This is a genomic window from Bradyrhizobium sp. IAR9, from assembly GCF_013408065.1.
GTDB lineage: Bacteria > Pseudomonadota > Alphaproteobacteria > Rhizobiales > Xanthobacteraceae > Bradyrhizobium.
The window spans coordinates 173,015-230,685 of record NZ_JACBZW010000011.1; the positions used below are offsets into that span (position 1 = coordinate 173,015).

Genomic DNA, 57,671 nt, shown 5'->3' on the forward strand with positions numbered 1-57,671 from the left:
GGCACGATCGAGGTGTTTGCGGGGTTCGCTGGCAACGACGTGATCGACGGGCGCGGCGGCTTCGACCGCGTCGACTACAATAACGATCCGACCACCACGTCAGGTATCACTGTCAATCTCGCGGCAGGCACCCTGACGGGGGATGTCACGGTTGGTTCTGATACACTTGTATCGATCGAAGCGGCGCGTGGCACCAATTTTGCCGATACCTACAACGCCGTTGGATTTGGCAGCACCAGCACGAACTCCGGCTCGCTCGGGACCTTCAATGAGTTCACCGGCGAAGGCGGCAACGACATCATCACCGGCAACGGCAACACGCGCCTCGGATTCAACAATGCGACTGCAGGCGTCGTGGTGGATATAGCAGCCGGCACGGCTACCGGGGACGTCTCGGTCGGAAGCGATACGTTCACGGGCGTCAATGCCGTCATGGGCACGATGTTCGCCGATTCCTTGTCGGGAAGCGGCATCAACGAGATATTTACCGGGCTTGGTGGCAACGACACAATTGACGGTCGCGGCGGCTTCGATACCGCCAGCTACAACAACATCTATCTTTCGACCGGCAGTGTCACCATTGACATGGCGTCCGGCACGGCCACGGGCGACTCCTCGATCGGTACGGACACGCTGCGTTCGATCGAAGCCATCCAGGGAACCGTCCTTGCCGACACCTATGTGGCAATGGGATACGGCCTTGCAGGCGCTCTTAACGTCGGCAACAACGGCAGCTTCAACCAGTTCGAGGGGCTTGGTGGTGACGATGCCATTACCGGCAACGGCAACACGCGTCTGATCTACACCAATGCAACCGGTCCCGTGACGATCACTTTCGCTCTCAATAGCTGGACCAGCACCATCAGCGGCGCGTCGGGTACCGTAACCGGCGATGCGTCGGTAGGCACCGATACCTTTTCGGGCGTTGGCTCGGTGTCAGGGTCGTCATTCGCCGATACCATCACCGGCTCCAACAACCCGAATGGTACAGCGGAAGATTTTGCCGGTCGCGGCGGCAATGACTTCATCGACGGTAAAACTGGCTTCGACAGGGCGTTCTACAACAACGACGGTTCCGCGTCAGGTATTCAAGTCGATATGGCTTCGGGCGTGGTGACCGGCGACGCTTCGATCGGAACAGACACTCTTCGATCAATTGAGGCGATTCGCGGGACTAACTTCGACGATATTGTCATCGCAACCAACTTTGGCACCTCCGGTGCAAATGCCGGCGATTTCGGTACCCTCAACGAGTTCGAGGGAATGGACGGCAATGACACCATTACCGGCAACGGCAATACTCGCATTGCATTCTACAATGCTCTGGATGGGGTGACTGTCGATCTAGCCGCCGGCAACTCCCATGGGACGGCCTCCGGTGACCTCGCAGGCACCGGGGCAGATACCTTCACCGGCGTGAATGCCGTCCGTGGGTCATCCTTCGCTGACTTCATTTTTGGCGATGCCGGCAGCAACACGCTGGATGGGCAAGCAGGAAATGACGTGATCCAGGGCCGAGGAGGTGCCGACACGTTAATAGGAGGAGCGGGAAGCGATCAATTCGTATTCGCTGCGGTTTCCGATTCCACGGTTGCAAGCCACGACACGATCAGTGATTTCGTTCATGGTACAGACATCATCGACACCTCGGCGATCGCGGGGGTGACGAGTGTCCAAGGCTTGCTCAGCGGGAGCGCCCAAATCGCCGCGCACAGTATCGGGTGGATTCAGAGCGGCGCGAATACGATTGTCTACGTCAACAGCTCGGCCACTGCGCAGAGCGAAGGGGCGGCGGATATGGAAATTGTCTTGTCCAATGTAACTGCGAATATACTGACCAGTCAGGATTTTCTCCTCCACATCTAACGTACTCTTTCTGAAGGATGGCCGGCTTCCAGGTGCGGGTCGCGCCGAGGGGACGTTCCGTGAAGCCGTTGAGCAGATCTACCGCTCACGCCAGTTGAGAGAGGAGAGTCACCAGCTCCGACTGGCGGTGCGCGCCCGTCTTCGAGAAGATCGGCTTGAGGGGGTTGCGGGCGGTTTCGCGCGAGATGCGCAGGTGCTCGGCGGCGTTGGCGAGCGATGCGCCGGTTGCAAGCAGGGCGGCCAGCCGGGTTTCCGCTGGGGTGAGATCGAAGGCCTGGCCGATCAGCGCCGGGTCCGGCGCCGGGCGTGGGATGAGGTTGGACAGGATCAGCATGGCGCGGGCTCCGAGGAAGACGGAGCGCGCTGCCCCGTCCACCGGCAGGATCCGCAAGACGACCGGAATCTCGCTCCCATTTGCGATGCGGTATTTCTAGGCGCGCGGCAATCTGCATCGCGCGCGACGAACAGCTGATCTATACTCACTTTGCTGCCTGCACTTACGACCTTGAGGGCCTGCCCATGAAGTGGCGAGGATTGATTGCGCTTTTCGGCGTCGCGGCAGTTGTCTCCCCCTGCGCGGCATACGCGCAAAAGGGCGCACTTCCGACAATTGGCTATCTTGGCTTCGACTCAGCCGACAAAAGTAAGGACTTGCTCGTCGCCTTTCGGGATGGTCTCCGCACCAAGGGCCTTGTAGAAGGCCAGAACGTCACAATCGAGTACCGCTTCGCTGATGGAAGGTATGATCGCTTTCCGGAATTGATCGCAGATCTGATTCAGGATCGCGTTCGAGTGATCGTCGCTGCCACTGGTACAAACGGAGTCTTGGCGACAACGAAAGCGACCAAGACGATTCCAATCGTGTTTGCAATTGCCATGGACCCGGTACTTCTTGGCGTTGTTTCCAGTTTGAACAGGCCGGGAGGAAACGCGACCGGCGTGAGCATGTACACTCCGCAACTGACCGCCAAGCGACTTGAGTTATTGGCAGAGTTGACACCGGGAGGCGGAACAATCGCTATGCTGGTAAATCCAACAAATCCAAACGCGAATGTAGTGGTATCGGATGCCGAAGCTGCGGCCAAGTCGCTTGGCCGACAAATTCACGTCCTGAAGGCGAGCACCGACGAGCAAATTTCTGCTGCCTTCGGCGAAATCAGAAACCGGAAGCATGCCGCGCTTCTTGTCAGTCCAGATGCATTCTATATTGCACGCCGAGAGCAACTCGCAGCGTTGTGCGAGCAGTATCGGATTCCCGCGACTTATGAATGGTCGTTCTTCGTCAAATCCGGCGGACTTATGAGTTATTCGCCACGCATTACCGATGTTCAGCGTCAGCTTGCCGATTACACAGCTAAAATTCTGAGCGGCGCTCGACCCGCCGACCTTCCGATTGAACAGCCGACTAGGTTCGAGTTGGCGATAAATATCAAAACAGCAAAGAACATCGGCCTTACTATCCCGCCCTATCTCCTCGCTCGCGCCGACGAAGTGATCGAATGACGAAGTTATGCTTATGCTCCCTAGCCCTGAGGCGAAGATCGGTTCAGCTCGGCATGTCAGCAGCTAAGGCAACCCCGGACGTGCCGAGAACGCGACTAGATCGCCACGATTGGACCCACGGCGGGCATACTGTTTGAAACGTCGATGTCGGCTTTGCGCTGTTTAGGGAACGTGGACCGCGCGGCGCCAGGAGGCGCACCTAGCTTCAACGAAATTGGAACAATGTCGGGGCGATCTGATTGGAAATTGTTGCGGCTGATGAGAGAGAGAAGGAAGTATTCCTGGACGAGTGTCTTTATCGGTAAGGAGCAGCAAATGGATGACGAGCGAAAATCATCAAAGGCGGGGGAACGGGCCGCCGAAGGCTTGCGCGAGGCAACTGCCAAGGAAGAAGCGAAAAACGAGAGCAAGACGGGGCACGATCTAGCCAAGGGCGCTGATCGCTTCGAAGAACGCTCGAAAAGCTCCGATGGTAAAAGCGCAGAAGAAAAACAAAAGGGGTAAATGAAAGAGCAGACCCGGCCGGCGTTTCCGAGCGGATCTCCGCAACGACGCTGGAGGACTTTACTCACGAGGGCTACATGCGCCGTCGCCAACTTCTCGTTCTCATATTTGGGCTTGAGAATGAGGCAATCCCCTCGAGAAGCGCGCCTAAACATTCCCCGAAGATCGGCTGCCGCGGAGACCTCTCCCGTACCTTTTGATGGGGCCGAAGCTGACGTCGCGCCTCCGACCTCGATGTTCGCTCCCGGCGAAGTGAAGTGGGCAGGACAGGTTGGGATTCCTTTCTTGCCCTTAGCCGAACCGGGCCGGAGGCATTCGCAATGTCGGTTTTGGGAGACAGAACGGACGGGGGCTAGGGCTTTCTGACCGCCGCGTGTGACCCTCAGCGGAAGTCGCTACTGGGCACATGCGTAGTGCGGCGTCGCTGCTATTGATCTAAGTCAATTATCACCCATCCTTTGGCTTCAAACTGTTAAGGTCGTCCTCTCCCTCCCGATCCTGCAGAAGGCCTCCTGAAGGTTCGGCGCCAAAGTGAGAGATTGCTCATGATAACAATCCCAGAACTGACGTCCCAGGCTCTTGGTGCGTTCCTGATCTCGGAGACAAGCGGTCGCTTCGGCTCGTCCCACGCCAGCTTGCCGGAATTGCTGCCCTATGCAGCAAAGCTGGCCCTGGAATGTATTGGTAACAGCGATGCACTCTACCACAACGTCGAGCACACCTTGTTGGTCACGTTGGTGGGGCATGACATCCTGATCGGGCGCTCCCTGCTTAGGCCAACGACGGCTAGCGACTATGCTCACTTCATCCTGGCGTGCCTGCTTCACGATATTGGCTACGTTCGGGGAATAGTTCACGGAGACCAGGACGGTGCCTATGTGGTTGATGGTACCGGCCGAACGGTTGAGTTACCGATCGGCTCTTCTGATGCAGCGCTTGCGCCGTATCATGTCGACCGTTCAAAATTATTCGCCATGGAGCGTCTCGACGCAGTTGACGAAATTGACGCTGCTCGCGTTACCCAAGCCATCGAATACACTCGTTTTCCTTATGCAGACGCATCAGCGAACGAACTCAAGGATGATCTTGACGAAGAGGAAGGTTTGTTGCTTCGCGCCGCCGACCTGATCGGTCAGCTCGGCGACCCGAATTACATGAAGAAATCAAATGCGCTGTTCTACGAGTTCGAGGAGATAGGACTCAACAAGTCGCTCGGATACACCACACCCGCGGACGTGGTGTACAAATATCCTCAGTTCTACTGGACCAAGGTCGCACCGCACGTCCAAACTGCCATCCGCTATTTGAATGTAACCTCGAGCGGAAGACAATGGATCGGCAGTCTCTATGGCAACATCCTTCGCGCTGAGCGAGAGGTGGGACTTTCTGGTCCGGAGCTATAGGCGTTCCAATACTGTGATTTCGGGTTGATTCCGATCAATCCTCCGACGCTCAGAACTGACGATAGCTGACATAGCCGGCGGCTCTAGGCGCGTGCTGACGGCCGTTGTCGTTTGGCCGAAAGTCCGCAGTGACCAATATTGTTGAATTAGTAGTCCCCGAGCGATCTTGAGCGCAGCGCGGCTGACCTACAGCCCAAAGCCTCGGCCAATCTCCCGCGCAAGCTTGAGCGCGGCGTCGGTATTGCGACCATAGAAGAACGCTCGATCAAGCTGCGAAAAGATGCCCATTCCAAATAGCGCGATGGCAATGCCTCTAAACATGGTTGTGGACCGGGTTGAACGATGCAGCGAAAGTTCAAAACGGCCCCAGCCGCAGGTTGGGAGAAACAGCCGGGGCCGACATTCCCATTCCGTGTGCCGTAATCAGCGGTAATCGGCACGCTCCCAGCAAGCCATAAGAAAGCTAACGAACTCTTTCTCCCGCCGCGGTCCGGGCGCGCCCACGCGTTGAGGTTGGATCAATGTGAAGCGCAGCGTGGGCACTCCCCCTCTGCTGCTTTGCTGAGCTGCCGTGCGATCTCTTGCCTGAGGTCTTGCGTTTCCCAGTTCGCGGCATCGCTCCTAACGATCGGGATGGCAGGCTCTCACCTTGATGCTGCAAGCCCCCTCGGGCCAGCCTTGGCCCCTTGGGGGCTGGAGGGGACAGTGCGGGGCCAAGGCGGTCCGACGGATGGCGCTGAGGAGCGCCACGCAATTGAGGCTAGTCCCAGTCGGCGAAATCGCTGTGTTCACTTGTGACCGGGACAGCTATTTGTAATGTTCCAACAAAGGAACATGGCGGCTGGCTATGAGACATGCAGGCCCAGTCTGAGAAGCTTCGCCGAGGCGCCGCTGAGTGCGCCCTTATTCGCGACTTGGCGACTGATCCCAAGAAGCGCGAGCTGTTTGCCAGATTGGCTGAACACCTTGACGTGCTTGCATCGGCAGTGGAGCAAGTTATTGCCGGCAGCGGTGGTACCGACATCGCTATGACACATCAAAAGCAGCCATGCGGGATCGTCACGACGCGCTGCCCGGATGGGCTGGCACCGTGAAGTGGAAAGTCGCGCCATGGGGCGCATTGGAGGTCACCCACAGGCGCCCGGAATGCGCTTCGATGATCGAGCGGCAGATCGACAGTCCCATCCCCAGACCGCCAGGCTTCGTCGTGTAGAAGGGGTCGAAGATGCGCTTGAGAGCGTCCGGGGCCAATCCTGGTCCCGAATCCTTCACCGCGACGATAATGCCGTCAGATTCGGCCCTAGCGGTCGTAATGAGCACGCTTCGCGATCCCCTCGCGACCGTGCCCATGGCTTGGATGGCATTGACCATCAGGTTGAGGATCACTTGCTGCAATTGGACGCGATCACCTTCGACGAGTGGCAAACCGTCTCCGAGTTCCGTCTGCATCGCGACGTCGTTCTTCACCGCTTCGCTGCGGGCGAGCTCGACCACGTCCCGGATCGCCTCGTTGATATCCAGGCGATCCTTCAGTGGCGGTGCTTTTTTGATGAGATCACGTATGCGCCCGATGATGTCGCGGGCTCGATCAGTGTCGTTCACAACATAACTGAGCGTATCCCTGGCTCTCCCGACATCCGGCGGGTTTCTGTCCAAGAAATGCAGGGCGGCATCGGCATTCATCGATGCGCCAGCGATCGGTTGGCTTACTTCATGGGCGATCGAGGCCGTGAGCTCACCCATGGTGGCGAGGCGGCTCGCATGCGCCAATTCCCTTTGCACCTCCCGCAAGGTCTCTTCGGCTCGCTTGCGCTCGGTGATGTCCCGTCCGACGCCGCGGTAACCGATGAAGCGCCCTGCATTGTCGAGGACCGGCAGTCCCGAGATGGACACGTAGCGTTTGCCGCCGTCAGGCGTAGGCCTCGCCAGCTCGAAATCACGGAACGGCAGGTGGGCATCGAGAGTCTCCCGGTGCTTGCGCCAGGCCTCCGCGTCGGGCTCCAAATAGGGCACTTCCCACCGCGTCTTCCCAATTTCAGAGCCAAGCGCCGGCGCGTCGGCAAGACCCTCGCCGAACTCCTGGCGGGTGAAGCGATGCTGCGTATCGGATTCCCAGTATACGTCGAAGGAGAATTGTACAAGGGTGCGAAAGCGCTCCTCGCTCTGCCGCAGAGCCTCTTCCGACCGCTTGCGCTCCGTCAGGTCGACGACAAAAGAGACGCCGTAATCTCGTCGCTCGTCGAATGCAGCCATGCCGATCAACACGGGCACGCGGCTGCCGTCCTTGCGGAAATATTCCTTCTCGAACGGCTGCACGCTCCCCATCATCTTTAGCTCCGGGATCCACAATCGCATGTGGCGGTCGAGCCACTCCGGCGGTGTAAGGTCAGTCCAGCGTAGGGGGCCCGAAATGAGATCCTCGCGATCGTATCCCACGATGCGGAGAAACGCATCATTCGCCTCCAGAATCCGACCTCCAAGCTCCCAGATGATAATCCCGATGATGTTGGCCTCGACCAGGCGCCGAATCCTAGCCTCGCGTTCTGCGAGATCCTGGTACAAGTGAGCGTTCTCCAGCGCGATTGCCGCCTGCGAGGCGAGCAGCTTTAGCACCGCGATCCGACCCGGCGCGAAGACGTGCGCAGCCAGATTGTTTTCCAGGTACAGCACGCCGATGAAATTGGCATGAGCGATCACCGGCAGGCCGAGCACGGAGCGCGCTTGGCGCTGAACGATGTAGGGATCCGCTGAAAACGGTTTCTGGGCTGCGGCATCATCGAGAATGATGCTCTCCCGCGTACGCAAGATGTAGTTGAGGATCGCCTCCGGCAGGAGCGCTGCAGTCACGGGCTCGTCGCGCAGCTGCACGACGACCGTGTCGCCGTCGGTGGTCGCTTCGGCGGCAATTCGCAACTCGGTCCCGTGCGACAGAACCAACAGGCCGCGCTCGGCGCCCGCGTGCTCGATAGCGGTGCGCATGACGGTGATGAGCAGCTTCTCCCGGACGATTGCGCCCGAGACCGCTTGCGACAACTTGATGACGGTGGCGAGGTCGAGCTGCTCCAGGGGGGTCTCGATCGTGCTCGTCGGGCCGGGCGCCGCTGTTTCCTCTGCCAGGTGGGCATAGACGCGGTCGAGTTGCCGCACCTTGCCATCAGCACCCCACCGCAAATAAGCGCGCCGAGCGTCGGCCAAGTACGCTCGAGCGATTCTCTCAAACCCGCGCGCCGCGTAGAAGCGTGCGGCGAGTTCGTTGGCAAGCGCGTCGTTTTGAACAAAGCCATTGGCGCGGGCCGAGCGGATAGCGTGTTCATAGAGGCGCTCGGCATCGAGCTCGCGGCCCTCCAAGCGGGCGACCTCTGCTTCGACAAGCGCAGCGCGATTCTCGAAATTCTCCGGACAATTCTTTGCCCAGATTTGGATCTGTCGCCGGTGCACCGCCAGTGCCGCGAGGTACTCCCGGTGCTGGGCAGGCGCGGCGGAGGCGCAGGCCATCGCGACGGACAATGCACCATAGAATTCGTATTCGGCAGTTTCGAGTTGCGATATAGACGTCCACAGCAGCCGCTGCGCCCTTTGTGACGCCTCAATCGAAGCCGCGTAGTCGCCTGCAAAAAAGCGCGCCTGCTGCTTTCGGATCCAATACCAGCAGTCCGCTCGCATGAGGTTGGCATTCTCGGCGAACCGGCGCTCCGTCTGAACCTCTTCAAACTGCTCATCGTCGAAGGAGCCGAATTTCGACGTCAGCCCCCGTAGGGTTCGGATGAGCTGCAGTTGGCTGACGACAACGTCAACGACCAGCCCGAACTGTGCCGTTTTCGCAAACGCGAGGCCACTCTCGACTTCGCGTTGCACCTCGGCGAGCGGGTCACCAGCCGCGAGCAGATTCGAATTCAGATTGACGCGGGCGTACGCGGCGAACGTGAGATCACCGGTTTTGTTTGCGACGTCGAAAGCCCGAAGCAGCGAATCACGCGCACTCCGGACATGTCGCGTCCATGGCGCGAGGTGCGCTCCGAAGAGCATGTAGGTCTGCGCATGAAATCGCGTCAATCCGCGCCGTTCGACCAATTCATATCCGAGCAGACCAAATCCAAATCCCGCCTCGTAGTCGCCGAAGCGAGGACCGGCAATCATCCCAAGCCTCATATAGGCGACGCACGAGGCATCGCAGTTTCCGTGTTCAAGGCTGAGATTAACCGCTCGACAAACGGTCAAGGAAAAGAGGTTCAAATCCGTGAATAGTGCAGGCGGCAGCAGCCTGGTCAGCACGCCCAGAGTCGCGAGAGACACCGGATCACTCATTAAGGGCAGATCGATCAGAGCTTCGATACGGCGCCCGGCAAGTTGGGAGCGGACGCGGTCGTATTCACCTCGCGCCTCCTCCTCCGTCGGATGGGGTGACCAGTCGATGGTCAGGTGGCGGAGGTAATCGAGAGCAACAGCAATTGCATCGCTACTCCGATCGAGCCTCGTGTACAGGTCAATGCGCAGGCATGAGACCGTGGCTAACTCGACAGGCCCGGCCGCACGGGCTGAGAGAGCCATCAGGCGTCGCTCCGCTTCCGCCAGCGCGCCGGTCAGAAACTCGCATTCTGCCCGGTTGATCTCCAGGGAGAAGGCCAGTTCATGCCTGCTCTCCCAGCAATCCTCCAGCAACAGGGCCGCGCCGGCTTTGAGATAAGTCAGTGCCGAGACATAGGCGGTGGACGCTTTGGCGCGCTTGGCTGCGAGCAGGTTGAGCTCGGTCAGCTTCGCTCGTTCGTCTCGTGAGGTGATCAACGCAACGCCGCGGTTGAGCTGATTGACAATGTCGAAGATCACGTCCCCGTGCTGTTCTGTGGGAGTATTCGCCACGAGCAGCCGGCCGATGGCGAGATGGGCTTCCGCACGCTCGGCTTCCGGTTTGCTTGAATAGGCGGCTTCCTGCACCCGGTCGTGGGTGAATCTGTAATACCCTTGCCGTCGCTCGACCAGCTCCTCGTGCGCGGCTTCCCACAGCGCTGCGTCGACTTCAGCCGCCGATCTTCCCAGAACAAGGGCCAACAGCGTGATCGTGGCGCTGTTACCGAGACAGGCGAGCTGCTGCAACGCTGCCTGCGTGTCGGCCGGAAGGCGCGCGAGTTTGCCGACCATGAGGTCCACCACATTGTCGGTATAGCCCTTGGCGCGAATGAGATCGAGATCCCACGTCCAGCACGACGACGTATGATCGAACGCAAGCAAACGCTCCTCAACGAGCTCGTAAAGAAACTGGATGGCGAAGAACGGATTGCCGCCCGCTTTCTCCTGCACTACCTGCACCAGGGACGCGGCATAACTCGGCTCGCAACGCAACGAGTCGGCGATCAGCTGCCCGACATGCTCGGTGGCAAGCGGCGCTAGCGCGATCTCCTCAACGATGCCGCTGCAATTTTTTATGGCGGCGATTTTGCGCCGCAGAGGATGCGCGGCGTCGACCTCGTTATCGCGGTAAGCGCCGATCATCAGCAGATGGCTCACATCCGCCTGAGTCATTAGATCCTCAAGCAGGTCCAGCGTCGCCGAGTCTAGCCATTGCAGGTCGTCGAGGAATAGCGCCAGTGGATGCTCCGCTCGCGCGAACACGCCGATGAACTGCCGCACCACTTGGTGGAAGCGCCTTTGCGCATCCTGCGGAGCCAGGTCGGGTACCCGCGGCGGCTCGCCGATGATGAGCCTCAGCTCGGGGACGAGGTCCACCAATAGCCCGCCGTTCGGGCCTAACGCCCTGTGCAGGGCATCGCGCCAGGGCGCCAGCTCGACCTCACTCTTCGCCAGAAGGCCCCGGAGCAGGCTGCGGAACGCCTGCGCCAGTGTGGCATAGGGAATGTCGCGTTTGTATTGGTCGAATTTGCCGTCGGCGAACAGGCCGCGCGAGGGCACCAGCACCTTGTGCAGCTCGTTGACGACAGCTGACTTGCCGATGCCGGCGTATCCCGAGACCAACACCAGCGCAGGCGTGCTGCCCTGGACCATGCGGTCGAAGGCCGCGAGCAAGACTTCGATGTCTCGCGCGCGCCCATAGAGCGTCTCGGGGATGAGCAGCCGGTCCGGGATGTCGCGCTCGCCCAGGGGGAAGTCGTCGATCCCCTGCCGAGCCTCCCAGGCGGCGAGGCAGCGCCGGAGATCGCTCTCCAGACCGGCCGCAGTCTGATAGCGCTCCTCGGCGGTCTTGGCGAGCAGCTTCATGATCATTGCCGAAAGGAAATTGGGCACTTGCTTCCAACGCTCGGCGGGCGGCACAGGCCTCCTGGCGATATGGCAGTGCACCCATTCCATCGGATCGGCTGCGGTAAAGGGGGGCGCGCCGGCGAGCATCTGATAGAAGGTGACGCCCAGCGCGTATAGATCACTGCGCGCGTCGATCGAGCGGTTCATTCGTCCGGTCTGCTCGGGTGCCATATAGGCGAGGGTGCCCGCGATGGTTTCAGGCGGTTCGGGTGATTGGCGCTCGCGCGGGAGTCGCGAGGCAATGCCGAAACCCGTGAGTCTGACTTCGCCGGTCGCGCTATTCACGATGATGTTGTGCGGCTTGATGTCTTTGTGCACGAGCCCGCGCTGATGGACCTTGCCAAGAGCCGCCGTGATGTGGACGGCGAGACGCAAGAATGTTCCCACTTGCATGGGCGCTTGGAGCTGGCGCTCCAGCGGCTCGCCGCCGGGATCCTCGAGCAGCAGCACGGGCCGGCTGCCCTCACTGACAAGTTCGAGCGGCCGCAAGGCCCACGCGCTGTCGAGTTCGTCCTTTAGTGCATATTCGTGAGCCAGGCGATCCCGGCTCGTTGATGGGGCATGCTCGGCGGGAAGCACGGCCAGCACAGTTTTGCGGCCACCATCGGAGCCTTGGCGCGATGCCCGGCAAAAGATGCGGTCGTCGTCCTCCCATAACGCCTGGAAGTCGCTGTCCATGCGCGCCGAACCGAAAGACTGGGTTCAACTGCTGGCCTCTACGGAACCCGATGTCGGGTGGCGAGATACCTGTTGAGCTAGTTGAATAAAATCGAGCTTGCCACAGATGGAGCGGCGTGGCCAGCCGAGCTAAGCTCGCCTACAACGGAGCGGTCCTGAATTCTGGCTGCCGATCAGGTGCGGCATCGGTCGAACGCGGACAGGCGTTCTGTCTTGCAATAGATCGATGAAATTCGTCCGATCGTCATTTTTTCAGAAGTAACCCCATTTCTCGCGCCATCCGCTTGACTGAGCCGACATGCCGGCGAAGGGCTGCGGCAATCTCCGCCGCGCCGTACCGCCGGCGGCTCATTACCGAAAGTTTCCTGCGTTCGAGGTCGCTCCATTCCTTCGGCTTCGATGCTTTCATGTTGTCATGTTGCCGCAGGCCCGAGGCAGGCGACATTGGGAAATTTACGGGTGCCATGTGTGGATCGTCGAGGAGCGCCTGTCAGTATTCCGGCGGTAATCGGCGTGGGTGGAATGGCGGCTTAGCTTCGCGATCCGTTAGGATTTCGCTGGTGGGCGCATGGAGTCTGACAGACGTGCTTCCCTAACGCTAATCCGCACGCTCCTATTGACTCGCATCACGAATGGGCAAATCCTTTCAACAACGGCAATTGCCATCGCCCATTTCAGCACTACCGACTTCGGCGCCCCAACTTTTATCAGCGCCATCCGAGCAAATTTGTTCTGAACAGAAACGGAGGGGCCGATGCGCGCGCTCGCCTTGAGAACCGTCTCTCTTCTCGCCGTCGCTACCTTGGGCTCGATCTCAGCCACGCCTGCCGCCCGCGCGGAAGACGGGACCGACGAGCAGTTTGGCAAGGTTCACTTCCAGACCTCCTGCAACGAGGTGGCACAACGGCGCTTTGACCGCGGGATGCGCTATCAGCATTCGTTCTGGTACCGCCCCGCGAAAGAGATTTTCGAGGAGACGTTGCAGGCCGATCCGGAATGCGCGATCGCCTATTGGGGCATTGGCTTGAGCCTGCTGTACAATCCGCATTTTCCCGCGCCGAAGGAGAACCTCACCGAGGGCCTGGCCGCGCTGCAGAAGGCCAGGGCACTCGGCGCCAAGAGCGAACGCGAGCGCGACTATATCGACGCGCTGCTCGCGTTCTATTCGGGCGACGAAACGACGACGTTTGGCCAGCGCGCACAGGCCTATCTCAAGGCAACCGAAGCCGTCGCCGCGCGCTATCCCGACGATGACGAGGCGCAGATCGCCTACGCCATCACGCTGAACGTCACGGCGTCGCCAAACGACAAGACTTATGCCAACCAGCTCAAGGGCGCTGCCATCCTGGAGCCGATTTTCAAGCGACAGCCGCGGCACCCCGGCGTGGCGCATTACCTGATCCACCTCTACGACTATCCGGCGATCGCAGAACAAGGTCTCGACGCTGCCAAGCGCTATTCCGAGATCGCGCCGGCGGCGCCGCACGCTTTGCATATGCCCTCGCACATCTTCACGCGCGTCGGCCACTGGAACGAATCCATCGAGGCCAATAGCCGTTCCGCCAAGGCTGCCAAGGAGGGCAAGGACCCCAGCGAGCAGCTGCATGCCGACGACTACATGGTCTACGCTCTGCTCCAGCTCGCGCAGGATAGCCGAGCCCGCGACGTCATCGCGGATATGGTTGCGACGACGGGCTTTGCGCCCGCCGTCCGCGCCGGTCCCTACGCGATAGCGGCCAGCCAGGCGCGCTACATGGTCGAGCGCGGCGATTGGCAGGGCGCGGCCGCACTGAAGGCCGAGCCGAGCCGGTTTGCCTATGTCGATGCGATCACCTGTTTCGCCCGCGCTCTTGGCGCCGCGCGCTCCGGCAATGCAGACGCCGCGACGGCGGACATCGCCAAACTGGCGGAGCTGCGGGACAAGCTGCAGCGGGACAAAGATGCCTATTGGGCGGAGATCGTCGACATTCAGCGGCAGGTCGCCACCGCCTGGCAGCTCAATGCCCAGGGAAAACAGGCCGAGGCGTTGGAAGCGATGCGCCTCGCCGCCGATGCCGAAGACAAGACCGAAAAATCCATCGTGACGCCGGGACCGCTTGCCCCAGCACGCGAGCTTTACGGGACCATGCTGCTCGAACGCGGCATGGCGACGGAGGCATTGGTTGCGTTCGAAAGTACCATGCGCAAGGAGCCGAACCGATTTGGCGCGACGATCGGCGCCGCTCACGCCGCCGAGAAGGCGGGTGACCTTGTGAAGGCCCGTCAATACTACGGGAAAGTCGTCGACGTGGCGCGCAATGGCGACTCCTCGCGGGAGGACCTCGCGGCCGCACGGAAGTTCATGGCTCAGAATTAGCAAGAGTGACGCGGCAGGCTACCATGCGCCTGACAACCAAATTCGTTGCGATCAGCGCAGCCTCCGCGCTGCTGTGCGCAGCCGCCGCGATCTGGATATTGCGATCCGGCGAACCGGCGCGCGCAACAGCGGCATCCGGCGAGGTCCGCCCGGTGTGGACGGAAATCGACTGGCCCTTCAGCGCAGATCCCTGGGGCAAAGGAAAGGCGTTCCGCTGCAAGGCCGGGGATTGCGGGGGCGAGGTCCAGCTCTACGTTCGCGCCAAGCTCGGCTTTTGCAATTGCGCTACTGGCGTCGCCGACGATGGCGACCTCGAGCAAATGGGCGACCTGACGCTGATTGGCAAGGCAACGCCGCTCGGTGCCGGCCGAGAGATCAACGTCGGTCCGATGCGCGGCCGCAGTCGGGCCTATCGCCTTGAAGGAAATCGCAACGCAGCGCTCTCACTCGCCTTCAATCAGCGCTGCGACATGGTGGCAGCGACGGCTTTGGTTGGACCGGGCGCGCCCGCGTCACTGGAGCCGGCGGTGCTGGCGTTCCTCAATAGCGACCGCATGTTGAAATGGGCCGAGATCGCGCTTGGCTTGTAAGTCAGAGCGATTCGGCTTCCGTCGTTCGCAGAACCGACGACCTTCCGCTCACCGAGCGCCCTGCGGTCAGCGGTGCGACACTGCTGTGCCACATCTTTGACCCAAATCCGCAGGTGCGGAGTTCTTGGTGGAGGCAGAGGCGCTAGCTCCGTCGTCCAGGGAGAATAGCGTCTCGGCCGCGCTCGCGAAAAGGAGCTGCCGTAGCGGAGCCCCGATAGAAAACGGCCTCGACATCCACCCTACCAGGACGCCGAGGCCGTCAGGCCCTGAGCGCGTTGGCAACGCTCGGAGCGGTCACAGCCTAGTCCGGCGCAAAACTCGGGTCTGTGCGGTTTCGAACATTCGTGCGCGCTGACGGCGCCGTGTCCACAGACACGGATGGCTGAACCGTACGGCCTGTGGCCAGCCGCTGGCACCGGATCGATCGGCGGCGGCTAGGACAGGATGACCGGGGTGGTCGCGAAACCCCGGTCCAGCTCCTCAGGCGGCACCGTCCGAAACTGCGGCCGGAGACTCTGATGTGGTCCAACGGCGAGATGGCTACATATCGCACGGTGAATAGCGACTGGTTGGCAATGAAGAAGAGCCAATAGCGCGTTTCGGTAGTTGAATCATGCGCGATTCGAACAACGAGTCTATAGTTCGCGCCGAGCATTAGTCTAGAACCCCGGGCCGAAACAACATGAAGGACCTCAGGCGACGATTAGAGAAACTCCGCTCTGACGCCAGAGAATTCGCCCTGATGAGTCAGCGGGCAACGGACGTAGAAAAGCGCGAGCTGTTTAAGCGCTTGGCGGAAGAACTTGCCATAGAAGCTCTTGAGCTTGAGCAGATCGTGAAACAAAAAGGGCAATCCGATCCCAGCGCGAGGTCGTGGAATTGCGCCGTCCGGAGCGGAAGCGCGGCTGATACGCTTGTCTTCCTTATCCGCCCCCGCGCACATAACGATGCTTGAGCACATAGCTCCGTCGAATCGACGGTTGCTGCGCCGCCGGCGCTGGCGCCCAAGGCGGAATAGGTCTGCTGCTGCCCCGGTTGGCACAACGGAAGAGTCCGTGCATCACACGACACGGGCTGGCGCGCGGTAGCATCATCGGCGAAATCGTACGCGAGAGTAGGCCAGTCCACGAAGTCTAATGCTGTCTTTGTTCCAGCTCTTTGAGCAAGGCGTGGAGAAACGCGCTGGCATGGTCGTGATTTGCATTGTCGTCCGCCACGCCGCGCGCGTATGGACTGAGCACGCTGCCGACAATTTCCGGTCCAGCTGCCTCAATGCGCTCTGACCAATGATCGAGGAGATCATCGGAAGTGTCTCGGCCGGAGGTAAGTAGCTTCAGCAGCCGAGGTGCACGATCGTGCTGCTTGCCAGGTCGGCCCGCGCATGCATAGAGCGCGAACAAGCTTCGGAAATCATCGCGGGATATTGCTCGCATGAACGTCCTTCGATGTGAAAACAATGCTCAGCAAATCACAGTGCCAGTATGCGCGTTTTCCAGCCATCAGATATATAACGAAAGTGCTAGGTTGCCTGTCGATTCAGATCCAGGCTGGGTCCGGTGGTCGCAACTTAAGCGACCACCGGGTTTCACCGCGCTGATATCACTGGATGTCAGTTTTTCTGCTTTGGCCGCACGTGTCCGTTCGGTTTACGACTCTCGTTTTGTCTGGCAGCCAAATGTAGCGCGGGCGCAACACCCTGTTGCTTCGCCTGGTCTTGCAGAATGGTCGCCATCTGGCTTTGAGGCTCGTGGGTCCTCGGACAAAAATCGGATCACCACAAAATCAACCTGAAGAAGCCGCTGAAGGATGGGCGCCACGCAGCGGCAACTCTGGTTCGGCCTCCGTATAATTGCGGGCGGCGCTCGCTTTGCGTTGGGCTGTGGTTTGCGCAACAGCAAAGCGCATCACACCGAATTCGGGACACGCGAAATGGTTCGTTAGCTTTCCTGTGGCTAGCTGGGTGCGTGCCGATTACCGCCGATTGCGGCACATTGGAATGGGAATGCCGGCCCCGGCTGTTTTGCCCCATCCTGCAGCTGGGGCCGTTTTGAACTTTCGCAGCATCGTTCAAACCCGGTCTACAACCATGCTTAGAGGCCTTGCTATCGCGCTATTTGGAATGGGCATCTTTTCGCAGCTCGATCGCGCGCTGTTCTATGGCCGCCATACTGACGCCGCGCTCAGGCTGATCCGGGAGATTGGCCGAGGCTTTGGACTGTAGCACCTGCCACATTGTGGAGCGCGGTCGAGGCGGTCCACGGAGCGATGGTGCGGTATTTCTTTGGTGTGTGCGGCGTTCAGCAGGCGCCCGAGCCGCACGGCTCTAACCTCAGTTGATGATGCGGCTCCCAGCCGCCGGCATGCCGGGATACGGGCGAATGTTCGGTGTGCCCGCCAATTCGCTTTGATCAATCCGGACGAAGGCGTGTAGTACGGCGCATTCGTCTTCGGATCAGGCGGGCGCTCCACGCTAGTGATCAATTGCCGCCCGGCTGGCGGCGTGAGCACGCCAGTGCTGCTTTTTCAAAGATGCTTGAATGCGGTGAAGTGAGTGCGCCGTTTTGTCAGCGATAGCGAACAAGGGACGCAGCGCTTCAAACATGACGACCGCCGTGCATCGTCGAACGATGGCACTCGATCACAGGCTTCTTTAGGGTTGTTCGATCAAGGGAGAGTTGCACCGCCCATCGCAACGCCACGGCCGACGCAACGGACTCGTCGCCTCATCGGTGATGGAGATGCTTCTATTTTTCTGAACGAAGCGTCCGCTTCCCCGTCACGTCGCAGCAAGCTATCGTGCAAGTGGTTCAGTCCCGAGACTCCAACGAGAGATAGGCCTTTGTCGCGCACAGCGACCTGATCCAAGTCCAAATCCGGCTTTCGGAGCGCCTATCTTCGTCGTACGATGCATCCCCCCAAAGCTCGGGGTGAACACGAGATGGCGCGAATTCCTCGGGGTGCAACGGTGCCCTGTTCGTCCCACTGGTTCTGACGCAATCCGCGGGGATTGAACAGCAAGTCGGCCAGCTCGATCGCACGTGCCGTCTCTTAGTCCGCCAGCGGATTGCTGTGATCAATTGGACCTGAGTGCATCTGCCCGTATCCATCTAGCGATCTTAGATCCAGAGATCAAAAGTCAGTTTCGATAGACGAAGCATTTGCCTAGTCCAGGACGTGGACGATGTCCAATCCTCGATCATTAGCTCCCGAGACAAATTCTAGCCGAGGTGTCAGCTACGTCGGTAGTCTGGTCGCAATCGGCGCCATCTATCTCGTCTTGGCCAAAGGTGGGCTCGCTCTCGCGTCCATTCATCCCAGTTCAACGCCAATTTGGCCGCCGACAGGTGTCGCGCTGGCGGCGGTGCTGTTGGGGGGATATCGGACCTGGCCAGCAATTTTTGCGGGAGCGTTGATCGCAAATGCGACGACGGCGGGCTCGGTTGCTACCGCAATCGCGATTGCGGCCGGTAATGCTCTCGAAGCGGTTGTCGGCGCTTATCTCATTAATCGGTGGTCGAGCGGATGTAACACGTTTTCAACCCCCGATTCTGTCGCAAAGTTTGCTGTGATCTGCGTCGTCATCGCGACGCCGATCAGCGCCAGCATTGGACTGACCAGTCTGACAATCTTCGGGTACATCGAACAGAAGAGTTTCGCCGACGCGTGGATCACCTGGTGGCTGGGAGATGTGACAGGCGCACTGGTCATTACTCCCGTTATCGTGCTTTGGGCATCAAGCCGCTATCATGACTTCCAACGCCATGCGCTTCCGGAGACGGTCGGCGTCCTCACGACAGCGGCGGTTGTTGGACTCATTGCTTTCAGCCCTTTGATCGAGCAAACGCCCGGCCGAGATCCACTGGGTTTTCTGGCGATCTTGCCAATGTTGTGGGCGGCGCTGCGCCGCGGTCCACGCGATACCGCGACGGTCGCCCTGATGCTTGCGGGCATCACGATCTGGGGCACGCTCACGGGCGGCGGCCCGTTCACAACTACGGACCTTAACGCATCGTTCCTGCTGGTGTTGATGTTCTTGATCAGCATTACCGTTCCAAGCTTGTTGCTGAGCGCCGATGTCGAGGTGCGCAAGAAAGCGGAGGAGCGTTTGCGCCGCGCGCGCGCCGAACTCGAGCAGAAGGTCGCAGAGCGAACGCAAGAGCTGGAGCTCGCCAGTGCCGCAAAATCACGCTTTTTTGCCATGGCAAGCCATGATTTGCGGCAACCGTTACATGCATTAGGGCTGTTTGTTGCCCAGCTGCGCACGCCGCTCGAACCGGGGGAGAGGGCGAGGACGATCGAGCGGGTCGACGCAACGCGCAAGGAAATGGACGAAATGTTCAATTCGCTGCTGGACATTTCGAGAATCGATGCCGGGATGCTTAACCCTTACATTACCGAATTCCCGATCGGGCGCCTGTTGCAGAAAAGTGAGACGGCGTTTGATCAGGCGACGCGTGAAAAAGGCTTGCGCTTACGCGTCAGGCCAAGTGAGGCCTGGGTGCGGAGCGACGCCATGCTGCTCGAACGCATACTCCTGAATCTGGTGTCCAATGCTGTACGCTATACGTTGCAGGGCGGGATCCTGGTCGGATGCCGTCGGCGCGGTGAAATGCTGCGCATCGAAGTATACGATACCGGTCCCGGCATTCCCGAGGATCAAAAGCAGAATATCTTTGGCGAGTTTTTTCAAGTTCCTGCTCCGGAGCAGAACCGGTCCGGCGGCCTGGGGCTCGGCCTTGCCATTGTCGACAGGCTTCGCTTGCTTCTCAACCATCCCATTGAGCTCGCTTCGACTGTGGGTCGCGGTTCGCGATTCACGATCCTGGTTCCGAAGGTCGACGAATGCGTCAGAGCCGCAGCGCCCGCCGACTTACCACACCCCGGTGCTTTTGCAGTCGACGGCAAGGCAATTCTTGTTATTGCCGATACTCCCATCGTGCAGGAGGGAACGGGCGGATTGCTCAGCAAATGGGGATGTTCGGTTCTTGCCGCCGGATCCGACGAAGCCGCACTGGTTCGACTTGCTGAGCGCGAACAACGCCCCGACCTCATCATCTCGGACTATCATCTCGCACGCGGGAAGACCGGAATCAGGGCAATTGAACAAATCAATGCGGCGTTTGGCTCGTCAATTCCTGCCATTCTCATCAGCGGCGATACAGCAGCTGAACCACTGCGGGACGCCAAGGATAGAGGATACGTTTTGCTGCATAAGCCGGTTGACCCAATGCAGCTCCGCGCCGTCATGCACAAGCTGTTTAGGGATCACGATGGTGGGAGAGACGCTGGGGCAGTTTCATGATCCAGATTTCGGCGGCCACTCCCAGCCCATTTTTCCGACCTTTATGATGGCCTCGGTGCGCGTCGCTACGCCGAGCGTCTTGAGAACGACCGTGATGTGATTCTTCACCGTAGGCACTGCCATATTGAGTATCGTGGCAATGACCTTGTTGCTCTTCCCCTTCATCAGGAGCGCAAGCACTTCAATCTGCCGATCGGTCAACCCGAGCCCCTTGAGCGAGTCGGGCGCCACTGGCTTGTTTGCATGCCGTGGGCCCGCTGTCTTCTCCAGTATCTCCAACGGGATGTAAACTCCGCCGGAGAACACCAATTCAATAGCCTTGAGCATCACCTCGCGTTCCGTGGTTTTCGGAATGAAACCCAGCGCGCCGAATTTGAAGGCGCGCCTGACTGTGTCTTGATCATCGGAGGACGAGAGAATGACGACAGCAGTCCTCGCATAGCGATCGCGCAGTTCGCAAAGGACGGAGAAGCCGTCGCGATCAGGCAAATTGATATCAAGCAAAATGAGGCTGATGTCGGGATGCTCCTCGACGATGTGCATGGCCTCTCGGCCGCTCGAAGCTTCGAATATGACGGCTTCTCGCTTTAGTTGCTTGAGGACAGCGTGCAGCGCGGCCCGAATCAATGCGTGATCGTCAACAACAAGCACCTTCATAAAAAAGCTCTCCGTCTTCTGGCCGCCCGGAGATCAATAGAAAATCATACACCCACCTTCGAAATCGTCCATCTTCCATCTCGTCTCGGGCCGGCGGTTCGCCTTCAGGTAAGAAGGGAGCTGACTACGTGAAGCGCGCAGCTCGCGGGGCCCCTTGGTCCATGCGAGCGATGAATTGCTCATTATGTGTCTGACCGAGGTCAAACGGACGGCAGGACGGACGGTACCTTGGTCATAGGACCTAGGCACCTCTCTGTACCGACCTCCGGCCGATTTACAGGCTGCGGCGCTTGCACGATGATGACGATAGTCAGCCACCTCCCCAGAGGGTTGTGCGCAGCCCGGCGATATCATCATTGTCGCAATTGCTGTCGTGGCCGGGTGGGTGTGAAGCAATTCCGGACTGCGGTGCTGTCAGAACCCCGCAGCGTGCTTTTTGTTACATTCAGTTCCTCTCGCTCGTTCCTCTCGAAGCCTGCGCGTACCCTGGACGAGGCAAGCCAATGCAGGATCGCACCGCATCCCCGAAGCTATTTGCGGGCGCTCTGCCGGAGCTCAAAGTCAACAGCCGCGACCTTCGCATTGATGCCTGCCGCGGCATCGCGCTCTGGTGCATCTTTCTTGATCATGTTCCCAATAACATTGGAAGTTGGCTGACGCTACGGAACTACGGCTTCAGCGATGCCGCGGAAGTGTTCATGTTCGTCTCGGGAGTGACCTGCGCGCTGGCCTACGGCAAAGTGCGGAGTTGCGAGGGGTGGACCAGCGTGATCCGCCGGACCCTGCGGCGAAGTTGGGACATCTATGTCGCATTTCTGCTGCTGACGCTCGCCTGCGCCATCTTGGTCCACCTCGCAGGCGGGGACCGTCTTGCTGATGAGAGCAATACGCGGATTCTGTTGGACCAGCCGGGCTCGGCGCTCGCCCACGCAGCGATCCTGCAATACCGTCCGGTCAATACCGACGTATTGCCGATCTTCGTGCTTCTCCACCTCTTTTTCGCGCCGTTGCTGTGGTTGCTGCTCCGAATGCCGAACGTGACGCTTGGCGCCTCGCTGGCGCTTTATGCGCTGGTGCAAATGTTCGGCTGGTCCATGCCGGCGTGGCCGAGCGGCCATTGGGCTTTCAATCCACTGGCCTGGCAGTTATTGGCGGTTCTTGGTGCGTGGATGATAATCGAGGGCGAAAGAGTGCGCCCCTGGCTAACGTCTCGCACGGTGCTCGTGCCTGCCGCTCTCTATCTGATCTTCAGCCTCGTCATCGCATTGAGCTGGAGAGTCAAGCCGTTGGAAGCGTTGATCCCGCAGGGGCTGACCAAATTGGCTTACCCGCTAGACAAATCCAATCTCGATCCGTTGCGTCTATTGCATTTCTTGGCTCTAGCGGTTGTGGCGGTATGGTTCGTGCCACCCAATCGGCAAGCATTGACGAGTGCGGTGATGCGCGGCGCCATCCTCTGTGGCAAGCACTCGTTGCCAATCTTCTGCCTCGGCGTCCTGCTGACGCTCGCTAGCCTCCTGGCGCTGCTCGACATATCGGAAGGGCTTGCGATGCAGATCACGCTCAGTGTTGGTGGGATCCTCATGATGATCGTGGCAGCGACGCTGCTGAACTTGGTCAAGATCACGCCCAGGCTGCAGCCGTCTGTTGCTCTGGCTGCGGGCGTGCCCGTCCAGCCGGACGCCTGGGGCACCGTTGGCTGGCGCCCCTTGGAGGCGTTTCGCCGAGGACTGCGCGAGCTCGGATGGGCCGGCCGCCGGAATCCCGTCATCAATTGCTGGTTCGCGGATAAGCAATCCCACCGGGTGTACCAGGTGTTTGGCCTCGCAGACGGATTATTACGGCCGAAGGCGAATGTCATCGCGGCGTCGCCGACGCCTGCAGCGAGGAATGCAACAGCGCCCATTGCATCGGCGGAATATGGCTTTTGACACATCGGCACGGAAAAGTTCCGGCAGACCTCGAGCCGCTCAGAGAGATCACCGGGAGGTGAAGGACCGCGTTTCCTCGCAGCGTGAGGCGGAATGTTTCAGCAACGGGAATCGTACGGTTCGGTCGCCATTTGGCGTTCCGCCGTGCTGCTCATGCATCGAGCCATGTCCCCAAGGTCACAGCACGCACCCGCAGCGGGCAGATTGAGCATAGGCCAAGAGCCGAAAGTCAGCTTTAGCATGCGCTGTGCAAAAGCGGTCGATGATTGGGGTCACCTTGTCACTGTAGCCGCGTTGCCAGTGTCCGAGCCCGTGCAGAGCGCTCTCCTGACAGGTAATCGAGTTGAGGTGAAGGATGCGCTCCATCGTGCGGAGCGCGCAATCGTGGAGAGTTGGCAGGTGCGGATCGTCGGCAAGAGCCAAGCACGGAAATGCGTCCCACCACATATAACAGACACAGTTTAGCGTCCCGGCATCGGCTTCGCTCAGGTGGGACAAACTGGGGGTGCACCGCGATTCGAACAATTTGGCAAAGAGTTCTGCGATGGACTTGACGCAGCGGATACGATCTTTGATGGGCACATCAGTTGAACAAAGCCATCTGTTATCGCCGCTTGCGCTGGTATTGACAAGGTAGGTTAAGCCTTGTGCGATTTGGCTGTCAGCAAATCCCTCTAGCGCGGTCTGCGGGTCTTCAAACAGCCGAGCGAGATAAGACACGGCTTCTGCTGGTGGCGGGTCCCACCAATCATGCTCGGGATCGAAGTACCAAGGTGCTTGCTGGATGCGAACCTCGCGTCCAAATGCGTGCTCCAGCCAATCATGAAACGAGAGCGTTTGCAGGCGCATCACAAACGCCGCCTCCCCGGAGGCATGAAACTCCCTAATGCTATGCCAGGTCCGGGATCACGCCAAGGCGCGAAATTTTCAGGCAAATGCCTCCTTGCGATCAATAGATGGATGAGATCGGTTCTTCACCTTGGGCCGATCGGCCAATTCGCCCATTCAGGCAGCTGCTGATCAGTATCCCCGCTCGCGCGGCGCAAGGGGAGGCGCGCCACTGAAGTCCGCCGGATACACTTCCCTGCTCACGGCCATGCGAGTCCCTGTTCGCCAGCGAAAATTCCCTGCTCCGATGAGGCCGGGACGCTCGGGATTTCTAGCAATTTAAGGTGCTTCTCGCCAATTGTCGTTGCCAAGGCGGGGCCTGCGGTGGGCGTTTTCCCTGTAAATTTCCCTGTTCGCAGGGAATTGGCGCGTTCGTGTTTGCCGCGGATGATGGCTGACACGCGCGGTTCAGGACCTCGGTCACGGTCCCGAGCTGGACGATGCAAATCAAGCGAGTTGAGAAACAAGCGTGACCAGCTCCGACTGGCGGTGCGCGCCCGTCTTCGAGAAGATCGACTTGAGGTGGTTGCGGGCGGTTTCGCGCGAGATGCGCAGGTGCTCGGAAGCGCTGGCGAGCGATGCGCCGGTTGCAAGCAGGGCGGCCAAGCGGGATTCCGCCGGGGTGAGATCGAAGGCCTGGCCGATCAGCGCCGGGTCCGGCGCCGGACGTGGGATGAGGTTGGACAGGATCAGCATGGCGCGGGCTCCGAGGAAGACGGAGCGCGCCGCCCCGTCCACCGGCAGGATCCGCAAGACGACCGGTGGCTTTGTCGTCCGGCGGATCAGGATCGGAGAGGCGGGGACAGTGGAAGCGTCCGGCGTGGAGCGCACCGCGCTGATCAGCTGATCGAGCCTTGTCATCGCATGCTTGTCGCGAAGGATGAGGCGCCGCTCCCTGATGCGGATCTCGTTGTCGAATCCCGTTTCGGCTGCCGCGTTGGTGCGCAGGACCATTCCTTCCCGATTGAGGATCAACGCGGGCTGTCGGACCCGGTCCAGAACATCGGTCATCGCGGTGAGTGCGGCCCTGCCGACGACCGTCGCGAGCGTGGCCGTCTCGGTCAGGCGCGGCGCCAATTGGGCAAGCAGTTGCTTGTCGGCGGCCTCGAATGCGCCTTCGCGGCCGGTTCGCTGGATCGTCAATGCCCACGCTGCGCTGTCAGCCCAAAAGCCAATGCCGGCAAACCACCGATATCCGGATGGAAACAGCAACTCGTTGTACATGGGATCGGCGCGAATCTGCTCCGGGGTCATCACATCGAGGTCGGTCACGACCTCGCCCGCCATCATGCGCGGAAAAGCCTTGGCGCGCGGGTCCCTCAGGTGCCAGTTATTCCTGAAGTAGAGCTCGGTGGCCTCAGCAATCGACGCCGTGCGCGGAACGTCCGGGGTCCGGATATCGCTTTGAAGGAGTAGGGCCGCCGACGCGCCCACCGCCTTGCAGATGTCATCCATGATGTCGCGCCATGCTTCCGGATTCACGGCGGCTTCGCCAAGTCGATTGAAGACCTTCGACAGCTCCGCATCGTCGATTTTGTCGACTTTCAAGCGCGGCCCCCTCCGCCTAACCCCACGCATTTCGTTGCGAGCCCGCATGCATCCTTGCTGCATGCATGCAAGTCCCCCGACATTTGGGGCCCGGAATGCGTTTCCCTGACCGGCGATGCTTCGTGAGGAGGCGGCTCGAAGCAAGCCCCCCTTGCCTGTTTTTCCTGAAAAATCGCACTTGACGAAAGTCTGGCGGATGGCTGCGGCAGGCGGCGGGGCCTGGACCGGAATGACCCATTCGGGTCATGCGTCCAGATGTGCCGGCGCTATTCCATGGAAGAGAAATATTTGCCGCACCAGGAATTGAGATGACATTGCCTTGCTTGAGTCAGTCGGATCTCGACGACGGCTTTCGGATCCCGATATCGATCTGTGGGGATATCAGTGCGCGTCAGAGTGTCGCAGTATGTGTTGCCCGGCGCGGCGCGAATTGTTCAGCTGCGCTATCAACGGTCGCAATCCATTTTCTCGGCAGCTTAAGCGATCTGGTCAAGGCCAGCCGGGGAGGCAAGGCGATCGCTTCATTCCATCCCGTATTGTGTTGCAATTCGGCAGAGTTTCGATCCTCTGGTTTGCCGAAATCGGGCGCAATCGCAAACCTGGAACGCGCGCTTTCTCGGCTGCGCAGTTCGATTCACACTGCGCTTAAGGTTAGCAGCTGTGCTGTCTTGACGCAGTCACGCAACAATGAAAACAATTTGCAATTATCAGAAGTCCTTCGTCGCTCCGTGACAGGACTTCGCCGTTCGACGTCGGGCAACGGCGCCTCGTCGAATCGATACCCGATACAATCATAACAAGACCATTTCATTTCCAACTCGCGCCGTTGGGCTGACGGCGAACTTTTGAGCATCAGAACGTTAAAGGGGGGCTCGCCATGAGCGACCAGACGATTTTGCGCGCCAGTTTTGTCTCGGAGTCCGCGGCCTATCGCAACACCTTTGGTTGGTACAACAGCTCAACAGGGCTCGGCGGAATTCTGTTCGCAAATGCGGATTCGCAAGGGGCTGGCGCCCTCACCGCCGGTGTCTCCTATGTCGACTTCGCGGTGAACACCGCCGATCTTGGCAAGATCCAGTTCTTCCTCATTCCGGACGGTGCGGCGCCGGGCCGCAACGATGCCGACGATCTCTCCGGCGCCATCAAGGTCATCAAGCTCTCGGACGGCACCTGGGCGGTCGCCGATGTCGATGCCAACGGCAACGTCATTTACGTTGCCGGCAAGCCCGACCTGCTCAGGGGCGCCGGCGCCAATGCGTTGTTCACCGAGACCTCCAAGAACGCAGGCGGCATCGATTATGCCTCATCGGTCATGGGCAGCCAGCAGACGGCAGCCAAGCTCGCCGGCGACACCGCCGACGGCGCAACCGGCACCATCGCCTGGGAGGACTCCGCCGCGACGCGCAGGTCCAACGGCACCTACACCGCGCCGGGCGACGCCGACTACAACGACGCCGTCTTCCAGGTTTCGCTCGTGCAGAATCCGGTCGCCAATGCCAATGCGGTCACGATCGGCGAGGATGCCGGCGCCACCGCGATCAACGTCCTCGCCAATGACACCAACCCCGCGGGCGGGACGCTGCGCGTCACCTCCGTCAACACGCAGGGAATTTTGGGGACGGTCAGCATCGCCGCCGACGGCCACAGCATCGCTTATACGCCGGGATCGACGTTCCAGTCGCTGCGCGCCGGCCAGTCCGCGAGCGAGAGCTTCACCTACACCGTAACCAACAGCGCCGGCCTGACATCGACGGCGACGGCGACCGTCACGATCCAGGGCGCCAACGATGCCGCAATCATCGGCACGCCTTCGGCTGCCGATGTCACCGAGGATTCCCGCAATCCGACCCTGAAGCTCAGCGGGACGATCGCGATCTCCGACGTCGATCAAGGCGAATCGGCGTTCAAGACCACCGTGGTATCCGCGGTGGGCAATTTCGGCACGCTGTCCCTGAAAGCCGACGGCGGCTACACCTATTCGATCGCCAACAGCGCCGTTCAATATCTCGGCGCCGGCGAGACCAGGGTCGAGACGTTCACGATCAGCGCGCTGGACGGCACGGCCAAGCAGGTCTCCTTCACGGTTCACGGCACCAACGATGCCGCCGTGATCGGCGCGCCCGCCTTCACCACCGTCACCGAGGACGCGAGCACGCCGACGCTGTCGGTGTCAGGCACGATCTCGATCTCGGATGCCGACCAGAACCAGTCCACGTTCCAGGCCGGCGTGATCACAGGGCAGGGCAATCTGGGCGCATTGACGCTGAATGCCAACGGCACCTACAACTATTCGGTCGCCAACAGCGCCGTGCAATATCTCGGTGCGGGCGACACCAAGGTCGAAACCTTCACCGTCAAGTCGTTCGACGGCACGGCCAAGCAAATCTCGTTCGTCATCAAGGGCGTCAATGACGCGGCGGTGATCGGCACACCCACGATTCACGATGTCTACGACAATCCGTCCGCACTCGTGCTCACCGCATCCGGCAGCATCGGAATCACGGACGTTGATCAGGGCGAAGCGGCGTTCAAGCCGGCCGTTGGCTCCGCTGCCGGCAATCTCGGCTTCCTGCTGCTGTCGGGCGACGGCAGCTATGTCTACGTCGTGGCCGAAAGCGCTGCGCATAATCTGGCGGCCGGTACCGTCAAGGTCGATACCTTCACCGTGACCGCTGTCGATGGCACCACCAAGCAGGTCAGCTTCACCGTTCACGGCCCGGCCGGCGGCAATCACGCGGCGACGATCGGCGATCCCACCATTGCCGATGTGACGGAAGACCTTGCGGCGAACAACGCCGGGAATCTGACCGCCGTGGGCAGCATCTCGGTCAGCGACCCGGACGCGGGCCAGTCCTCGTTCCAGGCCGGCGTGCTCACAGGGCCGGGCAATCTCGGCACGCTGAACCTCTCGGCCAACGGCAGCTACACCTACACCGTCGCCAACAACGCCGCGCAATATCTCGGAGCCGGCGAAACCAAGATCGATACGTTCAGGGTCACCTCTCAGGACGGCACCTCCAAGGATGTCACGTTCACAATCCACGGCGAGGACGACGGCGCGACCATCGGCAATGTTGGCGATCACGACGTCACCGAGGACGGCCAGCTGACGGCGTCCGGGCAGCTGTCCATCCTCGACGCCGACCAGAATCAGGCCGCGTTCCAGGCTGGCGAGATCACGGCACCAAGCAACCTCGGCACGGTGACGCTGCAGGCCGACGGCCACTACACCTATTCGGTCGACAACGCCGCTATTCAGTATCTCGGCGCCAACGACACCAGGACGGAGACTTTCACGGTTACGTCGGTCGACGGCACGACAAAGAACATCAGCTTCGATATCCATGGCGCGCAGGACGCGCCGAATCTGAGCGTTCAGGGCTCATCGGGCGCCGCCGACGGAAACATCACGCTTCACATTGCCGCCGATAAGGTTGACCAGAGCAGCACCTTGTCGGTGAAGATCGAGGGCGTGCCGTCGAGCTTTACGGTCCAGAACGGCGCAGCGATCGGGGACGGCGTCTGGCTCGTGACGGGCGACTCCATTCAGAACGTCGTCCTGATTCCGAACCACGCCGTCGGCAGCACCGATCCGTTCACACTGCAGGTTACCGCCATCTCCGACGACGGCATTCATCAGGCGGTGAGCTCAGCCGAGCTCGCGCTGACCGTGACGTCCGGTGCCAACGAGATCAATGCGCTGGATATCGACGGCTATATCGGCGGGGCGACCGTATTTGCTGACGCCAACAACAACGGAATACTTGACGCAGGCGAGGCGTACACGACGACGCGGGCTGACGGCAGCTTTACGTTGGCGGGCGGCTCCGGTCCGCTCGTGAGTATCGGCGGCGTCGATATCTCGACGGGGCTGCAGGTCGCCGGTGTGCTGAGGGCGCCGGAGGGCTCCACCGTCATCACTCCGCTGACGACATTGATCGTTGCGCTGGTCGATAGCACGGCAAACGACGAGCACCCGCTGACGGTGGACCAAGCCATCAACGCCATTGCGGCCGCGTTCAACGTCGATCTCGCCTCTGATCCCGCCAACCCCATTGACCTGCTGTCGTACGATCCCGTGCCCGCTGCGGTGAATGGCGATCCGACGGCAACGGCGGTGCTTGCGGCGGCTATCCAGGTCCAAAGCACGGTCGCCCAGGTGTCGGCCGTCGGCGTGGAGACGGGCGCGGTCATTACAGCCATTGCAGGCGCCATTACGGCCTCCCTGAGCGGCGCGCCCGTCTTCGATCTGGCGTCTTCGGAAACGGTTCAGAGCGTCGTCACGTCCACCGGCGTCGACGCGGCGGCCGCCGCGACGGTTATCGAGGTCGTTGCTGCCGCGAACGACAGCATTCAGGGGGCCACGAGCGTCACCGAGCTGGCGCAGGCCGGTCAGGTCGCTCAAGGCGCGGCCGCCGACCAGTTGGCTGCGACCGATTTTTCGGATCAACAATCGATTGATCAGCTCACAGACCGCTTTGTCGAAAATCTGGACACGGAGGTTTCGAATGCCGTGCTGACCCCGGTCGGGAACGCCCTGTTCGGCTCGCTCGGCGATGACGTGCTTTCGGGCGGAGCAGGCAACGATCTGATTGACGGCCAGGACGGCAACGATCGCATCAGCGCTGGTGACGGAAACGACATCCTCTTTGGCGGCGCCGGCAAGGACTATCTCGGCGGCGGCTCGGGTGACGACATCCTCGACGGTGGCCCGGGCTTCGACCGCGCCGTCTATACCGACGCAACCGGCGGCGTCACGATCAACCTCGCGGCCGGAACGGCGTCCGGCGCGGGCGTGGGAACAGATACCCTCGTCAACATCGAAGCTGCCATCGGCAGCGACTTTGCCGATACGTTCAACGCGGCGGGCTTCACCGGCGACGCCCATGTCCCGGGTAGCCCCGTCGGCTACAACGAGTTCGAAGGCAAAGGCGGCGACGACACCATCATCAGCAACACCAACAGCCAGGGTGCTGAGCTGACGCGCGTCTCCTATGTCAGCGCCACCGGGGCGGTGACGGTGGATCTCGCCGCCGGCTATGCGCAGGGTGATGCATCGGTCGGTCACGACACGCTCGTCGGGTCCGGCTTCAACGGCGTCTGGGGCTCCGCCTATAACGACACGATTCTGGGCAGCAACAATCCGATGTTCACCGCGGAGGTGTATTCGGGCTTTGCGGGCAACGACTACATCGACGGCCGCGGTGGCTATGACCGCGTCGACTACAATGTCGATCCGAACACCACGACTGGAATTATGGTCAATCTCGCCGCCGGATCCGTGACCGGCGATTCGACCATCGGAACCGATACGTTGCGCGGGATCGAGGCGATCCGCGGCACCAACTTCGCCGATACCTACAATGCCGTCGGTTTCGGCTCGGGCAGCGTCAATGCCGGCTCGAACGGGACGTTCAATGAGTTCACCGGCAATGGCGGTGACGATATCGTCACCGGCAACGGCTTCACGCGGCTCGGTTTCAACAACGCGACGGCTGGCGTCCAGGTCGACTTCGTCACTGGCTTTGCCACCGGCGATTCATCCGTCGGAACCGACCAATTCAGCGGCGTCAACGCCGTTCAGGCATCGATGTTCGACGACACGCTGCTGGGCGGGGCGACCAACGACACATTCACTGGCCTTGCCGGCAACGATTATATCGACGGTCGCGGCGGCTTCGACGTCTCGTCCTACAACAACATCTTCTTCATCACGGGAAGCATCACCGTCGACATGGCGGCCGGCATCGTCACCGGCGATGCATCGAACGGCATCGATACACTTCGATCGATCGAGGGCATTCAGGGCACCAACTTCGACGACACCTACGATGCGACCGGTTACGGCGCGAGTGGGGCCAATATCGGCAACAACGGGACCTTCAACCAGTTCGAAGGGCTGAGTGGTGACGACGTCATCACCGGTAACGGCAACACGCGCCTGATTTTCGCCAACGCGACCGGCGGGGTGACCGTCAATCTCGCGGGTGGCACCGCCACCGGTGACGGCTCGACCGGTCACGACACGTTCACCGGCGTCAACAGCGCCGTGGGCAGCAGTCTTGATGACGTTTACGACGCAACGGGTTTCACCGGCGCCAACGCGAACTTCAACACATTCCAGGGCAATGCCGGAAACGACACCATCTCCGGCAATGGCAATACGCAGATCCAGTATGGCAACGCGACCGGCGGCGTGAGCATCAACCTCACCGCGGGCACGGCCGATGGCGACGGCTCGGTCGGCCACGACATCATCACCGGTGGCGTGTTCAACGTTCTGGGGTCCAACTTCAACGACGCCATTGTCGGCAGCGCCAGCAACGATGGCCTCTCCGGCAGCAACGGCAACGACACCCTGGATGGTCGATCCGGCAACGACTTCCTCAGTGGCGGCGCCGGTGTGGACACTTTCGTCTATTCGAGCGGCGGCGGCTTCGACTTCGTCCAGGACTTCGTCCATGGCCAGGACAAGCTCGATCTGACCGGGGTCTACGGCATCTTCAGTCTCTCTGACCTGCAAGCGCACGCGGTGCAGAGCGGCCCCAACACGGTCATCACCTTCAGCTCGGGTGACGGCCTCACGCTTCAGAACGTCGATCTGAACAGCTTGACGGCGAGCGATTTCCTGTTCGGCACGCCGGCCGCGCCGATCGTCGGCGACGAGAACGCGAACGACCTCGTCGGCACCGCCAATGCCGAATCCATCAGCGGTCTCGGCGGCAACGACCGCCTCCAGGGCCTCGGCGGCAGCGATCTCCTGGACGGCGGCTCCGGCTTCGACCGCGCCATCTATACCGATACGACCGGCGGCATCGCCGTCAACCTCGCGGCCGGCACCGTCTCGGGACCCGCCGTCGGGACGGACACGCTGGTCAACATCGAAGGGGTGGTCGGCAGCAACTATGCCGACACGTTCAATGCGGCCGGGTTTAACGGCTCGACCGGTCTGCCCGGCGTAGCCGCCGGCCAGAGCGAGTTCGAAGGGCGCGGCGGCGACGATAGCGTCGTCGGCGATCTCAACGCCCTGGGGCAGGCGGTGACGCGACTGTCCTATCTGAGCGCATCCAGCGCGGTCACCGTCGACATCGGGGCCGGGACCGCGGATGGCGACGCCTCGGTCGGTCACGACACCTTCTCCAACGTCTCGACGATCTGGGGCTCGGCCTCCAACGACACGTTCTACGGCAGCGACAATGCGGCCTTCACCTACGAGACCTATGAAGGTCGCGGCGGCGACGATTACATCGACGGCCGCGGCGGCTACGATCAGGTCACCTACAATTCGGATACGACGACTACGTCGGGCATTTATGTTCACCTCGCCGCGGGCACCGTGAACGGCGATGCGACCGTCGGCACCGATACGATCCGCAACGTCGAGGCCGCCCGCGGCACCAATTTCGACGACACGTTCGACGCGACCGGATTCGGTCAGGCCGGGGCGACCAATGTCGGCTCCTCCGGCGCCTTCAACGACTTCGCCGGCGCCGGCGGCAACGACACCATCATCGGCAACGGCTCAACCCGCCTGAACTACCAGATCGCAGCCTCCAGCGTCAGCGTCGACCTCGAGACCAGCACAGTCGGGACCACGAATGCGGTTACGGTTGCCGGCAGCGCCACAGGTGCGACCGAGGGCACCGACAGCTTCACCGGCGTGAATGCGGTGCAGGGCTCGACCTTCACCGACACGCTGCTCGGCAGCAGCTTCAACAACAACTTCACCGGTCTTGGCGGCGACGACTATATCGACGGCCGCGCCGGCTTCGACACCGCGATTTACAACAGCCTCAGCACGGTCACGGGCGGTGTGACCGTCGACATGGCGGCGGGCACGGCGAGCGGTGACGCGTCGATCGGCACCGATACGCTGCGTTCGATCGAGGGCATTCAGGGCACGGGCTACGCCGACACCTATGTGGCGACCGGCTACGGCCAGGCCGGTGCGCTCAATATCGGCAACAATGGCGGCTTCAACCAGTTCGAGGGCCTCGGCGGTGATGACCAGATCACCGGCAACGGCGGCACACGACTGCTCTACACGAATGCCACCGGCGGCGTCACCGTCGGCCTGAACGCCGGCTCGGTCACGGGCGACGTGTCGGTCGGGCATGACACCTTCACGGGCGTCAACAGCGTCTATGGCAGCAATTTCGCCGATACTTACGACGCGACGGGCTTCATCGGCTTCAATTCCTTCCAGGGCCTCGCCGGCAATGACCTCATCACCGGCAACGGCAGCACGCAGCTGCTGTTCGCCAACGCCACTGGCGGCGTCGTTGTCGATCTCGCCAGCGGCACCGTCAGTGGGGATGCTTCGGTCGGGCATGACACCATCACCGGTGGCGTGAACGGCGTGTCCGGATCGAACTTCAACGATACGCTGAAGGGCAGCAGCGGCGCCGACAATCTGGTCGGCAACGGCGGCGCTGACACGTTCGTTTATGTCAGCGGCGGCGGCGCTGATTTCATCGGCGACTTCTCGCATGCGCAAGCCGACAAGATCGACCTTTCGGGCGCAGGCATCTACAACCTCGCTGACGTGCAGGCGATCACCTCGCAGCAGGGACCGAACACGTTCATCAATTTCGGCAATGGCGACAGCCTGACGCTGCAGAACGTGACTCTATCGAACCTGACTGCTGCGGATTTCATCTTCGCGCCAGGCGTTCACCTGATCGGCGATGCCAATCCGAACACGCTGGTCGGCACGGTCTATGCCGACAATTTGAGCGGCCTCGGCGGCAACGACGTCCTGCAAGGGCTCGGCGGCAACGACCAGCTCGACGGCGGCGTAGGCTTTGACCGCGCCGATTACGGCGATGCAACGGGAGGCATCACCGCCAATCTTGCGGCCGGCTCGGTGGCCGGCCCGGGCGTCGGGACAGACGTGCTGGCGAATGTCGAGGGCATCCTCGGCAGCAACTATGCCGACACGTTCAACGCGGCCGGGTTTACCGGCTCGACCGGTCTGCCCGGCGTAGCCGCCGGACAGAGCGAGTTTGAAGGGCGCGGCGGCGACGATAGCGTCGTCGGCGATCTCAACGCCCTGGGGCAGGCGGTGACGCGACTGTCCTATCTGAGCGCATCCAGCGCGGTCACCGTCGATATCGGAGCCGGGACCGCGGACGGCGACGCCTCCGTCGGCCACGACACCTTCTCCAACGTCTCGACGATCTGGGGCTCGGCCTCCAACGACACGTTCTACGGCAGCGACAATGCGGCCTTCACCTACGAGACTTATGAAGGTCGCGGCGGCGACGACTATATCGACGGCCGCGGCGGCTACGATCAGGTCACCTACAATTCGGATACGACGACCACCTCAGGCATCTATGTTCACCTCGCCGCGGGCACCGTGAACGGCGATGCGACGGTCGGCACCGACACGATCCGCAACGTCGAGGCGGCCCGCGGTACCAATTTCGACGACACGTTCGATGCGACCGGGTTCGGTCAGGCCGGGGCGACCAATGTCGGCTCCTCCGGCGCCTTCAACGACTTCGCCGGCGCTGGCGGCAACGACACCATCATCGGCAACGGTTCCACCCGCCTGAACTACCAGATCGCGGCCTCCAGCGTCAGCGTCGACCTCGAGACCAGCGTCGTCGGGACCACGAATGCGGTTACGGTTGCCGGCAGCGCCACGGGTGCGACCGAGGGCACCGACAGCTTCACCGGCGTGAATGCGGTGCAGGGCTCGACCTTCACCGACACGCTGCTCGGCAGCAGCTTCAACAACAACTTCACCGGTCTTGGCGGCGACGACTACATCGACGGCCGCGCCGGCTTCGACACGGCGATCTACAACAGCCTCAGCACGGTCACGGGTGGTGTGAGCGTCGACATGGCGGCGGGCACGGCGACCGGCGACGCGTCGATCGGCACCGATACGCTGCGTTCGATCGAGGGGATTCAGGGCACGGGCTACGCCGACACCTATGTGGCGACGGGCTATGGCCAGGCCGGTGCGCTCAATGTCGGCAACAATGGCGGCTTCAACCAGTTCGAGGGCCTCGGCGGTGATGACCAGATCACCGGCAACGGCGGCACACGACTGCTCTACACGAATGCCACCGGCGGCGTCACCGTCGGCCTGAACGCCGGCTCGGTCACGGGCGACGTGTCGGTCGGGCACGACACCTTCACGGGCGTCAACAGCGTCTATGGCAGCAATTTCGCCGATACTTACGACGCGACCGGCTTCATCGGCTTCAATTCCTTCCAGGGCCTCGCCGGCAATGACCTCATCACCGGCAACGGCAGCACGCAGCTGCTGTTCGCCAACGCGACCGGCGGCGTGACCGTTAATCTCGCAAGCGGTACTGTGGACGGCGACAGTTCGGTAGGTCATGACACCATTTTGGGAGGGGTGACCAACGCTGCGGGCTCGAACTTCAACGACACGATCACCGGTTCTGGCGGCAACGACCAGCTGTTCGGCAACGGCGGCAACGATCTGCTTGGCGGCGGTGCCGGCAACGACGGCCTGAACGGCGGCATCGGTGCAGACACCTTTATCTACGCTGCCGGCGGCGGCGCCGACACCATCGGCGACTTCCTGCAGACGGATGCCGACAAGATCGACCTCACGGGGATCCCTGGTGTCTCGACTCTTGCCGACGTTCAGGCGCTTGCCACCCAACAGGGGCCGAACACGGTCATCAACTTCGGCAATGGCGACACCCTCACGCTGCTGAACGTGACGCTGTCGAACCTCACGGCTGCCGACTTCATCCTGGGGCAGGGCGTGCATCTCGTCGGTGACGCCGGTGCAAATACACTGGTCGGCACCGCCTATGCCGACAGCCTGAGCGGCCTCGGCGGCAACGACCGGCTGAAGGGCCTCGATGGTAATGATCTGCTCGACGGCGGCCTCGGCTTCGACCGCGCCGACTATGTCGCGGCAACGGGCGGCATTACCGCAAATCTTGCGGCAGGCTCGGTGACAGGTCCAGGGGTCGGCACTGACACGCTGATGAACGTTGAGGGGATCGTGGGCAGCGACTATGCCGACACGTTCAACGCGACCGGTTTTGCGGGCGATACCGGTATTGCCGGGACCAATGTGGGCTTCAACGAGTTCGAAGGCCGCGGCGGGAACGACAGCATCACGGGCGCGATGAACAGCCTGGGTGCGCTCCTGACGCGCATCTCGTATGCCAACGCAACGGGCGGCGTGACCGTCGATTTGGCGGCCCATTCGGCGACGGGAGATGCTTCGGTCGGTACCGATACCCTGGTGGGCTCGGGCTTTGGGGGAGTTGTCGGCTCTGGGTTTGGCGACCAACTGCTCGGCAGCACCAACGGCGCCGGAACCGTGGAAATCTTCGAAGGCCGCGCCGGCGATGACTTCATCGACGGCCGGGCTGGCTTCGATCGGGCGGACTACGCGCTCGACCCGGCCGCAATGGGCGGGATCAACGTTCAACTGGCCTCGGGAACCGTGACAGGCGACGCTGCGACGGTCGGCACCGACACGCTGCGATCGGTTGAGTCCGTGCGCGGCTCGAACGCTGCGGACGTCTTCAACGCCGTTGGCTTCAGCGGGGGCAGTCAAAATGCCGGTTCCAACCTCACCTTCAACGAATTCATCGGCATGGGAGGTAACGACAGCATCACCGGTAACGGCAACACGCGCGTTGCATTCACCAACGCCACCGGCGCGGTGACGGTCGATCTGCTGGCAGGTACTGCAAGCGGTGACTTATCCACGGGCAACGATACGTTCAGCGGCGTCAACGCCGTGATGGCCTCGATGTTCAACGACACCATCAGCGGCAGCGATATCACCACGGCCACGGAGACCTTCACCGGACTTGCCGGTGACGACTTCATCGACGGCCGAGGTGGCTTCGATGTCATCAGCTACAACAACATCTACTTCTCCACCGGCCCGGTCACCATCAACTTCACGGCAGGCACCGCGACCGGTGACGGTTCGATTGGCAATGATACGTTCCGCCGAATCGAGGGTGCCCAGGGCACCACGTTCAACGACGTCTTCACGGCCACGAATTTCGGCGCAGTCGGTTTCCAGAACGGCGCAACCAACAATGTCGGCAACAACGGCAACTTCAACCAGTTCGAGGGCCTGGCCGGCAACGATGGGATCACCGGCAATGGCAACACCCGCATCATCTATTCCAGCGCGACCGATGCTGTGACGATCAACCTGCAGGCGGGGACTGCGACCGGCGGCAGTTCTGTCGGCACCGATACCTATCTGGGCGTCAACAGTGCGACCGGCAGCAACCAGAACGACACCTACAATGCCGCGGGCTTCACCGGCGTGACTTCGGCCGGATCGTTCGGCACCTTCAACCTGTTCGAAGGCCTGCTCGGTAACGATACCATCACCGGCAACGGCAATACGCGGGTCTCGTATTCTCAGGCGAGCGGGGGTGGAGTTTCCGTCGATCTTTCGACGGGAACTGTGAGCGGTGCGGCCGGCGCAGACTTCATCACGGGAGGCGTCAACAGCGTCCAGGGTTCGAACCAGGTCGACACGTTGCTCGGGAGCTCGAACAACGAGTTCTTCTTCGGCGGCGGCAGTGGCGACACGATCAACGCGGGCGGCGGCAATGACGGCATCACCGGCCAGGGCGGCAACGATACGATCGACGGCGAGGCCGGCTCCGACATGGCGATCTTCTCGGGTGCGCAATCGCAATACACCGTCACGACGGCTGGAACGGTCCAGGTTCAAGACAATGTTGCGAACCGCGACGGCACCGACTCCCTGACCAACGTCGAAGCGCTGCAGTTTAGCGACGCCATCGTGCTGCTGTCGTCGGGAGCTTCGGGCAGTCCGATCGACCTCTCGACGCAACAGTTCTCTAACACGGCACCCGTGATCGGAACGGCTGGAGATGATTATCTTCGCGTCGGAGCCAACATCTTCGGACACGGGATCAATCTGGGAGTCGGGACGGGCGATACCGTCCTGCTCAACGGCACCTTCGGTAACGGCTACACGCTCAATCTCTCGGGTGTCGAAAACCTGATCGGCAACGGCAATGATGAGTTCGTCAACCTCACGACGACCGCCAACGGACTGGTCGTCGATCTCGGCGGCGGCAATGATCAGCTCAATCTCGCGGGCGGCGCCAACACGCTCAGCCTGATCGGTGTCGAGGGAGTCGGCGGGTCCGATTTCGGTGTGGCGCCCGGCGTCAACGACGTGCTCACCTTATCGACGATTGTCACGGGCCTGCACATCAGCCTCGGCAACGGCGACAATACGATGAATCTCGCAGCCGGCGCGAACTCGTTCGTGAACATCTACGACGTCAACCACGTGCACGGAACCGCGAGCGACGATACCTTGACCGTGACCGGTGCGATCGCCGCGGCCAACGGCGTCGCGGTCGACCTCGGCGATGGCGAGGATACGATCGTTCTCAACGGAAACTTCGCGGCATTCGCCGCGCTCAGCGTCGAACACATCAACGGCAATTCAGGCGATAATTCAGTCAGCTTGACGAATACCGTCGACGGCATCGTCATCGACATGGGCGGTGGAAACGATCTGGTGTCGCTCGCCAATGGGGTGAATTCGGTCAGCATCAATGGCGTCGAAAACCTCAACGGCAGTGATTTTACCGGCAATCTCAACCCGTCGGACGATATGGTCACGCTTCTGAACACCGTGTCCGGAGTGTCGGTCAATCTCGGTGAAGGGACGGCCAACGTCCTGAATCTCGCCGCAGGCAGCAATTCGTTCGACAATCTGTGGAACGTGAATCTGCTCAACGGGAGCTCGTCGAACGACATTCTGACGTTGCAGGGCAGCCCGGCGAACGTGATTGATCTCGGCGGCGGCGACGACACTCTGAACTTCAACGCGAATGTCTATGACATCACGGTGACCAATGTCGAAACCGTCAATGCCGCCGCGAATTTCGACAGGATCACGATCGGCAATGCGTCGGGTAACACCACGATCACTGCCGGCGCAGGTGCGGACGAGATCTTCGCCAGCGCGGGCCATGACAACTTCCGCTTCGTCAGCACCGCGGATTCCGCCGCCGGTGCCGCGGATACCATTCACAGTTTCGATGCCGACAATGACAGCTTTACGTTCTCAGGCATCAGCGTCGCCGGCGGTCACATCGAGTACGTGGAGAATGCGGCGTTGCTCGGCGGCAACCAGGCCTCGGCTCATCTGCAGAACTTCGGGCCGGGTAACGACTATCTTCAGATCGATATCGATGGCGACGGAACGAGTGATATGGATGTGAGCCTGCAGAATGCGAGCGGCACGCTGCACAACGGCAACTTCCTGTTGAGCTGAGAGGGAACCGGCTTCGGAGAAGGCGTTGGCCGCCTGCCGGCCTGTCTCCGGAGCCGCCGTCCGGCAATCGACGCGCGAGCCCACGCAAAAACCGCCGCCACCGGCTATCCGGTGGATCGGCGGTCTGTGGTCGAAGGTCGCTGGGTCGAAGGTGGCTGGCCTCTCAGGGCGCTCTTAGCTAAGCGCTCCCGCGCTCACCGAACGTACCAATAGCCCCACCAGCGCTGGGACACCGGACGCGCCTGCGCCTTCATGGCTGCGACTTCTTCGACGGAGCGAAGTTGCGGGCCGTAGATCGCGGGCGGATAAACGTCATCCCACAGCACGACCCCGGTTTGCGCGTAGGCCGCGCGCTGATGTGCTGGAGCAACCGCCAGCTCGGCGGCCGGTGCTACGGATGCTGTCAAAGCGAGACCGAGAGCGGACAGGGCAATGGATGGAATAAGGGCGCGGACGTTCATTGGATTGAATCCCTCGTAATATGAGATGCGAAATAATGCGACGGGTCCCGACTGGTTGCAAGGGCATGGATTGGCCGGTTGGCCCGAAATTTCCTGTTCGTGGGAGGGCGTGCCAGGTCCGTTCGACGGCAGCAGCCTTTGGACAGATCGGGATCGCGAGGACATCTCTTTATATAGAGTGACTCTAATGAGTGATCTTGATCGCAGCGGTCAATGCACGGGAGTTGTGCCGCATGCACGTAAGAGGTCAGGCATGAACAATCTTTCGGCGCCCCAGGTCGGCAAGAACCATGATGTCGACACACTGCTCGCTCTTGATGAGTCCCGGACTATCTAGGGCGACTCCCATGACTTCTACATTCCTCTCCGCTTTCATTTTCGGCGCTGGCCTCACCTTGGGATACGCGCTACGCGCTTGGCGCGTGCAACGAAGACCTGCGAACCCGTCCCGCGGCGCCTCGCGCCGAATGACCGGACCGACTCCCACCTCGACGTTCGGCCACGCTCGACGAGCCTTTTAGGCAACGTCCGATTCGCTGGCGGGATCTCACTGGTACGATGGGGCATGACGAGATGAGCGAACCCAAGAAGGATGCGCCGCGGCGTTACATCGTCGATGGCGCCGGACAACGCGTGCTTGTCGGGCTGACGATCTCGGAGACGGTCGAGTTCGAAGCGCTGGATAATCCGAGCTCCCGCCCAGGCGCCGATTTGCTTGTCGAGGCACGCCGTGTCCGACAGGACGGACATGGGGAGCGCTGGCTGGAGCTTTACGTCAAGCACGAGCGAGCCTGGAACGATTGGATGGCTGAAACACGCGCGCGGCTGGAAAAGCCCCGCTTGCTCAACTAGATCCGGTCGAGGTCGATGCCATGGTCCGATGGGCTAGCCGTCGCGAACCAAGGCTCCGCGTCATACCGCGAGCATGCGGCTGCCCTGGATGCTCATCAGGGTGAGGTTGCCGGTCGCATAGGCGCCGGTGTCGATGTTGACGCGGTTCGCCATGAATTCGGCGCTGCGGACCGGCGTATGGCCATGCACGATGTACTTGCCGAACTGCTCCTCGCTGCGCAGGAATTCTTCGCGAATCCAGAGTAGATCGCGCTCCGTCTGCTCGGCCAATGGAACGCCGGGGCGAACGCCGGCGTGAACGAAGAAGAAGTCTCCGCAACTGAAGCTCAGCCGCAGATTGTCCAGGAATTCCAGATGCTCGGTGGGCATCGCCCGAATCAGATCGCGCATGATCGATGCCGGCTCGTCGCGCTTCAGGTCCGGCGGCGCGAGCCCGTAGGACATCAGCGTCTGGGTCCCGCCGACGGCAATCCAATCCTCGAACAGTGAAGGGTCTTCGAACACCCTCACCAGAAATGCCTCGTGATTCCCTTTGAGGAAGACCGCGTTGCCCCGGCGGCTCCGTTCGACGAGGACGTCGAGGGTGGAGCGCGTATCCGGGCCGCGATCGATGTAATCGCCCATGAAGACCTCGATCGCGTAGCGCGGCCGGCTGCAGGCGATGTCGGCGTCGATCACCCGCAACATCGGCTGGAGCAGATGTGCGCATCCATGAATGTCCGAGATCGCATAGATGCGGACTCCCTCCGGCAATTGCGGTTTGGGCATAGGCGGGCGTGGTCGGGCGAGAGATATCATGGCGCTCAATCGATCGGGTGGTCGAAAAAATTTCCCCAAGTCGCCGGCACCGGAGAGCTTCCATCCAACACGAACGACGTGAAATTGGCGAGGGAGCGTCCTTGTTCTCCGGCTCGATCACGCCAAAAGAAGGGCGCGGCATTTTTTGCCCACCTTGGTATGCGACCGGCGGTGCGAATGGTCGGTCCGCAGGATTGCATCGCTCAAGGCGAGAGTGCAGCAAAGATGCATGCCTTGGCGCAATTTCGCATCGCACGCCCAGATAGAAAATCATCGAAATTCTCGCAAATGACTCATTGTGCTTCGCCGAGGGATTCCATCGCCTGAAAGATGAGCGAGGAGTCGCTCACACGACGGCAAAGCATCGCGGTGGACGTGGAACTTGATTCAAAATAGGGCAACGCGTTCGCTCATATGTCATCACTGTGACGACATTTTCAGCGCGTCGAATTTCGCTGCGCATTTCAACACGACGCACGATCCGTGCGCCGCAAAAGTTTTGCGTGCAGCGCCACAATGTCGCTGCGATCACTCAACACTTTCCGTGCGGGGAAGTGACGAGTCTTCAGCATCACGATGAGCGTCAGACACTCTCTCGATAGACAGAGGTACGAATGGCTGTTGCAACTTATGGTTCTGAAAACACTCACACGCTGTCGTCGATGCGCGGCAGCGCTCTTCAGAGGCCATTTCAGATCGTCGTCATGGCGGCTGACTTTTTGCTGATCTTGTTGAGCTATGCCGCCGGGGCTTCGCTGTACGGCGCGGCCGTCGCTTCACCCGCCGACGGCGCTTCGGTGGGAGCGGGGTTGTTTGTCGGCGTGGTGTTCGTCGCGGTCGCCTATTTCCGGGATGTCTACGCTACCCACCGCTTGCTCAACATCGTCTGGCAGCTTCGAAAGGCGGTGTTTATCTGGCTGACGTCGCTGACGATCCTTGCCGTTGCGGCCTTCCTGCTGAAATCAACCGACAACCTCTCCCGCGGCACCGTCATCGTATTTGCCGTGATCGGCGGACTTGGTTTGGTCAGCCTCCGCTTCGTCTGGCAGGCGGTGTTTGGCACGAGCTTTGCGCGAAGCCGATTGGTCGATCGCAAGGTGATCCTGCTCAGCCTCAAGCCGCTCGACTTCACCTCCAGCCGCTTCAAGGACCTGCGGAGAAATGGCTTCGACGTCATGCGCCATTTCGTGCTTGGCGACGACCGGGATGACGGCCATTGGGAGCGGCAGATTCGCGACGTGATCCGTCAGTCGCGCTCGGCCGACGTCGATGAATATCTGCTTGCGATCGACTGGAACGAATTGCCGATGCTGCGCAAGCTCGGGCCATATCTGCGCGCGGTCCCGCAGCCGATACGCCTGCTGCCGGACGATCCGGTCGCCGATCTGGTCGCTCGTCCCTTCCTGCCGGTCAGTGGAACCGTAGCGGTCGAAATCCAGCGGCCGCCTCTCACCATTCTCGAGCGGCTGCAAAAGCGCTGTCTCGACGTCGGCGTGGCCCTGTTCGCGCTCGTAGTCTTGACGCCGCTGCTGCTCACCGTTGCCGTGCTGATCAAGCTGGATTCCCCGGGAGCCGTCATATTTCGCCAGTCGCGCCGCGGCTTCAATGGCAGGCCGTTCGAGATCTGGAAGTTCCGGAGCATGACCGTCTGCGAGAACGGCGAAACGATTGCCCAGGCGACCAAGAGGGATGCTCGGGTCACCAAGATCGGGCGCTTCCTTCGCATGACGAGCATCGACGAACTGCCGCAGCTCTGGAACGTGCTGCGCGGGGATATGTCGCTGGTTGGGCCGCGCCCCCACGCGCTGGCCCATGATAATTACTATGACGAGATTATCAGCAAGTACGTCTACCGGCATCACATGAAGCCGGGCCTGACCGGCTGGGCCCAGGTGAACGGGTTCAGGGGGGAAACGCCGACGATCGATCTGATGGAGAAGCGGGTCGAATATGACGTCTGGTACGTCAGCAACTGGAGTATCTGGCTCGACCTGAAGATTATGGCCCGGACGGCGTCCGCAGTGATGTTCCAGGAAGCATACTAGTCGTTCAATTTCTTCACTGTCCGGAACCGGATCCTCGAGGGATCAGGTTCCGTCTCTCGACGACCTGCTGAAGAGCCGCATGATCGCGTCGCGCAAGGCAAGCAACGGCGGCACCAGCACGAAGAAAGCTCCCATCGCGACGGAAACGATGACATGGCGGATCGAGAAGGGTTCGTCCTGCTCGATTTCCCTTTGGCTCGGGTCGATTGGCGCGGGTGAGAGTGTCGTCGCCATCGGCTGGGGACGCGGTTTACGGGGGGGAACCACGATCAACACGAACAGGATGTTGAGCAGAACCCAAATAGTCAAAATCGTCAGGACGATCAGCATTCCGAGCCCGCCGGAAATGAACGACAAATATCAGCCGAGGTTAGCCTCAGGGAACCCAGAAAGAAAGATGCCCAAAGTTTCAGCAGTTTGAAGCATCGAGGACCGGATTGTCTCGTATTACCGATGAATGATTGCCAATTGGCGCACTGTCCTCGCCATCGCCGCCTTCGTCAATCCTTGCTTTTGGCTAGAGCAATAACTGCAAGTTGTGGATTCCGGACGAATACGGAGGCCTCGCCAGTCTGAGGTGGGCTCGGCGCAATCTTCCGTCTCGTGGTGCGAAGGCGCACTCGTTCCTCTTCAGGCGACAGTTGCGCAAGACGCGAAAAAAGGCCCGCTGCCAAATGGCAGCGGGCCCGACGTCTTTACAATTCGGCTGGGCGCGGCGCCGCGCCTCTGCCTTTTAGGCATGCTCGACGTAATAGCTGTTGTGGTGCTTGCCCTTGTACGCCTCGATGCGCTTGAGCATTTTCGGATTGGCGCGGTTGAGCACGGCGCCGAGCAATTTCTTCTGCAGGACTTCCGACCCGGAGACCGACTCCTGAAGAGCGCTTCGCGTCGTCTGCCCCCACTCGATCACATAGACCATGGCATCGATCAGGAAGCTGACGGCCTTTGAATCCGCCACCGGCATCACCGGGGCAAGATCGATCACGATGTACTCATAGTGCTCCTTCAGCACCTTGAGCAGATCGGCCATCGCCTTCGATCCAATGACATCGGCCGAATTGACCATGCGGGAGGCCACGACGGACGGCAGGAAATCCAGCCCTGTCTCCTTGCTCCGCTGCACATGGTAGCCGAGGCTGGCCGGATCGCTGAGCGCCTCTACCAGTCCGCTCTTGGCGTTCGGCGCGAGCTCTCGCGTGAGCGAGCGCGTGTGCAGATCGCCGTCGATCAGCACCGTGCGATGTCCGGTGAGGGCGATCAACTGGGCGAAGTTGGCCGCCACCGTCGTCTTTCCTTCCTTGGGAAGGGACGACACGATGCCAATCACCTTGATCTCGCGGGTCAGGCGCGCAACGTCGATCGATACCTTGATGTTGCGCAACGTCTCGGCAAACCGCGAGAATGGATGATCGACGACGTAGCGGGACAGATCGGGTGGACCTGTCTTCGCGGACGTCGAAAGCAACGCGCCGGTCTTCGTCGGCGGACGAATGTCCGGCAGGACCCCGAGGCACTTCACGCCGAGCTCGTCCTCGACCTCGCCAGGGGTCCGCAACACGTCGCTGAGCAGTTCACGGGCGAAGGCGGCGCCGAAGCCGAGGCACAGGCCGCCCACCAGGCCTCCCACCAGCGCCAGGACCGTGCGCGGCGAGCTCTTGCGATCCGGCTTGGTGGCGGTGCTGATGAGGCGCGCCTCGCTGAGCGGAAAGCTCTGATTTTGCGTCGCGCTCTGCAGCTTCTCGAGGAAGTTGTTGTAGAGGTTGCGGTAGGTGTCGGCGGCGCTTTCGAGATCGCGCAGCTTGACTGCAGCCTGGCCGGTATCGCCGGCCTGGGCGACGAGTTCCTTTACGTTCTTCTCGAGCGAGGCTTCTCGGCTCTTTGCGATCTCATAGTCGCTGCGATAGGCGTCGCCGATCCGATGCAACTCATCGGCGATGTTCTTGCGCAGCTCCTCCATCTTGTTGGCCAGATTGACCGCAGCAAGATGTTGCTTGCCATAGCGCCTCGACCAGTCGGCATACTGGGCTTGGAGGTCCAGATATTGCGCGCGCAGGCGGGTGATGACCGAGTTGTTGAGAGCATCGGTCACCGTCGATTGTGCGACGTCCTGGTCCGAAATTGCGGTGATCCGGTCGAGCCGGGCCTTGGCTTCGGCCGTCGACGCCCGCGCTTGAACCAGCTGGGTGTTGAGGTCCGACAATTGCTGTTCGGACATCAGGCCGCGGCTGGTTCCGACGATGTTGTTTTCGGCCTTGAAGGTCTGCACGGCGCGGTCGCTGGCCGTTGCCTGCTCGCTCAGCTCGATGCTGCGCTGCTGAAGCCATTCGGTCGCCCGCTTGGTGGACTGATATTTGGCTTCCAGGGCGCCGACAAGGTAGGCGCTGGCGATGGCGTTGACGATCTTGGCGGCCTTGTCAGGGCTTCGCGAGCGATAGTTCAGCGACAAGACATAGGTCGTCAGGACGCGTTCCGTCCTCAGGTTCTTCTGAACCTGCTCGACCACGGCGTGCTCGAGTCGTTCCTGCGACGCCGGTTCTCCGGAGCTGAACAACGCCATGAACTTGCCGAGGACGATGGAAAGCAAACCCGGATTGGAGCCATTGAACTCCGGATCGTCCGTCAGCTTCAGGCGGCGGACGACCGAGAGGATCAGGTCGTCCGAGTTGATGACCTCAACCTGGCTATCGACATATCCGGTATCGATGAGGGCGCTGTTGGCGTTGCTGTCCTTGTCCAGCACCTGCGCCTGACGGGTATCCATCATGATGCGGGCATTCGCCGTGTACATGGGTTGCGCCATGATCAGATAGACGATCACCAGCGCCAGCGAAGCGCCGGTGCACACCGCGATGATCGGCCATTGCCGGCGCAGGACATCGGCCACGCGTTCGAAGCTCAGGACCGCTCCGCCGAATTCGATGCCGAATCTGTGGCCCGACGGGAAATGTTCTCTAGGCTGATACATCTGTTAATTCGCTGCCTTTTGACGATCGCTGATCAATTCGGAAGGGGGACGGGTTTGAACGGGTTGGCCAGCTTGGTCTTCCACTCGCCGTCGAGCAGCGCCCCGCCTCGGGGCGGTTGCGCACGGCCCTTGTCTTGCGATTGGGCCTGGGCGCCGGAGGCGTCCTCTCCGGCGGCGGAATAACCTGCTTGCACGTTGAGATCGCCGATCCGCTGCGTGAAATCCCTGATCTTGCGCGCAGCGTCTGGCTTCGTCGACGTGCACCGCCCTTCGGCGATCCTCAACGCGGCGCCAATGGCTGAACGGTCGGTTGAAGTCGACGCCGAGATGAGGGTCTGCACGGACGGCAACACCGACGGGTTCGTGGCGATAAATGTGGCGAGCCGATATCTCAGCTTCTCCTTGTCATTGCGCAGCTGCTCCAGAAGCGAGGAGGGCGATTTTACGAACGTGTCGAGTTGGAGCTGCGAGGCACGATCCGTAAATTCGACGCACTGGGCGCGGCAAGCATCGATGCTCGACACCATCAAGACAGAACCTGCCAAGATGATCGGTAGCCATCGCGATCTCGCAAGACGACGTGTTAATCCGCAACCCATCCGTGTCCCTTGCTCCCTGTTGCAATAGGAGAACACGCGAAACTTGGCATGCAACTGTGTCAATTTTTGTGCGATGCAAAAGGTGCGTGCTCTCGGCGAGACAACGCGTGCATTGTCTGTTTCCCGGTCGGTTGCAAAATGAAGATATGCAATGCCTGCGAGATCGGCACGCTGGCGCCTAGGAATGTTGCAAACTGAAAACATAAGAGGCGTTGAACGTCGAAGTGTCGCGAGCATGCGTCGCAAAACCGACACAAGTCGTCACGCGACTCATTGTTCCCCGCTTGCGAAAAATTATCAGTGCGATATGTGCGGCATCCTGCATGCGAAGAGATCGACGTCTTCGTGGTCGGCTTGATCGCAACAGCGCCGAATTTCGCGCACACTTTGCGCGCAAATACTCGCAATCATCACGGCCGAATTGATTTGCGCGCCGACGCATGTCGATCCCAGGCAAAAAGTGGCGTGATCTTGGCGCTCGCATGTCCGAATGATCTGCGAGCGTTGAAATTATCGTCGACCCTCATGCGTCGAATGCGAGTCCGCGATCGCAGAGATTGAACACGCGCAAGACCTGATACACACTGCTGCGGTGCAATAGCTACGGAATGTTGATGTGACGGAGATGGTTCATCGTGAGAAGGCGCATGTCCTGCCGCTCGATAGCATTCGGGGGATCGCCGCGACGTCGGTGGTGATTCACCATCTCCTGCTGATGCCGACTTTCCTCGCGGCGTTCCCGCACAATGCGTGGATCAATTGCTCGTTCTTCAGAAGCTCCTGGCTGCTGGTCGACTTGTTCTTCGTTCTCAGCGGGATCGTCATGTCGCTCAGCTACGTCGAGAGCGACTTCGGGCGCTTCTCGCTGCGCGAGTTCATGGTGCGGCGCCTGGCGCGGGTCTATCCGCTGCACATCGTCATGCTGATGGCAAATCTTCTGTTTCGCCTCCTGCGGATCGGTCTGGTCATGGCCGGTGTCGTGGTGGCCGCGCCGGCGGCGTTCGAAGTGAACAATGCCTATTCCTTCGGTCTCAACGTCCTGCTGCTGCATTCGATGGGCTTCATCGACTATCTCAGCTGGAATGCGCCGAGCTGGAGCATCAGCGTCGAGTTCTACACATATCTGGTATTTGGCCTGATCGTGCTGCTGGCCCAGCGCATGCGTTCCCTGTTGTGGTTCTACGTTCTCTGCGGGCTGCTCGCGGTGGGAAGTCTGGTCGTCATCATTTTCGTGCTCGACAAGAGGAGCCTCGGGCTTCAGACCGACTTCGGCATCCTGCGCTGCTTCGTGAGCTTCTTTCTCGGCGTGCTGACGGTCAGGATCGTCGATCGCCTGCCGGCCAAGCCGGGCCCTGCCGTGCAGGGCGTGCTGCAGTTCGCCGCCATGATCGCCGGCATCGTTCTGGTGTCCCTGGCGGAGACCAATCCCGCGGCAACCTTCCTCGCGCCGGTGACGTTCGCGATCTTCCTCGGCAGCTTGCTGGCCTTTCCAGATGCGCTGCTGGTGCCGCGGATCCTGGTGGCGGGGCCGCTGGTCTGGCTTGGGAAACGTTCCTACTCCATCTACATGGTGCACGCGCTCGTGGTGCTGCTCGCTGAATATTTCGTGCGGGCAGTGGGGGCGGGGCGGATCGCCGCCCTGGATTCGGTCTGGGCGGGCCTGCCGGCGACGCTGAATCTCGTCGTCTCGCTGGCCGCCGTGCTAGCGGTCTCGCACTTCACTTATCTCTACATCGAAATTCCCGGCGGCAAGTTCATGCGAAATGTGCTGGGAAGCCGTCGGGATTTCGCGCCATCCCCCGCGCAGTCGGCGCGGCTGACGAACTGAGTCGGGCATGAGCATCCTCGCAATGCAACGGCCGCGTCTGATCCTGATCAGCCTCAGCATCGAGGCGATCGCGCTCGGCGTCTATCTGGTCCGCGACGCCTTTGGCGGCGTGATCCGCTATTATACCAGCATCTATCACATGGATGCGCTCTGGTATCTGCCCGATGCGGTCGCGCTTGCGTGTCTGATCCAGTTCATCGTGCATTGCATCTTGCGCAATCGCAGCACCCTGGCCCTGTTGGTGTTGGTCCAGATCATGCTCTCGCTCGTGCTTGGCTATTTCATGATGGGGACGGCAAACGCAGCGATCTCGTCCTTCAAGATGATGCTGCCGGTGTTCGTCGGCTTCTGCTTCTGTGATTCGAGTCTCGGCTCGTACAAGAAGCTGCTGTCGGTCATCGCCGTGACCTTCTACCTCTCGGTCATCGGGGTGCTGCTGACCAAATTCTATCTCATGCCCTGGGTCGGGTATAAATACGAGTCCTTCGGCGCAGTTCGAGAGGCGGGCCGGCTGTGGTGGGCCTATGGCGGCGACGACCAGCGCCTCATGGGTTTTGCGGCCGACAACACCATGGCCGCCTTCTTCATTCTCGTGTCGTTCGCGATCACCTCGATTCGCAAGAGCACGACGTGGTGCCTTCTGTTCGGCTCGCTCGCGGTCTATGTCATCAAGCTGACCACGAGCAAGACGACGATGATCGTCCTCGTGCTCTATCTGCTCCTGCTCGTGTTCGTGCGCATGCTGCCGGAGAAGTCGCGCTTTCCCGCAATCAGGGGTATCGCGCAATGGTCCTTTGCCGCGATCTTCGTTCCGTTCTTCATGATCGTGATCGCTTCCGGCACCGCCGCCGTCCCGCACTCGACCCTGTTCAGCATCGTCGATCGCATCAACAACAGCTGGCAGTTGCCGTTCGTCTACATGAATCAGCTCATGCCGATCGGTCTGGTGACGGGCTGCGGCGCGGGCTGCTTCAACTATCCGCAGAAGCTGTTCTCGCCGCTCGCGCACTTCTGGGTGCCCGTCGACAATTTCTACATCGGGACCTACCTGATGTTCGGTCTGCCGTTCGTCGCGTTCATGGTGATGGTGTTCAGGGCGACATTCGGCGCGACCGACGTGTACAAGCTGACGCTGATCTTCGTCGTCAACCTGTTCACGATCACGGTGTTGAACTACGGCCCGGCGTCCGGCCTCCTGATCATCGCCTTGAGCTTCAGCGACGTGTTTTCCCGCCGCGCGGCCTCCGCACGAGCGGGTGACGCCGTGCCGATTGTCATGCGGCCGCCGATGCCGTCATTGGAAGGCTTCCGCCCGGACATGCCGGCGGCGAGCGGAAGCAGGTGAGAACGAATAATGCATAAACGGCTCGCATTCATCGACACGCTACGCGGCATTGCCGTGTTGTCGGTCCTGGTCCAGCATGTGTTCGAGGTGATCGTCGAGAAGCACCCGACGGGCGCCTATTACTGGCCCATCCACGATTTGTTCGGCTACTACATGAACTTTGGCCGGTTCGGCGTGGTGCTGTTCTTCTTCGTCAGCGGCTTCGTCATTCCGTTCAGCTTCCCGGACAGCGCCACGCCCGTGCGGGATTTTTCGATCAGCCGCTTCTTCCGGCTCTACCCGGCCTACTGGACCTCACTCGTGGTCGGGCTCGTGACGATGCAACTGCTGGATTCGAAGATCTATCCGCTCGGGCAGATCGCCGCGAACGTGACGATGTTGCAGACCTTCGTGAACGTCCCGAACCTCTGGGTGTTCTATTGGACGCTGGCGATCGAGCTGCTGTTCTATGTCGGGTGCACCATTCTGTTTGCGATGGGGCTGCTGAACCGGCGCTTCACGGCGGTGACGATCGTCGTTGCGGCCGCGCTGGTCGGAACCACTGCTGCACTCCTGGTGGAGAACAGGGCGGTTTCCTCGGTGATGGAGGTCGGGCTGAACCTGTCGGCGATGTTCCTGGGCAAGATCATCCGCGACACCGTCATCGGCGGAAAGCTGCGATGGTCCCACGTGGCGGTCTGCACGCTCCTGTATGCGATCTTCGCCATCACCCTGGCCGACCGGCGGTTCGGAGGCGTTTACCACGAGAACTTCTTCTACAGCTATTCGATCGCATCGGCCTATGTCTGCGCGGCGATCGTCTTCATCGGCTTTGCCGTGTTCGGCGAGAGAATGGCGTGGCGCCCGATGGCGTTCGTCGGCGTGATCAGCTATTCGGTCTACCTGATGTCGCCGTTCGTGCTCGTCTTCATCCATCGCCTCGTCTGGTTCGGCGACGGGCCGCTCGGATGGTCGATCTTCATGACCCTGATCCTGGCGTTGTCGATTCTCGTCAGCTGGATGACGTTTACATTCGTCGAGAAGCCCAGCATCGCCTTCGGACAAAGGTTCCGTTCGGCACGGAGAAAGAAGGTCGTTCTCGAGCCCGCCCTCAGTACTCAGGGTGCTGCAGAGTGAGTAACGCGCTGCACCAGCCGGGCGCCGCCTACGACGGATCGTTCGTTCCCTCGGTCCAGGGGCTTCGGGGAATTGCGGCGCTGAGCGTGCTGATGGATCATTTCTACGACATGCCGAAAGGAGGCATGTACGACATCCCGGATCCCGGCTTCCTGCCGCCGCTCTGGCTCTGGCTGCAATCGGTGATCAATGTCGGCGGGCATGGCGTCGAGCTGTTCTTCATGATCAGCGGCTTCCTGATTCCGGCGAGCCTGGTGCGGCACGGCTCGCTGCCGCGGTTCTTCTTCGATCGCGTCCTGCGCATCATGCCGGTGTTCGTCGTGCTGCATCTTGCGCTGTTCGCGATAGGTCCGATCGTCGGCTACAAGTTCTTCCGTGGGATCGATCTGACGAGCTATCTCGGGATTTTCGCGGCCAATCTGTTCTTCGTGCAGGACGCGCTTGGCTTGCCCATTGCCCAGCAGAATGCCTGGACACTGACCTATGAGTGGGCGTTCTACATTTGGTTTGCGCTGACATTCTCGATGTGGCGCGGCGGGGGCAAGCTGCTGGCGGCGCCCCTGATCCTGCTGGGTCTGGCCTGCCTGATGCACTGGCCGATCACGGCGTTCTTCTGCATCGGCATGCTGTTCAGCGCCACCGGGTTTCGCATCTCCATTCCCGGACGGGTCGGCCTGCTCGCGGGCCTCGCCTGCGGAGCCGCGCTGTATGCGAGCCTCGTGCTGTTTCACCCGTTCGTGGGGCTCCTTCCCGGATTCCTGCTGTTCGGCATGGTGCTTGCCCCGGAATCGGGCCTTGGCAGGGCTCTGAGTGCCCCGGCCCTGCAATATGTCGGCAAGATCAGCTACAGCCTCTATCTCGTGCATCCCTTTGTGCTCTTTCCGTTGCAGGTGATCGGCCTGAAGCTGGTCGCCGCCGGCGTCGATCGCTGGCTGCTGTGGGCCGCCTTCATCGTGCTCGGGCTGGTGATGTCATTGGTCGCAAGCGCGATCAGTTATGAGCTGATCGAGGTCAGGCTCAGGCGCCTGCTGGACGGCGCGATCCGCGGCACGTTCTTTCGACCGCTGAAGGTCGGGCAATCGGTTTGAGCGGCCGCGTGCCCGTCGCGGTCAGCTCACGGTACGGCCGACGAGCTTGTGATAGGACCCCAGCAGCTGTTCGGCGATGTGGTCCCAGTTCAAAATGCCGGCCGCGGTCTGCCGTGCGCCATCGGTCAATGTCGCGGCGAGTGGCTTGGAGGTCAGCACGCGTTCGAGTGCATCGGCCAATGCAGTGGCATCCCCGGGAGGAACCAGCAGCCCGTTGACTCCGTCGGTGACGACATCGGGAATGCCCCCGGTGGCGCTGGCAACGACGGGACGAGAATTGCCGTAAGCGGAGGCAAGCACGCCGCTCTGTGTTGCATCCTTGTAGGGTAAGGCGACCACGGTGGCGGATTGAAACAGCTGTCCGGTGTCCGCAGGCGAAATGTAAGCGTTGATGGTCTTGACCGTCGGCATCGCTTCCATCCGCGCGCCGAGCCGTGTCATCTCGGGACCGCGCCCGGCGACGATCGCCTCATGCGCCACACCGCGCCGGGCCAACATGTCGATCGCGTCGATGAAGACGTCGAGGCCCTTGTAGGCCCACATTCGTCCAAAAAACAGGATGCGTGCGGCTTCGGGCGCGGTGACCGCATGTCGGGCCGGTGGAACCATGAGCACGCCGTGCATGCTGGAGACCGTTCCGCCCTTGAAGTCGGGCGAGGCGCGACGAAAATCGGCAATACAGCTCTCGCCATGCGTAGTGACGATCGACGCGGCGGCACGCATGTGCCCGCGCCAACCGTCTTCACGTGGCGAGGTGCCGGAGCCGCCTTCCGAATGCGGGATAGCATCGTGAACGGTCAGCACCAGGGGAATGCCGAGTGGACGAAGGAACTGGATCAGCTTGGACGTATAGATCTCCGGAACTTCGTGACAATGAACGACGTCCGGACGAAACGAAATTATGTCGAGAAAAGAAGCCGGGATACCGATCACGCCGCCGCGGCGCAGGCTCAAATCGCGAATCCGGGTTTCGAAGGGAGCCGCCACGGCGATATCGGCCAGTTCCCATTGCTGATTGGCGTCCTTGCGGTTGAGCACGAGCCTGACGTCGCAATGATGAGCCAATCCCGACGCTAGGCGGTAGGAATATTCTGCAAAATGCGGGGCGTAGATCGCCACGCGCAAGCGCCTGGAATTGGGGAGAGAACGCGGGGCCGGCGAATTCATCAAGGCATCCATTTTGCATCACATCGCAGAGAGCGATGGGAGTGTAGTCCACGATTTGAACTCACTTCCACTCTAAATCGGAATCGTGATGGCGCTCATCTGATTGCCATCACTCCGTCGTATTGTAGCGAGCAATCAGTCGCCGTTGTGAGCGGCGACAAGCGGTGGCGTGTCCTCATCATTGCCGCGTCGTCTGGATCGGAATTGGGTCGAATTGTTGATGAACGTCACTCGAGGCAGGCAACATCAGGTCGTGGTGGCGCTGTTCTGGTCGCTCGCGCAGAATTGGGGCGGCCGCGCATTGTCGTTCGTGCTGTTCCTGGTGCTGGCACGGCTGCTCGATCCCGCCGATTTCGGTCTTGCGGCGCTGGTCGCCTTTATCCTGCTGCTTTTGAGCTCCATCGCGGAATTCGGCTTCGGTGATGCGTTGATCCAGCGGCGGACGCTCGAGCCTGCCGATGTGACGCTGCCGTTCTTCTGCTCGTTTGCAGCCTCAGCGCTCCTGGCCGTTCTGATCGCATTGCTCGCGACACATATCGAGCATTGGTTCGACGTGAAGGGGCTGGCGCCGCTGCTGACGGCCGCCAGTCTCTCGCTTCCGATCGGCACCGCGACGCTGTTCCAGGAGGCGCTCTACAAGCGCCAGATGGATTTTCGGGTGCTCGCGGTCAGGACCATGGTGGCGACAGCCATCTCCGGCGTCGTGGGGATCGCCTGTGCCTATGCAGGGTTCGGCGCCCTCAGCCTCGTGATCCAGGTGGTCGTTCAGAGTGCGATCAGCGGCTTGTGGCTCTGGAGCCAGCCGCGATGGTTGCCGATGCGCGGCTACGATCTGAAGAGCTTTCGCGAGCTCTCCGGCTACAGCATCCACGTCATGCTGAACAGGCTGCTGGACTTCGCCATCGTTCGGACGATCGACATGATCATCCTGTCGCTCTATGGCGTCGCCGCGCTTGGCATCTATACGGTCGGGGCGAGGGTCTACATCATCCTGATGCAGTTGCTCACGCAGGCGGTCATGGACGTGGCGCTGAGCGCCTTGTCCAAAATCGCGCACGAGCGGGACCGCATCGCAGGTGCATATCTGCGCAGCGTCAGTCTCGGCGCACTGATCGGATCTCCGGTCTTCGTGCTCCTCGCGGCGATCGCGCCGGAGTTCTCGCTGCTGCTGTTCGGCGCGAAGTGGGGTGGCAGCGAGGCGGTGATGCGGCCGCTGATGCTGATTGGTGCGGTCCAGACGGTGCAGTTCGTCAACAGCGCCTATTTTGGTGCTCTGGGCAAGCCGAACTACGTCTTTCTGCTCAACATCCTCAAATTCTGTACGGTCGTGCCGGCAATGTTCCTGCTTCCCTCGCGCGACATTGGTCAACTGGCCACGATCTTCGCGTTCTCGCAGCTCGTGGTGACCCCCGTCACGTTTGCGCTGGCGCTCCGGCTGCTCGGCTTGAGCTGGAGCCAGTTTCTGCGCCCCATTGCGGGATGCCTTTGCGCCATCGCTCTGGCCTACGGCGCAGTCGTGCTGTGCCGGGAGGCGACGCCGGGCATGAATCCCTATTTGCGGATTGGACTGCTGTCGTCCTGTTTTGGCGCGACTTATCTGACGGGCATTCTGCTGTTCTGGCGGAAGCAGCTCCTTTCCCTGATTGATTTCGTCGTGAAGCGCGGTGCGACCGCTTGATGAAGACGAGGAGGATGTCGTGAAGCAACTGATCCCGGTGCCCGTACGCAGGCAGCTCCGAGGCTGGCTCAACAGCGCGAAGAACACGCCGTTGGCGCTCGACCTGCTCGAGCTGCGCAGATGGCAGATCGCCCGGAGGGACGTCGGCGTCAACGCCGCGCCGCGCAACACTCCGCGCCGGCTCGTCGTGCTCCCCTCCGATCCCTGGAGCGTTCGTCAATCGCGCGGCGATGAGGCGATGATCGAAGCGGCCACTGGGGAGGTGAAGAAGACCTATCCGAACCTCGAGGTCTACATTGTCACCGCGACGCCAACGGCCAGCGCGGATGTGCGCGCGATGGGTTTCAAGCCCCTCGAACTCTGGCGACAGCCGTTCTCATACGAGACGGTCGCGCAGGAGCTGTCGCTCACCAGGCCGGATTTCGGGCTGGTTCTGGGGGCCGACGTGCTCGATGGCTACTATTCGCCGGTGGATGCCGCGCGCATGCTGCTCGTGGCCGATCTGATGGCTGCGTTCGGCGCCAAGGTCAGCGTGCTCGGCTTCAGTTTCAACTCCCGCCCGGCGAAGGCGTTACGCGAGGTGTTCCGGCTGCTGGACCCGGGCGTGGTGCTGAATCTGCGCGATACAATATCTCTTCAGCGTTTCGACGATTTCGCGCGGAAACGTGCCCATTTGGTCGCCGACGCGGCGTTCATGCTGACCCCGCGGGCGGATACGGCCGCAGTGAAGCAGATCGCGGCCACGATCGCGCGACAGCGCGAACAGGGTCGCAAGGTCTTCGTCTTCAACATTCATCCGATGCTGTTCAGGAAGCCGGAGCCGGCCAAGCTGCGGCAAATGATAGAGCTCGCCGCCGGCGCCATGGAGCGGCTGTCTCGCGAGCACAATGCAAGCTGGTTATTGCTCGCTCATGACTACCGCCCCGAGATCGCCGACGACAATTGCCTTCGGCCGCTGGCCGACCGCCTGAAGCCCACGCTCGGCGATCACGTGCATCATGTCGATCAAGCGCTGTCGGCGGGCGAGATCAAGGCGGTTGTTGGTCTGGTCGACGGTGTGATTACCGGCCGCATGCATCTCGCGATCGCGGCGCTGGGGCAGGGAACGCCCGTCGCGGCGATTACCTATCAGGACAAGTTCCAGGGTCTGTTCGCGCACTTTGGCGTCAGCGAATCGTTGTTGCTGTCGCCGGCCCAGTTCCTGGTCGACGACAGCTTTGAGAAGTTTGTGCTGCAGTTCCTTGGCGCACACGAAGCCGTCGGTGAGAAGGTACGGCAGATGCTGCCGGATGTCATGGAACTGTCCCGTGCCAACATCGCACCGTTGCTGGGCGAGAGCGCGATGCGGACGGTGCAGCAGGCCGGCGGCAAGGTCGCCTGAACGCCCTCACCGTCGCCCGGCAGGCGTCAGTTGACCGCCCGCTCGGTGTTGTCAAAGCGCACGGAGGTGTCGGCTGCGGCCGGCTTGCGCGAGGACTTGGCACCAATGTCGGCCCAGCGGTTGATGAAGCGCCGCGCCGGATTTTCGAAATAGGCGTAGGTGCGGTCCGCGGCGATGGTCAGGACCGCGCAGCACGCCAGAGCGAACAGGCCGAACTGATCAGGACGCAGTCCGAGCCAAATCCACAGCGGCTTGAACACGGCAATGAGAATGGCATCGTGCAGCATGTAGATCGCATATGAGGTGTTGCCGAGCCGTCCGAGCAGGCGGGCGCCCGGAAACTCCTTGAAGGCGCTCTCGCCGACCGCTGTGAGCAGTATGGCGCATGAGAACAGCAGGATGGCGAGGTCGGGCTTGGCGAAGACGTTGAGGACGAGCACGGAGAGGCCGAACATGCCGATGCCGGCGAAGATCATCCGCTTGTGCCGGTAGGGATGCGACATCCGGAATAGAATGGCGAGCAGGATACCGTTCAAAAAGCTCGGCAGCGCGCGGAGCATCCCGTAGTCGA

At 61.1% G+C, this 57,671-nt stretch carries 33 protein-coding genes (2 of these 33 running past the window's edge); 18 read left to right on the forward strand and 15 right to left on the reverse strand.

The genetic code is table 11. The features are described from left to right. On the forward strand, positions 1–1,866 hold the 3' portion of the coding sequence (locus GGD67_RS26760) for an Ig-like domain-containing protein (RefSeq protein WP_179737007.1). Its footprint begins 12,156 nt before the window's first position; 1,866 of the gene's 14,022 nt are visible here — the last part of the coding sequence; its start codon lies beyond the left edge, outside the window; the stop codon is at positions 1,864–1,866. Between the two features lie 85 nt (positions 1,867–1,951). On the opposite strand, the gene GGD67_RS26765 is transcribed toward GGD67_RS26760, so the two are convergent. Further along, entirely contained in the window at positions 1,952–2,200 is a 249-nt protein-coding gene (locus tag GGD67_RS26765) for a helix-turn-helix transcriptional regulator (RefSeq protein ID WP_179737009.1), read from the reverse strand. Between the two features lie 185 nt (positions 2,201–2,385). On the opposite strand from GGD67_RS26765, the gene GGD67_RS26770 reads away from it, so the two are divergent. The 3 genes from GGD67_RS26770 to GGD67_RS26780 all read left to right on the forward strand — a co-directional run bounded on the left by GGD67_RS26770 (position 2,386) and on the right by GGD67_RS26780 (position 5,276). Beyond that, positions 2,386–3,369, forward strand: a complete 984-nt coding sequence (locus tag GGD67_RS26770; RefSeq protein ID WP_179737011.1) for an ABC transporter substrate-binding protein — start codon at positions 2,386–2,388, stop codon at positions 3,367–3,369. Between the two features lie 315 nt (positions 3,370–3,684). Next, a complete protein-coding gene (locus tag GGD67_RS26775) occupies positions 3,685–3,873 on the forward strand; it encodes a hypothetical protein (RefSeq protein ID WP_179737013.1) in 189 nt (62 codons plus the stop codon). A gap of 545 nt (positions 3,874–4,418) precedes the next feature. Continuing rightward, the gene (locus GGD67_RS26780; protein ID WP_179737015.1) at positions 4,419–5,276 is read left to right on the forward strand and encodes an HD domain-containing protein; all 858 of its coding nucleotides are present in this window, start codon (positions 4,419–4,421) and stop codon (positions 5,274–5,276) included. A gap of 1,059 nt (positions 5,277–6,335) precedes the next feature. Here GGD67_RS26780 and GGD67_RS26785 read toward each other — a convergent pair. Next, a complete protein-coding gene (locus tag GGD67_RS26785; protein ID WP_179737017.1) occupies positions 6,336–12,206 on the reverse strand; it encodes an AAA family ATPase in 5,871 nt (1,956 codons plus the stop codon). Positions 12,207–12,450: 244 nt separating this feature from the next. Next, positions 12,451–12,672, reverse strand: a complete 222-nt coding sequence (locus GGD67_RS26790) for a hypothetical protein (RefSeq protein WP_179737019.1) — start codon at positions 12,670–12,672, stop codon at positions 12,451–12,453. Between the two features lie 288 nt (positions 12,673–12,960). Here GGD67_RS26790 and GGD67_RS26795 point away from each other — a divergent pair, with 288 nt between their 5' ends. The 3 genes from GGD67_RS26795 to GGD67_RS26805 all read left to right on the forward strand — a co-directional run bounded on the left by GGD67_RS26795 (position 12,961) and on the right by GGD67_RS26805 (position 16,107). Continuing rightward, on the forward strand, positions 12,961–14,562 hold the full coding sequence (locus GGD67_RS26795; protein WP_179737021.1) for a hypothetical protein: 1,602 nt from the start codon (positions 12,961–12,963) through the stop codon (positions 14,560–14,562). 23 nt (positions 14,563–14,585) lie between these two features. After that, on the forward strand, positions 14,586–15,152 hold the full coding sequence (locus GGD67_RS26800; RefSeq protein ID WP_179737023.1) for a hypothetical protein: 567 nt from the start codon (positions 14,586–14,588) through the stop codon (positions 15,150–15,152). A gap of 682 nt (positions 15,153–15,834) precedes the next feature. Continuing rightward, positions 15,835–16,107, forward strand: coding sequence for a hypothetical protein (locus tag GGD67_RS26805; protein WP_246790862.1), 273 nt, complete (start codon positions 15,835–15,837; stop codon positions 16,105–16,107). Between the two features lie 178 nt (positions 16,108–16,285). Here GGD67_RS26805 and GGD67_RS26810 read toward each other — a convergent pair whose 3' ends face one another. After that, positions 16,286–16,585 (reverse strand): hypothetical protein, encoded by a 300-nt coding sequence (locus GGD67_RS26810; protein WP_210286647.1) that lies wholly within the window; start codon positions 16,583–16,585, stop codon positions 16,286–16,288. 1,037 nt (positions 16,586–17,622) lie between these two features. Further along, positions 17,623–17,754, reverse strand: coding sequence for a hypothetical protein (locus GGD67_RS39800; protein ID WP_283814147.1), 132 nt, complete (start codon positions 17,752–17,754; stop codon positions 17,623–17,625). A 579-nt stretch (positions 17,755–18,333) separates the two neighbouring features. Here GGD67_RS39800 and GGD67_RS26815 point away from each other — a divergent pair. Then, the gene (locus GGD67_RS26815) at positions 18,334–20,454 is read left to right on the forward strand and encodes an MASE1 domain-containing protein (RefSeq protein ID WP_179737027.1); all 2,121 of its coding nucleotides are present in this window, start codon (positions 18,334–18,336) and stop codon (positions 20,452–20,454) included. On the opposite strand, the gene GGD67_RS26820 is transcribed toward GGD67_RS26815, so the two are convergent. Beyond that, the gene (locus GGD67_RS26820; protein WP_091956184.1) at positions 20,449–21,111 is read right to left on the reverse strand and encodes a response regulator transcription factor; all 663 of its coding nucleotides are present in this window, start codon (positions 21,109–21,111) and stop codon (positions 20,449–20,451) included. The two genes, GGD67_RS26815 and GGD67_RS26820, sit on opposite strands and share 6 nt — an antisense overlap. 503 nt (positions 21,112–21,614) lie before the next feature. Here GGD67_RS26820 and opgC point away from each other — a divergent pair. Continuing rightward, positions 21,615–23,042, forward strand: coding sequence for an OpgC domain-containing protein (gene opgC / locus GGD67_RS26825; protein ID WP_179737029.1), 1,428 nt, complete (start codon positions 21,615–21,617; stop codon positions 23,040–23,042). 177 nt (positions 23,043–23,219) lie between these two features. Here opgC and GGD67_RS26830 read toward each other — a convergent pair whose 3' ends face one another. Together GGD67_RS26830 and GGD67_RS26835 are read right to left on the reverse strand one after the other, a co-directional pair. Continuing rightward, the gene (locus tag GGD67_RS26830; RefSeq protein WP_179737031.1) at positions 23,220–23,891 is read right to left on the reverse strand and encodes a hypothetical protein; all 672 of its coding nucleotides are present in this window, start codon (positions 23,889–23,891) and stop codon (positions 23,220–23,222) included. Positions 23,892–24,377: 486 nt separating this feature from the next. Further along, entirely contained in the window at positions 24,378–25,478 is a 1,101-nt protein-coding gene (locus GGD67_RS26835) for a helix-turn-helix transcriptional regulator (RefSeq protein WP_179737033.1), read from the reverse strand. A gap of 877 nt (positions 25,479–26,355) precedes the next feature. Here GGD67_RS26835 and GGD67_RS26840 point away from each other — a divergent pair. Beyond that, positions 26,356–39,777 carry a VCBS domain-containing protein gene (locus tag GGD67_RS26840; RefSeq protein WP_179737035.1) on the forward strand — a complete coding sequence of 4,474 codons (13,422 nt, stop codon included), beginning with the start codon at positions 26,356–26,358 and terminating at the stop codon, positions 39,775–39,777. A gap of 194 nt (positions 39,778–39,971) precedes the next feature. Here the strand turns inward: GGD67_RS26840 and GGD67_RS26845 are convergent, their stop codons facing one another. Beyond that, positions 39,972–40,238, reverse strand: a complete 267-nt coding sequence (locus GGD67_RS26845) for a hypothetical protein (RefSeq protein WP_092261620.1) — start codon at positions 40,236–40,238, stop codon at positions 39,972–39,974. A gap of 558 nt (positions 40,239–40,796) precedes the next feature. On the opposite strand from GGD67_RS26845, the gene GGD67_RS26850 reads away from it, so the two are divergent. Further along, positions 40,797–41,090, forward strand: coding sequence for a hypothetical protein (locus GGD67_RS26850; protein WP_018323190.1), 294 nt, complete (start codon positions 40,797–40,799; stop codon positions 41,088–41,090). A 60-nt stretch (positions 41,091–41,150) separates the two neighbouring features. Here GGD67_RS26850 and GGD67_RS26855 read toward each other — a convergent pair whose 3' ends face one another. Continuing rightward, positions 41,151–41,888 carry a metallophosphoesterase family protein gene (locus GGD67_RS26855; RefSeq protein ID WP_092261618.1) on the reverse strand — a complete coding sequence of 246 codons (738 nt, stop codon included), beginning with the start codon at positions 41,886–41,888 and terminating at the stop codon, positions 41,151–41,153. 614 nt (positions 41,889–42,502) lie between these two features. Between GGD67_RS26855 and GGD67_RS26860 the strand changes: the two genes are divergently transcribed. Then, positions 42,503–43,933: an undecaprenyl-phosphate glucose phosphotransferase gene (locus GGD67_RS26860; protein WP_018323192.1), complete on the forward strand. Its 1,431-nt coding sequence runs from the start codon at positions 42,503–42,505 to the stop codon at positions 43,931–43,933. A 42-nt stretch (positions 43,934–43,975) separates the two neighbouring features. Here GGD67_RS26860 and GGD67_RS26865 read toward each other — a convergent pair whose 3' ends face one another. The 3 genes from GGD67_RS26865 to GGD67_RS26875 form a co-directional block, all read right to left on the reverse strand. Beyond that, entirely contained in the window at positions 43,976–44,263 is a 288-nt protein-coding gene (locus tag GGD67_RS26865) for a hypothetical protein (RefSeq protein WP_028141809.1), read from the reverse strand. Between the two features lie 403 nt (positions 44,264–44,666). Then, on the reverse strand, positions 44,667–46,898 hold the full coding sequence (locus GGD67_RS26870; RefSeq protein WP_092261617.1) for a Wzz/FepE/Etk N-terminal domain-containing protein: 2,232 nt from the start codon (positions 46,896–46,898) through the stop codon (positions 44,667–44,669). Positions 46,899–46,930: 32 nt separating this feature from the next. Beyond that, positions 46,931–47,425 (reverse strand): hypothetical protein, encoded by a 495-nt coding sequence (locus GGD67_RS26875; RefSeq protein ID WP_018323195.1) that lies wholly within the window; start codon positions 47,423–47,425, stop codon positions 46,931–46,933. 697 nt (positions 47,426–48,122) lie between these two features. Here GGD67_RS26875 and GGD67_RS26880 point away from each other — a divergent pair. The 4 genes from GGD67_RS26880 to GGD67_RS26895 are packed head-to-tail and all read left to right on the forward strand — an operon-like array spanning position 48,123 to position 52,874. After that, entirely contained in the window at positions 48,123–49,325 is a 1,203-nt protein-coding gene (locus GGD67_RS26880) for an acyltransferase (RefSeq protein ID WP_179737037.1), read from the forward strand. 7 nt (positions 49,326–49,332) lie between these two features. After that, on the forward strand, positions 49,333–50,670 hold the full coding sequence (locus GGD67_RS26885) for a hypothetical protein (RefSeq protein WP_020508829.1): 1,338 nt from the start codon (positions 49,333–49,335) through the stop codon (positions 50,668–50,670). A 9-nt stretch (positions 50,671–50,679) separates the two neighbouring features. Continuing rightward, complete coding sequence (locus GGD67_RS26890; protein WP_018323198.1) at positions 50,680–51,786, forward strand: acyltransferase family protein; 1,107 nt, start codon at positions 50,680–50,682, stop codon at positions 51,784–51,786. Further along, on the forward strand, positions 51,783–52,874 hold the full coding sequence (locus GGD67_RS26895; protein ID WP_179737039.1) for an acyltransferase: 1,092 nt from the start codon (positions 51,783–51,785) through the stop codon (positions 52,872–52,874). Before GGD67_RS26890 ends, GGD67_RS26895 begins: the two co-directional genes overlap by 4 nt. A 21-nt stretch (positions 52,875–52,895) precedes the next feature. Here GGD67_RS26895 and GGD67_RS26900 read toward each other — a convergent pair whose 3' ends face one another. Beyond that, a complete protein-coding gene (locus tag GGD67_RS26900; protein WP_312009961.1) occupies positions 52,896–53,993 on the reverse strand; it encodes a glycosyltransferase in 1,098 nt (365 codons plus the stop codon). Positions 53,994–54,261: 268 nt separating this feature from the next. Here GGD67_RS26900 and GGD67_RS26905 point away from each other — a divergent pair, with 268 nt between their 5' ends. Beyond that, positions 54,262–55,719: a lipopolysaccharide biosynthesis protein gene (locus GGD67_RS26905; protein WP_179737043.1), complete on the forward strand. Its 1,458-nt coding sequence runs from the start codon at positions 54,262–54,264 to the stop codon at positions 55,717–55,719. A gap of 19 nt (positions 55,720–55,738) precedes the next feature. Further along, positions 55,739–57,100 carry a polysaccharide pyruvyl transferase family protein gene (locus GGD67_RS26910; protein ID WP_244550779.1) on the forward strand — a complete coding sequence of 454 codons (1,362 nt, stop codon included), beginning with the start codon at positions 55,739–55,741 and terminating at the stop codon, positions 57,098–57,100. Positions 57,101–57,126: 26 nt separating this feature from the next. Here GGD67_RS26910 and GGD67_RS26915 read toward each other — a convergent pair whose 3' ends face one another. Continuing rightward, a protein-coding gene (locus GGD67_RS26915; protein ID WP_179737045.1) for an acyltransferase crosses the window boundary here: on the reverse strand, positions 57,127–57,671 show its final stretch. The gene runs 577 nt beyond the window's last position; the window shows 545 of its 1,122 coding nt (coding positions 578–1,122); its start codon lies beyond the right edge, outside the window — the gene reads right to left on this strand; it ends in the stop codon at positions 57,127–57,129.

Coding starts and splice junctions, on each gene's coding strand:
- GGD67_RS26865 (WP_028141809.1), bottom strand. CDS start 44,263: ATGCTGATCGTCCTGACGATTTTGACTATTTGGGTTCTGCTCAACATC.
- GGD67_RS26855 (WP_092261618.1), bottom strand. CDS start 41,888: ATGATATCTCTCGCCCGACCACGCCCGCCTATGCCCAAACCGCAATTG.
- GGD67_RS26850 (WP_018323190.1), top strand. CDS start 40,797: ATGGGGCATGACGAGATGAGCGAACCCAAGAAGGATGCGCCGCGGCGT.
- GGD67_RS26875 (WP_018323195.1), bottom strand. CDS start 47,425: ATGGTGTCGAGCATCGATGCTTGCCGCGCCCAGTGCGTCGAATTTACG.
- GGD67_RS26770 (WP_179737011.1), top strand. CDS start 2,386: ATGAAGTGGCGAGGATTGATTGCGCTTTTCGGCGTCGCGGCAGTTGTC.
- GGD67_RS26785 (WP_179737017.1), bottom strand. CDS start 12,206: ATGGACAGCGACTTCCAGGCGTTATGGGAGGACGACGACCGCATCTTT.
- GGD67_RS26840 (WP_179737035.1), top strand. CDS start 26,356: ATGAGCGACCAGACGATTTTGCGCGCCAGTTTTGTCTCGGAGTCCGCG.
- GGD67_RS26790 (WP_179737019.1), bottom strand. CDS start 12,672: ATGGCACCCGTAAATTTCCCAATGTCGCCTGCCTCGGGCCTGCGGCAA.
- GGD67_RS26765 (WP_179737009.1), bottom strand. CDS start 2,200: ATGCTGATCCTGTCCAACCTCATCCCACGCCCGGCGCCGGACCCGGCG.
- GGD67_RS26780 (WP_179737015.1), top strand. CDS start 4,419: ATGATAACAATCCCAGAACTGACGTCCCAGGCTCTTGGTGCGTTCCTG.
- GGD67_RS26860 (WP_018323192.1), top strand. CDS start 42,503: ATGGCTGTTGCAACTTATGGTTCTGAAAACACTCACACGCTGTCGTCG.
- GGD67_RS26890 (WP_018323198.1), top strand. CDS start 50,680: ATGCATAAACGGCTCGCATTCATCGACACGCTACGCGGCATTGCCGTG.
- GGD67_RS26795 (WP_179737021.1), top strand. CDS start 12,961: ATGCGCGCGCTCGCCTTGAGAACCGTCTCTCTTCTCGCCGTCGCTACC.
- opgC (WP_179737029.1), top strand. CDS start 21,615: ATGCAGGATCGCACCGCATCCCCGAAGCTATTTGCGGGCGCTCTGCCG.
- GGD67_RS26815 (WP_179737027.1), top strand. CDS start 18,334: ATGTCCAATCCTCGATCATTAGCTCCCGAGACAAATTCTAGCCGAGGT.
- GGD67_RS39800 (WP_283814147.1), bottom strand. CDS start 17,754: ATGTTTGAAGCGCTGCGTCCCTTGTTCGCTATCGCTGACAAAACGGCG.
- GGD67_RS26800 (WP_179737023.1), top strand. CDS start 14,586: ATGCGCCTGACAACCAAATTCGTTGCGATCAGCGCAGCCTCCGCGCTG.
- GGD67_RS26870 (WP_092261617.1), bottom strand. CDS start 46,898: ATGTATCAGCCTAGAGAACATTTCCCGTCGGGCCACAGATTCGGCATC.
- GGD67_RS26830 (WP_179737031.1), bottom strand. CDS start 23,891: ATGCGCCTGCAAACGCTCTCGTTTCATGATTGGCTGGAGCACGCATTT.
- GGD67_RS26885 (WP_020508829.1), top strand. CDS start 49,333: ATGAGCATCCTCGCAATGCAACGGCCGCGTCTGATCCTGATCAGCCTC.
- GGD67_RS26775 (WP_179737013.1), top strand. CDS start 3,685: ATGGATGACGAGCGAAAATCATCAAAGGCGGGGGAACGGGCCGCCGAA.
- GGD67_RS26805 (WP_246790862.1), top strand. CDS start 15,835: ATGAAGGACCTCAGGCGACGATTAGAGAAACTCCGCTCTGACGCCAGA.
- GGD67_RS26810 (WP_210286647.1), bottom strand. CDS start 16,585: ATGCGAGCAATATCCCGCGATGATTTCCGAAGCTTGTTCGCGCTCTAT.
- GGD67_RS26820 (WP_091956184.1), bottom strand. CDS start 21,111: ATGAAGGTGCTTGTTGTTGACGATCACGCATTGATTCGGGCCGCGCTG.
- GGD67_RS26905 (WP_179737043.1), top strand. CDS start 54,262: ATGAACGTCACTCGAGGCAGGCAACATCAGGTCGTGGTGGCGCTGTTC.
- GGD67_RS26845 (WP_092261620.1), bottom strand. CDS start 40,238: ATGAACGTCCGCGCCCTTATTCCATCCATTGCCCTGTCCGCTCTCGGT.
- GGD67_RS26880 (WP_179737037.1), top strand. CDS start 48,123: ATGGTTCATCGTGAGAAGGCGCATGTCCTGCCGCTCGATAGCATTCGG.